This is a genomic window from Streptomyces sp. NPDC040589 (assembly GCF_055594445.1).
The window spans coordinates 301,586-358,745 of the sequence record NZ_JBVIWP010000001.1 but is presented as its reverse complement, the minus strand read 5'-3'; the positions used below and the strand labels follow the sequence as shown (position 1 = coordinate 358,745).

General features: G+C 71.3%; 49 protein-coding genes, 3 pseudogenes and 2 riboswitches (1 of these 54 only partly in view). Of the genes and pseudogenes, 32 read left to right on the top strand and 20 right to left on the bottom strand.

What is annotated here, in order from left to right; genetic code table 11:
• From ACZ58V_RS01565 to ACZ58V_RS01545, 5 genes and pseudogenes are all read right to left on the bottom strand, one after another.
• On the bottom strand, positions 1–965 hold the 5' portion of the coding sequence (locus tag ACZ58V_RS01565) for a M4 family metallopeptidase (protein WP_468194656.1). It extends 1,117 nt beyond the left edge of the window; the window shows 965 of its 2,082 coding nt (coding positions 1–965); it begins with the start codon at positions 963–965; its stop codon lies off the left edge, out of view.
• A 152-nt stretch (positions 966–1,117) separates the two neighbouring features.
• Positions 1,118–2,891: pseudogene (locus ACZ58V_RS01560) on the bottom strand (ABC transporter ATP-binding protein).
• Entirely contained in the window at positions 2,888–4,609 is a 1,722-nt protein-coding gene (locus ACZ58V_RS01555; RefSeq protein WP_471287847.1) for an ABC transporter ATP-binding protein, read from the bottom strand. Before ACZ58V_RS01555 ends, ACZ58V_RS01560 begins: the two are co-directional and overlap by 4 nt.
• 22 nt (positions 4,610–4,631) lie before the next feature.
• Complete coding sequence (locus ACZ58V_RS01550; RefSeq protein ID WP_468194665.1) at positions 4,632–6,494, bottom strand: ABC transporter ATP-binding protein; 1,863 nt, start codon at positions 6,492–6,494, stop codon at positions 4,632–4,634.
• Entirely contained in the window at positions 6,491–8,293 is a 1,803-nt protein-coding gene (locus ACZ58V_RS01545) for an ABC transporter ATP-binding protein (RefSeq protein ID WP_471287846.1), read from the bottom strand. The genes ACZ58V_RS01550 and ACZ58V_RS01545 overlap by 4 nt, the downstream gene beginning before the upstream one ends.
• Positions 8,294–8,476: 183 nt before the next feature.
• Between ACZ58V_RS01545 and ACZ58V_RS01540 the strand changes: the two genes are divergently transcribed.
• From ACZ58V_RS01540 to ACZ58V_RS01525, 4 genes are read left to right on the top strand one after another with little or no spacing between them, the layout of a single operon-like run.
• The gene (locus ACZ58V_RS01540) at positions 8,477–9,379 is read left to right on the top strand and encodes an ABC transporter ATP-binding protein (protein WP_471287843.1); all 903 of its coding nucleotides are present in this window, start codon (positions 8,477–8,479) and stop codon (positions 9,377–9,379) included.
• Positions 9,376–10,125, top strand: coding sequence for an ABC transporter permease (locus ACZ58V_RS01535; protein WP_468194674.1), 750 nt, complete (start codon positions 9,376–9,378; stop codon positions 10,123–10,125). Before ACZ58V_RS01540 ends, ACZ58V_RS01535 begins: the two co-directional genes overlap by 4 nt.
• A gap of 44 nt (positions 10,126–10,169) precedes the next feature.
• Positions 10,170–11,423 (top strand): sensor histidine kinase, encoded by a 1,254-nt coding sequence (locus ACZ58V_RS01530; RefSeq protein ID WP_471287841.1) that lies wholly within the window; start codon positions 10,170–10,172, stop codon positions 11,421–11,423.
• The gene (locus ACZ58V_RS01525; RefSeq protein WP_468194680.1) at positions 11,416–12,063 is read left to right on the top strand and encodes a response regulator; all 648 of its coding nucleotides are present in this window, start codon (positions 11,416–11,418) and stop codon (positions 12,061–12,063) included. Before ACZ58V_RS01530 ends, ACZ58V_RS01525 begins: the two co-directional genes overlap by 8 nt.
• Here the strand turns inward: ACZ58V_RS01525 and ACZ58V_RS01520 are convergent, their stop codons facing one another.
• The gene (locus tag ACZ58V_RS01520) at positions 12,064–13,470 is read right to left on the bottom strand and encodes a sulfatase family protein (protein WP_471287839.1); all 1,407 of its coding nucleotides are present in this window, start codon (positions 13,468–13,470) and stop codon (positions 12,064–12,066) included.
• Between the two features lie 172 nt (positions 13,471–13,642).
• Positions 13,643–15,910 carry a glycogen debranching protein GlgX gene (glgX, locus tag ACZ58V_RS01515; protein WP_468194685.1) on the bottom strand — a complete coding sequence of 756 codons (2,268 nt, stop codon included), beginning with the start codon at positions 15,908–15,910 and terminating at the stop codon, positions 13,643–13,645.
• Positions 15,911–16,098: 188 nt separating this feature from the next.
• Here glgX and ACZ58V_RS01510 point away from each other — a divergent pair, with 188 nt between their 5' ends.
• From ACZ58V_RS01510 to ACZ58V_RS01495, 4 genes are all read left to right on the top strand, one after another.
• A complete protein-coding gene (locus tag ACZ58V_RS01510) occupies positions 16,099–17,343 on the top strand; it encodes a L,D-transpeptidase (protein WP_471287838.1) in 1,245 nt (414 codons plus the stop codon).
• A gap of 155 nt (positions 17,344–17,498) precedes the next feature.
• Positions 17,499–18,731 carry a L,D-transpeptidase gene (locus ACZ58V_RS01505; RefSeq protein ID WP_468194691.1) on the top strand — a complete coding sequence of 411 codons (1,233 nt, stop codon included), beginning with the start codon at positions 17,499–17,501 and terminating at the stop codon, positions 18,729–18,731.
• A 90-nt stretch (positions 18,732–18,821) separates the two neighbouring features.
• The gene (locus tag ACZ58V_RS01500; protein WP_471287836.1) at positions 18,822–19,589 is read left to right on the top strand and encodes an enoyl-CoA hydratase/isomerase family protein; all 768 of its coding nucleotides are present in this window, start codon (positions 18,822–18,824) and stop codon (positions 19,587–19,589) included.
• 274 nt (positions 19,590–19,863) lie between these two features.
• A complete protein-coding gene (locus ACZ58V_RS01495; RefSeq protein ID WP_471287834.1) occupies positions 19,864–20,367 on the top strand; it encodes an ATP-binding protein in 504 nt (167 codons plus the stop codon).
• Between the two features lie 509 nt (positions 20,368–20,876).
• Here the strand turns inward: ACZ58V_RS01495 and ACZ58V_RS01490 are convergent.
• From ACZ58V_RS01490 to ACZ58V_RS01480, 3 genes are all read right to left on the bottom strand, one after another.
• On the bottom strand, positions 20,877–21,530 hold the full coding sequence (locus ACZ58V_RS01490) for an MFS transporter (RefSeq protein WP_471288721.1): 654 nt from the start codon (positions 21,528–21,530) through the stop codon (positions 20,877–20,879).
• Positions 21,531–21,592: 62 nt separating this feature from the next.
• Positions 21,593–22,600 (bottom strand): SMP-30/gluconolactonase/LRE family protein, encoded by a 1,008-nt coding sequence (locus ACZ58V_RS01485; RefSeq protein ID WP_471287833.1) that lies wholly within the window; start codon positions 22,598–22,600, stop codon positions 21,593–21,595.
• Positions 22,601–22,644: 44 nt separating this feature from the next.
• Positions 22,645–23,424 carry an MBL fold metallo-hydrolase gene (locus ACZ58V_RS01480; RefSeq protein WP_471287830.1) on the bottom strand — a complete coding sequence of 260 codons (780 nt, stop codon included), beginning with the start codon at positions 23,422–23,424 and terminating at the stop codon, positions 22,645–22,647.
• 128 nt (positions 23,425–23,552) lie between these two features.
• Here ACZ58V_RS01480 and ACZ58V_RS01475 point away from each other — a divergent pair, with 128 nt between their 5' ends.
• The 9 genes and pseudogenes from ACZ58V_RS01475 (at position 23,553) to ACZ58V_RS01435 (ending at position 30,109) form a co-directional block, all read left to right on the top strand.
• The gene (locus ACZ58V_RS01475) at positions 23,553–24,497 is read left to right on the top strand and encodes an AraC family transcriptional regulator (protein WP_471287828.1); all 945 of its coding nucleotides are present in this window, start codon (positions 23,553–23,555) and stop codon (positions 24,495–24,497) included.
• 45 nt (positions 24,498–24,542) lie between these two features.
• Positions 24,543–25,037, top strand: a complete 495-nt coding sequence (locus ACZ58V_RS01470) for a MarR family winged helix-turn-helix transcriptional regulator (protein ID WP_471287827.1) — start codon at positions 24,543–24,545, stop codon at positions 25,035–25,037.
• Positions 25,038–25,420: 383 nt separating this feature from the next.
• Positions 25,421–26,032, top strand: a complete 612-nt coding sequence (locus ACZ58V_RS01465; RefSeq protein ID WP_471287824.1) for a DsbA family protein — start codon at positions 25,421–25,423, stop codon at positions 26,030–26,032.
• Between the two features lie 33 nt (positions 26,033–26,065).
• Positions 26,066–26,875, top strand: coding sequence for an MBL fold metallo-hydrolase (locus ACZ58V_RS01460; RefSeq protein ID WP_468194715.1), 810 nt, complete (start codon positions 26,066–26,068; stop codon positions 26,873–26,875).
• A 2-nt stretch (positions 26,876–26,877) separates the two neighbouring features.
• Positions 26,878–27,288: a nuclear transport factor 2 family protein gene (locus tag ACZ58V_RS01455; protein ID WP_468194718.1), complete on the top strand. Its 411-nt coding sequence runs from the start codon at positions 26,878–26,880 to the stop codon at positions 27,286–27,288.
• A 27-nt stretch (positions 27,289–27,315) separates the two neighbouring features.
• On the top strand, positions 27,316–28,017 hold the full coding sequence (locus ACZ58V_RS01450; protein ID WP_468194721.1) for an alpha/beta fold hydrolase: 702 nt from the start codon (positions 27,316–27,318) through the stop codon (positions 28,015–28,017).
• A gap of 73 nt (positions 28,018–28,090) precedes the next feature.
• Positions 28,091–28,189: pseudogene (locus ACZ58V_RS01445) on the top strand (hypothetical protein); the annotation flags it as partial.
• A 355-nt stretch (positions 28,190–28,544) separates the two neighbouring features.
• On the top strand, positions 28,545–28,778 hold the full coding sequence (locus ACZ58V_RS01440; protein WP_471287823.1) for a hypothetical protein: 234 nt from the start codon (positions 28,545–28,547) through the stop codon (positions 28,776–28,778).
• 59 nt (positions 28,779–28,837) lie between these two features.
• The gene (locus tag ACZ58V_RS01435; RefSeq protein WP_468194727.1) at positions 28,838–30,109 is read left to right on the top strand and encodes an aldehyde dehydrogenase family protein; all 1,272 of its coding nucleotides are present in this window, start codon (positions 28,838–28,840) and stop codon (positions 30,107–30,109) included.
• Positions 30,110–30,155: 46 nt separating this feature from the next.
• Here ACZ58V_RS01435 and ACZ58V_RS01430 read toward each other — a convergent pair whose 3' ends face one another.
• Entirely contained in the window at positions 30,156–31,826 is a 1,671-nt protein-coding gene (locus ACZ58V_RS01430; protein ID WP_471287821.1) for an FUSC family protein, read from the bottom strand.
• A 243-nt stretch (positions 31,827–32,069) separates the two neighbouring features.
• On the bottom strand, positions 32,070–33,134 hold the full coding sequence (locus tag ACZ58V_RS01425; protein ID WP_471287820.1) for a Glu/Leu/Phe/Val dehydrogenase dimerization domain-containing protein: 1,065 nt from the start codon (positions 33,132–33,134) through the stop codon (positions 32,070–32,072).
• Between the two features lie 72 nt (positions 33,135–33,206).
• Here ACZ58V_RS01425 and ACZ58V_RS01420 point away from each other — a divergent pair, with 72 nt between their 5' ends.
• Positions 33,207–33,707 (top strand): winged helix-turn-helix transcriptional regulator, encoded by a 501-nt coding sequence (locus ACZ58V_RS01420; protein ID WP_468194733.1) that lies wholly within the window; start codon positions 33,207–33,209, stop codon positions 33,705–33,707.
• A gap of 122 nt (positions 33,708–33,829) precedes the next feature.
• Here the strand turns inward: ACZ58V_RS01420 and ACZ58V_RS01415 are convergent, their stop codons facing one another.
• On the bottom strand, positions 33,830–34,345 hold the full coding sequence (locus tag ACZ58V_RS01415) for a hypothetical protein (protein ID WP_471287819.1): 516 nt from the start codon (positions 34,343–34,345) through the stop codon (positions 33,830–33,832).
• A gap of 200 nt (positions 34,346–34,545) precedes the next feature.
• On the opposite strand from ACZ58V_RS01415, the gene ACZ58V_RS01410 reads away from it, so the two are divergent.
• A complete protein-coding gene (locus tag ACZ58V_RS01410) occupies positions 34,546–35,724 on the top strand; it encodes a YncE family protein (protein ID WP_471287817.1) in 1,179 nt (392 codons plus the stop codon).
• A gap of 91 nt (positions 35,725–35,815) precedes the next feature.
• Positions 35,816–36,445, top strand: a complete 630-nt coding sequence (locus tag ACZ58V_RS01405) for an ADP-ribosyltransferase (protein WP_471287815.1) — start codon at positions 35,816–35,818, stop codon at positions 36,443–36,445.
• Here the strand turns inward: ACZ58V_RS01405 and ACZ58V_RS01400 are convergent.
• Entirely contained in the window at positions 36,399–37,070 is a 672-nt protein-coding gene (locus ACZ58V_RS01400; protein ID WP_471287814.1) for a GNAT family N-acetyltransferase, read from the bottom strand. The genes ACZ58V_RS01405 and ACZ58V_RS01400 overlap by 47 nt on opposite strands.
• Positions 37,071–37,119: 49 nt before the next feature.
• Here ACZ58V_RS01400 and ACZ58V_RS01395 point away from each other — a divergent pair, with 49 nt between their 5' ends.
• Both ACZ58V_RS01395 and ACZ58V_RS01390 read left to right on the top strand, forming a co-directional pair.
• Complete coding sequence (locus ACZ58V_RS01395; protein WP_471287813.1) at positions 37,120–38,034, top strand: helix-turn-helix domain-containing protein; 915 nt, start codon at positions 37,120–37,122, stop codon at positions 38,032–38,034.
• Positions 38,035–38,082: 48 nt separating this feature from the next.
• Complete coding sequence (locus tag ACZ58V_RS01390; protein WP_189727755.1) at positions 38,083–38,295, top strand: EF-hand domain-containing protein; 213 nt, start codon at positions 38,083–38,085, stop codon at positions 38,293–38,295.
• Between the two features lie 74 nt (positions 38,296–38,369).
• Here the strand turns inward: ACZ58V_RS01390 and ACZ58V_RS01385 are convergent.
• Together ACZ58V_RS01385 and ACZ58V_RS01380 are read right to left on the bottom strand one after the other, a co-directional pair.
• Positions 38,370–38,701 (bottom strand): annotated as a pseudogene (locus ACZ58V_RS01385) (ATP-binding cassette domain-containing protein); the annotation flags it as partial.
• A gap of 61 nt (positions 38,702–38,762) precedes the next feature.
• Complete coding sequence (locus ACZ58V_RS01380) at positions 38,763–39,320, bottom strand: glycoside hydrolase family 25 protein (RefSeq protein ID WP_468194752.1); 558 nt, start codon at positions 39,318–39,320, stop codon at positions 38,763–38,765.
• 584 nt (positions 39,321–39,904) lie between these two features.
• On the opposite strand from ACZ58V_RS01380, the gene ACZ58V_RS01375 reads away from it, so the two are divergent.
• Genes ACZ58V_RS01375 through ACZ58V_RS01335 form a run of 9 tightly spaced genes read left to right on the top strand, consistent with a single transcriptional unit; the run spans position 39,905 to position 51,393 of the window.
• Positions 39,905–41,701 carry a hypothetical protein gene (locus ACZ58V_RS01375; RefSeq protein ID WP_471287812.1) on the top strand — a complete coding sequence of 599 codons (1,797 nt, stop codon included), beginning with the start codon at positions 39,905–39,907 and terminating at the stop codon, positions 41,699–41,701.
• Between the two features lie 3 nt (positions 41,702–41,704).
• Positions 41,705–42,922 carry an ATP-grasp domain-containing protein gene (locus tag ACZ58V_RS01370; RefSeq protein ID WP_468194758.1) on the top strand — a complete coding sequence of 406 codons (1,218 nt, stop codon included), beginning with the start codon at positions 41,705–41,707 and terminating at the stop codon, positions 42,920–42,922.
• A complete protein-coding gene (locus ACZ58V_RS01365; protein WP_471287811.1) occupies positions 42,919–43,704 on the top strand; it encodes a gamma-glutamyl-gamma-aminobutyrate hydrolase family protein in 786 nt (261 codons plus the stop codon). Before ACZ58V_RS01370 ends, ACZ58V_RS01365 begins: the two co-directional genes overlap by 4 nt.
• Positions 43,701–44,561, top strand: a complete 861-nt coding sequence (locus ACZ58V_RS01360; protein ID WP_471287809.1) for a hypothetical protein — start codon at positions 43,701–43,703, stop codon at positions 44,559–44,561. Before ACZ58V_RS01365 ends, ACZ58V_RS01360 begins: the two co-directional genes overlap by 4 nt.
• Positions 44,558–45,655, top strand: a complete 1,098-nt coding sequence (locus tag ACZ58V_RS01355) for a hypothetical protein (protein WP_468194766.1) — start codon at positions 44,558–44,560, stop codon at positions 45,653–45,655. The genes ACZ58V_RS01360 and ACZ58V_RS01355 overlap by 4 nt, the downstream gene beginning before the upstream one ends.
• Positions 45,652–46,320: a hypothetical protein gene (locus ACZ58V_RS01350; protein ID WP_468194768.1), complete on the top strand. Its 669-nt coding sequence runs from the start codon at positions 45,652–45,654 to the stop codon at positions 46,318–46,320. The genes ACZ58V_RS01355 and ACZ58V_RS01350 overlap by 4 nt, the downstream gene beginning before the upstream one ends.
• Complete coding sequence (locus ACZ58V_RS01345) at positions 46,317–47,630, top strand: MFS transporter (protein WP_471287808.1); 1,314 nt, start codon at positions 46,317–46,319, stop codon at positions 47,628–47,630. The genes ACZ58V_RS01350 and ACZ58V_RS01345 overlap by 4 nt, the downstream gene beginning before the upstream one ends.
• Positions 47,627–50,122 (top strand): ATP-grasp domain-containing protein, encoded by a 2,496-nt coding sequence (locus ACZ58V_RS01340; protein ID WP_471287807.1) that lies wholly within the window; start codon positions 47,627–47,629, stop codon positions 50,120–50,122. The genes ACZ58V_RS01345 and ACZ58V_RS01340 overlap by 4 nt, the downstream gene beginning before the upstream one ends.
• Before the next feature lie 2 nt (positions 50,123–50,124).
• On the top strand, positions 50,125–51,393 hold the full coding sequence (locus ACZ58V_RS01335; protein ID WP_468194776.1) for an ATP-grasp domain-containing protein: 1,269 nt from the start codon (positions 50,125–50,127) through the stop codon (positions 51,391–51,393).
• Positions 51,394–51,395: 2 nt separating this feature from the next.
• On the opposite strand, the gene ACZ58V_RS01330 is transcribed toward ACZ58V_RS01335, so the two are convergent.
• The 4 genes from ACZ58V_RS01330 to gcvT all read right to left on the bottom strand — a co-directional run bounded on the left by ACZ58V_RS01330 (position 51,396) and on the right by gcvT (position 55,766).
• Positions 51,396–52,763, bottom strand: a complete 1,368-nt coding sequence (locus ACZ58V_RS01330; protein ID WP_468194779.1) for an L-serine ammonia-lyase — start codon at positions 52,761–52,763, stop codon at positions 51,396–51,398.
• A gap of 87 nt (positions 52,764–52,850) precedes the next feature.
• Positions 52,851–54,128 (bottom strand): serine hydroxymethyltransferase, encoded by a 1,278-nt coding sequence (glyA, locus tag ACZ58V_RS01325; RefSeq protein WP_184598687.1) that lies wholly within the window; start codon positions 54,126–54,128, stop codon positions 52,851–52,853.
• 14 nt (positions 54,129–54,142) lie between these two features.
• Positions 54,143–54,520, bottom strand: a complete 378-nt coding sequence (gene gcvH, locus ACZ58V_RS01320; protein ID WP_189727772.1) for a glycine cleavage system protein GcvH — start codon at positions 54,518–54,520, stop codon at positions 54,143–54,145.
• Between the two features lie 124 nt (positions 54,521–54,644).
• Positions 54,645–55,766: a glycine cleavage system aminomethyltransferase GcvT gene (gene gcvT, locus ACZ58V_RS01315; RefSeq protein WP_471287803.1), complete on the bottom strand. Its 1,122-nt coding sequence runs from the start codon at positions 55,764–55,766 to the stop codon at positions 54,645–54,647.
• A gap of 39 nt (positions 55,767–55,805) precedes the next feature.
• A riboswitch (glycine riboswitch) is annotated at positions 55,806–55,932 on the bottom strand.
• 1 nt (position 55,933) lies between these two features.
• Positions 55,934–56,034, bottom strand: a riboswitch (glycine riboswitch).
• Positions 56,035–56,216: 182 nt separating this feature from the next.
• Between gcvT and ACZ58V_RS01310 the strand changes: the two genes are divergently transcribed.
• Entirely contained in the window at positions 56,217–56,885 is a 669-nt protein-coding gene (locus tag ACZ58V_RS01310; protein WP_468195303.1) for an AAA family ATPase, read from the top strand.
• Positions 56,886–57,160 lie beyond the last annotated feature (275 nt).

The window sequence follows — 57,160 nt, the reverse complement described above, 5'->3', positions numbered from 1 at the left end:
TCCCAGGTCAGCGCGGCCCCGTAGTGGGCGTCGGCGCCGGCCGACTCCAGGTTGGAGGGGGTGCCGTTGCCCCACACGTCGTCGGGGCCGGAGAAGAGGGTGCCGGTGCCGGAGGTGCCGCGGTTGAGGTTGTACGTCTTGTGGTTGCCGCGGGCGCCGTCGGTGAGGTTGTACGTCGACCCGGACTGGGTCGTGGTGAGGTCGACCGTGCCGCTGTAGACCGTGTTGCCGGTCCCGGTCTCGATGGCCTCCCACTCGTACAGCTTCGCGCCGGTGGTGGCGTCGGTGACCACGTGCAGTTCCTGCGGGGTGCCGTCGTGCTGGAAGCCGCCGACGACCGTCTCGTACGCCACGACCGGCTTGCCGCTCGCGGCCCAGATCACCTTGCGGGGCTCGCGGTTGATGTCCGGGCTCTTGGCCTCGTCGGCCTTCCCCGCGGTCAGGGCCTGCTGCCGGGCCTTCGCGGCGGACACCGCCGCCTTCGTCGTGGCGGGCTCGATCGCGGCGCGGGTGGCCTTCGTGACGGACGCGGTGGCGTCCGCCTTCGTGCTCTCGACGACCAGGTCGCCGCCGAGGACGGGCAGGCCCGCGTAGGTGCGCTCGTAGCGCGTGTGCACGGTGCCGTCGCGGTCCTTCAGGACGTCGCGGACGACCAGCTTCTCCTGGGTGCCGAGGCCCAGGTCCTTCGCGGTCTCGGCCTTGCCGGCGTTCGCTTCCCGGATCAGCGCGGCGCGCTGGGCGGGGGTGAGCCGGACCGATTCCGAGCCCGGCTTCGCCTTGCTCGCGGCCGCCGGTGTCCTGTTCTCCGGGGCCGCGGTGGCGGTGCCGGCCTGGACGGCGGTGGCGATCAGCGCGGCGACGCCGGCGAGGGCCACGGCCGCGGTACGGCGAGGGGTGTGGGGAGTGCGTCTGTGGGAGGTGCCTCTGCGCGAGGAACTGCTTCTCAACACGGACTCCTTCTGCATGGCCGGGGGTCGCCCGGCCTGGGGAGGTGGAGGTGTTGCAGTGGGGTTTCTGTGGAGCAGTCGTGGGAAGCGTGGCAGGGGAGTGCGCTTTCTGTCAGGACCGCGTCAACAGTATGGCCGGAAACGGTTCGTTGACCGGAAGTTCATGTTCGTTATACGGACTCTTGACGGCCCTCGGGCAGGTCCCCGTGCCAGGAGTGCCACAGGGCCGCGTACGCCCCGCCCGCCGCCACCAGCTCGTCGTGCGTGCCGAGTTCGGTCAGCAGGCCGTCCTCCATCACCGCGACCCGGTCGGCGTCGTGCGCGGTGTGCAGCCGGTGGGCGACGGCGATGACGGTGCGCCCCTCGAGGACGGCGGCCAGGGCACGCTCGGTGTGCCGGGCGGTCGTCGGGTCGAGCAGGGCGGTCGCCTCGTCCAGGATCAGGGTGTGCGGATCCGCCAGCACCACCCGGGCGAGGGCGGGTTGTTGGGGCTGCGAACCGTCGGTGCGCCAACCGCCCTGGCCCAGCCGGGTGTCCAGGCCCTCGGGCAGCTCCCGCACCCAGGTGTCGGCGCCGACCACGGCCAGCGCCTTCCACACCTGAGCGTCACCGGCGGACGGTTCGGCGATCCGCAGGTTGTCACGGACCGAGCCGAGGAACACATGGTGCTCCTGGGTGACCAGGACGACCTGGCGGCGCAGCCGCTCCGGTCCCAGCCCGACGACGGGCACGCCGCCGACCGTCACCGAGCCGGCGGTCGGAGCGTCGACGCCCGCCATCAGCCGGCTCAGCGTGGTCTTGCCAGCCCCGGAGGGCCCGACCATGGCCAGTCGCTCCCCGGGCGTCACCGTCAGATCGACGCCGCGCAGCACCTCGACGCCCCCGTCGTAGGCGTAGCGCGCGCCGGTGACGTCGATGCGGTCACCGGCCGGATCCGGACAGTCCCCCTCGCCGGCGGCGCGCGGAGCCCTGGCCAGCCCCTCCACCCGGGCGAACGAGGCCCCGCTGCTCTGCAGTTGCTCGACCCGGATCAGGATCTCGTCCAGCGGCCCGCTCAGCTGGTGCAGATACAGGGCCGCCGCCACGACCGCCCCGAGACTCATCGAGCCCGACGCGTGCAGGGCCCCGCCGATCACCAGCACCCCGGCCACGGGGACGACGTAGGACACCTCCACCGCCGGGAAGAACACGCTGCGCAGGTAGAGGGTGTGGAAGCGGGTACGCCGGGACGTCTCCAGGGCGTCCCGGCTCGCGGCCGTGCGCCGCTCCTGGAGCCGGAAGGCCTCCACCGTGCGTGCCCCGGACGCGGTCGCCGCGAGGATCTCCGCCACCTCCGAGGTCGCCGCGCCCTCGGCCAGATACCCGTCCCGGGCCCGGCGCAGATACCAGCGCAACGCCAGCCAGATCGGCGTCAGGCCGAGCACGCCGAGGGCGCCGAGCAGGGGGTCCAGGAAGAACACCGCGCCGACCAGGAACACTGTCTGCACGAGGTTGATGAGCAGGATCGGGCCGGCGTCGCGCAGGGTGTTGCCGACGGTCGTGACGTCCGAGGTGCCGCGGGCCGTCAGGTCGCCGGTGCCGGCGCGCTCCACCACCGAGGCGGGCAGGGTGAGCGCCCGGTCCACGAACCGCTCCCGTACCCGGGCGAGGGTGCGTTCACTGAAGCGGTGGCCCACGAAGCGGGCCCAGCGGGCGAGGAGCAGTTGGGCGAGGGCGCACAGGAGGAGGACCAGGGCGAGGCGGTCCACCGCTGTGACGCCGTGACCCGCCCGGACGTCGTCGATCATCCGGCCCAGCAGCCCGGGGGCCTGCCAGACCGGCCACGGCGGCGAGGGCGTTCAGGGCCAGGACGGTGATGAAGGCCTGTTTGTCGGCCCGGACGAGAGCGAGCAGGGCGCGTCGGACGTCGGTCCGTTCGGCGATGGGGAGGTGGCCGCGGGTCATCCCAGGACCTCCTCGGTGTCCCTCGCGACGAAGGCTCGGTAGCCGGGGGTGGTGTCGAGGAGTTCGTGGTGGGTGCCGGAGGCCGCGACCTTGCCGTCCTTCAGGTAGAGGACGGTGTCCGTGTGGTCCAGGACCAGGGGGGAGGTGGTGGTGACGACCGTGGTGCGGCCCTGGCGGGCCTCTCTGAGCCGGGCGGCGACTTTGGCTTCCGTGTGGGCGTCCAGGGCTGAGGTGGGTTCGACGGTGAGGAGGATGTCGGGGTCGGCGAGGAGGGCCCTGGCTAGGCGGATGCGTTGGCGTTGGCCGCCGCTGAGGTTTCTGGCCTGGGCGTCCATGGGGGTGTCCAGGCCGTGAGGAAGGGCCTGGATGATGTCTTCGGCTGCGGCTGTGTGCAGCGCTGCGGATGCGTTGTGGCTTGTCGCGCAGTTCCCCGCGCCCCTGGAAGCAGGCCTGATCATGTCCCGCAGCGTGCCTGCGAATAGGTCGGCCTCGTGGTCGGCCAGCAGGATGTGTTCTCGGATCCGGGGGAGCGCGATGTCGTCCAGGCGTACTCCGCCCCAGGTCGCGTTCGAGGGAACGTAACGGGCGAGGCGGTCCAGGACCGTCGCGGCATCCGCGGGGTGTTCCGCGACCAGGGCGGTCAGGCGGCCCGGCAGGACCCGTACGCCCGACTCGGGGTCGTGCAGGGCCGACGGCTCGGCGGGGGCGTCCAGCGTGCCCGTGTCCGGCATGGGCTCCAGCCGTAGGAACCGTACGACCCGGCGCGCGCACACCACGCCCCGGCTGATCTGGTAGCCGCACTCGACCCAGAAGGACACCGGGCCCACCAGGACCGCCACATAGCCGTACACCGAGACCAGCTGGCCCGCGGTGATGTCCCCCTGCGCGGCCAGGCGGGCCGCCAGCCAGGTCACCACGGCCAGGAAGAGGGTCGGCAGGCCGATGCCCAGGGCCTGGACCCAGCTGGTCACCGCGCCAACCCGGTAGCCCTGTTCGCGCAGCCGCCGCGAGTCGCGGCGGAAGGCGTCCGCGACCAGTGTCTTGCCGCCGAGCCCGGCGAGGACCCGCAGTCCGCCCGCCAGGTCGCCGATCCGTGCGGTCAGGACGCCCTGCCGCTCGCGGTACTCCGTCTCGGAGCCCTGCAACCGGCCGAGCAGCGGCCCGACGAGCAGGACGATCACCGGGATGCCGAGCAGGACGACCGCGGCGATGAGCGGAGAGACCGACACCAGCAGGACGGCGATGACGAGGTAGGCCACGACCGCGCCGAGGCCGGGGCCGACGACAGTCAGGGCCTGGCTGACCGTCTGCACGTCGCCCACGCCGATCGTGACGACCTCCCCGGCCCCCATCTGCCGCGACAGGGAGTCGCCGAGCCGTACCGCCTGACCGACGACGACCTTCACCGTGCGGAAGTTGGCGTCCATCCGCACCCGGGTCATCGTGCGGTGCCGCATGATGCTCAGCCAGGCGTTGAACGCCCCCACCGCGAACAGCGCCCCGCTCCACAGGGCCAGCGAGCCCATGTCGCCGGGCTCGAGACCGTCGTCGATCGCCCGGGACATCAGATACGGCGTGGCCGCCAGGAGCACCATCCACACACTGCCGAACATGGCCCCGGCCGCACACCGCCAGGGCTGCCGGGTGACCAGCCACCACAGGTAGCGCGCACCGCCACGGCGGTCGGGTGTGCCGGGGTCCTCGTACGCGTCGATCATCCGCCCGCCCTCCGCCGCCGCCCTACGCCAGACTGTCCCGCCAGGCCCGGTGCAGATCGGCGAACCTGCCCGTGCCCGCGACGAGTTCGGCCGGTCCGCCGTCCTCGACGATCTTCCCCTGCTCCATCACCAGGACACGGTCCGCGATCTCGACGGTCGAGAGCCGGTGCGCGATGACCACCGCCGTGCGCCCCTTCAGCACCGTCGCCATCGCCCGCTGCACCGCGCGCTCGCCCGGGATGTCCAGCGAGCTGGTCGCCTCGTCGAGGATCAGCACCGCCGGGTCGGCCAGCAACGCCCGGGCGAACGCCACCAGTTGCCGCTGTCCGGCCGAGATGCGGCCGCCCCGCTTGCGTACGTCGGTGTCGTAGCCGTCGGGCAGGGCGCTGATGAAGTCGTGCGCGCCGATCTCCTTCGCCGCCTGCTCCATCTCCGCACGGGTCGCGTCCGGGCGGCCGATCGCGATGTTCTCGGCGACCGTGCCGGAGAACAGGAACGACTCCTGCGTCACCATGACCACCCCGCGCCGCAGGTCGGGCACGGCGAGCTCGCGCAGGCCGACGCCGTCCAGCAGCACCCGGCCCTCGGAGGGGTCGTAGAACCGGGCCAGCAGCTTGGCCAGCGTCGACTTTCCGGCGCCCGTGGAGCCGACGACCGCGACCGTCTGCCCGGCCGGGATCGTGAGGTCGAAGCGGGGCAGCACCTCGCCGCCGGTGCGGTAGCCGAAGCTGACGCCGTCGAAGACGACCTCGCGGCCCGGGTGTTCGCTCGCCAGGGGCGGGAGCGGACGGGGGTCCGCCGGCTCGGGGACGGACGGGGTCTGGGCGAGCAGCCCGGCGATCTTCTCCAGCGAGGCCGCCGCCGACTGGTAGGAGTTGAGGAACATCCCGAGCCGGTCGATCGGGTCGTACAGCCGCCGCAGGTACAGCACGGCCGCCGCCAGCACACCGAGGGCCAGCGTGCCGCCCGCGACCCGGTAGGCGCCCCACAGCACGATCGCCGCGACCGCCGTGTTGGCGACCAGCCGCGAGCCGGTGACGTAGCGGGCCATCTCCAGCAGCGTGTTGCCGTTGGTCCGCTCGTGCCGCCGGTTGAGCACGCCGAAGTCCGCGTCGTTGACGGCCTCGCGGCGGAAGGCGCGCACCGGCCGGATGCCGTTCATCGTCTCGACGAACTTCACGATGACGGCCGCGATGGCGGTGGACCGCGCCCGGTACACCCGCCCGGCCCGCCGCTGGTACAGCCGCACGAGGGCGTAGAGCGGCACCAGGGACGCCACCGCCACGCTCCCGAGGCCCAGGTCGAGCCAGAGCAGCATCGCCGAGATGTAGACGAAGGACAGGATGACCGTCACGAGCTCCTGCAGGCCCTCGTCCAGCAGTTCGCGCAGGGACTCCACGTCCGCCGTGGAGCGGGAGATGAGCCGGCCCGAGGTGTAGCGCTCGTGGAAGTCGACGCTCAGCGCCTGCGCGTGGCGGAAGATCCGGCCGCGCAGGTCGAGCAGCACGTCCTGGCTGACCCGGGCAGCGGCGGCGACGAACGCGTACTGCAGCCCGCCCGCGGCCAGCGCGCACGCCAGATAGCCGGCGCCCACCGTGATCAGCGGCCCGTGGTCGCCGGCCCGGAACGCCGGTACGGCACGGTCGATGGCGTACGCCACGAGCAGCGGGCCCGCCTGCACGACCGCCTGCTGGAGCAGCAGCAGAACCGTCGTGACCGTGACCCGGGCCTTCAGTGGCGTGAGCAGGGAGCGCAGCAGGGCGGCGGTGGCGCCCGGGGGAGTGGGCAGGACGTCCTGGTCGAAGGGGTCGCCGGTGGCGGCGGGCCGGTCGTCGGGTTCGTCGTCGGGTTTCCTGTCGGCCGGTGTGCTGGTGGCCGCCGTCATCGTGCGCCCTCCTCTTCCCCTGACATCAGGTGCGCGTACTCGGCGTTCGTCCGCAGCAGTTCGTGGTGGGTGCCGACGGCGGCGATCCGGCCGCCGGACAGCAGCGCGACCCGGTCGGCGAGCAGCACGGTGGAGGGGCGGTGCGCCACGATCAGCGCGGTCGTGTCCGCGAGGACGTCCCGCAGGGCGGCCTCCACGGCGGCCTCGGTGTGCACGTCCAGCGCCGACAGCGGGTCGTCCAGGACGAGGAACTCCGGCTGCCCGACGACCGCCCGGGCGAGCGCGAGGCGCTGCCGCTGTCCGCCGGAGAGGCTGAGGCCCTGCTCACCGACCTGGGTGTCGGTCCCCTGCGGCAGGGCGTGCACGAAGTCTGCCTGGGCGACGGCGAGGGCCCGCTCCAGCTCCGCCGTCCCGGCCGTGCCCTCGGCCCCCATGAGAACGTTGTCGCCGACCGTGGCCGAGAAGAGCGTGGGCTCCTCGAAGGCGACGGCGACCTTGGCGCGCAGCGCCTGCCTCGACAGGCCGGTGATGTCGACGCCGTCGAGGGAGATGCGGCCCGAGGTGACGTCGTAGAGCCGGGGGACGAGCGCGGTGAGGGTCGTCTTGCCGCTGCCGGTGGCGCCGACCAGGGCCATGGACTCGCCGGGGCGGATGTGGAGGTCGATGTGCTGGAGGACGGGCGGGGAGTCGGGCGGGGCGTCGGGGTAGCGGAACTGGACGTCGTGAAAGCGAAGTCCCTTGTCCTCAAGGGCTGTTGACCGGCCGCCTGCGGCGGCAGGCCGACGCTCCTCGACCTCCGCGCCTTCCTCGACGTCCTCGTCCATCACCTCGAAGTACCGCTCGGTCGCCGTCGCCGCCTCCTGGCTCATGGCCAGCAGGAACCCGATCGACTCCACCGGCCACCGCAGGGCCAGCGCCGTCGACAGGAACGCCACCAGCGTCCCCGCCGACAAGTCGCCGTCGGCGACCTGCACGACCCCCACGACCAGGGCCGCCCCGATCGCCATCTCGGGCAGCGTCACGATGACGCCCCAGATCGTCGCCAGCAGCCGCGCCTTGCGCAGCTCCGTGCCGCGCAGCTTCCCCGACAGGTCCCGGAACGCCCGCGCCTGGCTCCGGTGGCGTCCGAAGCCCTTGATGATGCGGATGCCGAGCACGCTCTCCTCGACGACCGTCGTCAGGTCGCCGACCTGGTCCTGCGCTCGCCGCGCCACCTCGGCGTACCGCTTCTCGAAGACCACGCAGGTCACCATCACGGGCACGGCGGGCCCGAGGATCACCAGCCCCAGCGTCCAGTCCTGGAGCAGCATGATGATCACGCCGATCGCTATCGTCACCCCGTTGACCAGCAGGAACGTCAACGGGAAGGCGAGGAACATGCGGACCAGCATCAGGTCCGTCATCCCCCGGGACAGCAACTGCCCGGAGGCCCACCGGTCGTGGAAGGACACCGGCAGCCGCTGCAGGTGCCGGTACAGATCCGCCCGCATCGACGCCTCGACGTGCGCCAGCGGCCGCGCCACCAGCCAGCGCCGCAGCCCGAACAGCAGGGCCTCCGCGAAGCCGAGCAGCAGCAGGAACAGCGCCCCGAGCCACACCCCGGCCGGGTCCCGGTCGGCGACCGGCCCGTCCACCATCCACTTCAGGACGAGCGGGATCACCAGGCCCGTGCTGGAGGCGACTATCGCCACGAATGCGGCGCTGAACAGCCGTGACCGCGCGGGCCGCACGTACGGCCACAGGCGTAGCAGCGTGCGCACGGCAGAACGGTTGGGGGCGGGGGCAGATGTCGTGGCCATCAGCAGTGAGCCTACGGATCGCCACTGACACTGCCCACCGAGTTTTCTCCGAGTCCGGGTCCGTCCTTGGTCCTACGACCTGGGTGTTCGGGGGGTCGTACGCCGGCATCAGCCGATCGGCTGATGTCCGTTCGAGCGCGACGGGCGATGTGCGCGGACCCGCCGCACCGGGACCCTCGGTCCATGTCCGTCATCGAAGTCACCGACCTGCGCAAGGCCTATGCCGGCCGCCCGGCCGTGGACGGCGTCTCCTTCGCCGTCGAGGAGGGCGAGATCTTCGGCGTCCTCGGCCCGAACGGCGCCGGCAAGACCACCACCGTCGAGTGCGTCGAGGGGCTGCGCGTCCCCGACTCCGGCCGCGTCCGCGTCACCGGCCTCGACCCGGTCGCCGACCACGAGCGGGTCGCCCAGGTTCTGGGCGCCCAGCTCCAGGAGAGCCGGCTCCAGCCCAAACTCACCGTCCGTGAGGCGCTGGAGCTCTACAGCGCGTTCTATCCGCGCCCCGTCGACTGGCGCCCGCTGGCCGAACGCCTCGGCCTTCAGGAGAAGCTGACCACCCGGTTCGCCAAGCTGTCCGGCGGTCAGAAGCAGCGCCTGTTCATCGCGCTCGCCCTGATCGGCGACCCCCGGGTCGTCGTCCTGGACGAGCTCACCACCGGCCTCGATCCGCGCGCCCGCCGCGACACGTGGGAGCTGATCGAGGACATCCGCGCGAACGGCGTCACCGTCCTGCTCGTCACGCACTTCATGGAGGAGGCGCAGCGGCTCTGCGACCGGATCGCGGTGATCGACAAGGGCCGGGTGGCCGCCCTGGACACCCCGTCCGGGCTGATCCGCCGCTCGGCGGGCGCCACCGTCATCAGCTTCACCCCGTCCGCACCCCTGGACGACCGTGAGCTGAACACGCTCCCCGCCCTGGTCGCCGTCGCGAACAAGGACGGCCGGATCACACTGTCCGGCACGGACGACACGGTCAACGCCGTGCTGTCCCTGCTCGCCCGCCACCACATCACCGCCCGTCAACTCCGCGTCACCGACGCCACGCTGGACGACGCTTTCCTGGACCTCACGGAGGCCTCGGCATGAGCACGGCACTGATCAACCCCGCCGTTCTGCGCAGCGAGTTCCGGCTCTTCCGGCGCGAGCCGGGCAGTCTCTTCTGGGTCCTGCTGTTCCCGGCCCTGCTGCTGGGCATCCTCGGTTCCATGCCGTCCTTCCGCGAGGCGCAGGACGGGCTCGGCGGGCTGCGGATCGTCGACGTGTACGTGCCCGTCTGTGTCCTGGTCGCCCTCATCATGGCCGGGGTACAGGCGATGCCGCCGACCCTCACCGGCTACCGCGAGAACGGCATCCTGCGCCGGCTCTCCACCACTCCCGTCCGGCCCTCGGCCCTGCTGGCCGCCCAGATGCTGGTGAACGGTGTGGCGGCCCTGGCCTCCGCGCTGCTCACGCTCGTCGTCGGACGGCTCGCCTACGACGTACGGCTGCCCGAACAGCCCGTCGGGTACCTGCTCGCGCTGCTCCTCGCCGTGCTCGCCGCCATCTCGCTGGGCGCGGTGATCTCGGCACGGGCCCGCACGACGAAGATCGCGACCGCGATCGGGACGGCCGTGTTCTTCCCGATGATGTTCTGCGCCGGGGTCTGGGTGCCCGTGCAGGCCATGCCGGACCTGCTGGGCCGCATCGTCCAGTGCACCCCGTTCGGCGCCGCCGCACGGGCCCTGGACCAGGCCGCCGCGGGCGACTGGCCGAGTTGGGGCCACCTGGCCGTCCTCGCCGCGTGGACCGCGGTGCTCTCGGCGTCGGCCGCGCGCTGGTTCCGCTGGGAATGACCGGCGCCCGGGGAGGGGACACGGCCGTGGCCGACACTGTGGAAATGACGGACGTGGCGGGCGTGGAGCAGCGGTGGGCGGCGTACTTCCGCTGGGGGCCGTACGGGATGCTCGCGGCGGGCACCGTGCTCTCCGCGGCCACGGTCGACGCGGTCGGCATGACCCAACGGGAGCGGTATGCCGCCGTCGCCCTGGTCGGCGCCGCCGTGATCCTGCAGGTGTGGTGGGGGCGCTGGTCCCGCGGCCGGCCCCTGGCCCCGTCGGTGCCTGGCGCCTGCTACTACTTCGTGCGCTGGGCGCTGGGATTCGCGCTCAGCTGGTTCAACCCGTTCTTCGCCTTCTACGCCGCCGCCGGGTTCGTCGGCCCCGACCGGCTGCTGCGTGGGCGCCCGCTCAAACTCGGGCTGCTGGCGACCGCGGTGACCATCGCGGGGTCGCAGTCCGGTGGCATGCCCCTGCACGGGCCGCTGAACTGGGCGGTGTTCGGGGCGCTGCTCTGCGTCCACATCGCGCTGCTGATCGTCTTCGGGCAGCTGGCCGCGCGCGAGGAGGAACGCACCCGGATCCAGACCGCCAGCATCACCGAACTGGAGCGCACCAACGCGGCCCTGCAGCAGGCCCTCGACGAGAACGCCGCCCTGCACGCCCAACTCCTGGTGCAGGCCCGGGAGGCCGGAGTCGCCGACGAGCGCCGGCGGCTGGCCGCCGAGATCCACGACACCATCGCCCAGGGGCTGACCGGCATCATCGCCCAGCTCCAGGTGGTGGTGAACACCCCGGACGCCGGCCTGGCCCGCGAACACGTGGCCCGCGCGACCGACCTGGCCCGGCACAGCCTCGGCGAGGCCCGCCGCTCCGTGCACAACCTCGCCCCCGTGGCGCTGGCCGACGCCGGACTGCCGGAGGCCCTGAAAAAGACCGTCGCCGAATGGGGCGAACGGACAGGTGTGCGCGCCGAGTTCACGATCACCGGCACCGACGAGCGTCTCCACGAGGAGATCGCGGCCACGCTCCTGCGGATCGTCCAGGAGGCCCTCTCCAACACCGCCCGGCACGCCTCCGCCGGCCGTGTCGGTGTCACCCTGTCCTTCCTCGGCGACGAGGTCATCCTCGACATCCGCGACGACGGCCGCGGCTTCGACCCGCTCGCCGTCCCCGAACGCACAGGCTCCGGCGGCTTCGGCCTCGACGGCATGCGCGCCCGCGCCGAACGCGTCGCCGGGTCCCTCACCGTCGAGTCCGAGCCGGGCCACGGTACGGCGGTCTCCGCTCGCGTACCGTTGGTCCGCCATGACTGACGACGCCGCCGCGATCACCCTGCTCATCGTCGACGACCACCCCGTCGTACGGGACGGCCTGCGCGGCATGTTCGAGTCCGCGCAGGGCTTCCGCGTGCTGGGTGAGGCGTCGAACGGCGTCGAGGCGGTCGCGCTCGCCGCCGCCCTGGACCCCGACGTGATCCTGATGGACCTGCGCATGCCGGGCGGCGGGGGCGTCGACGCCATCCGCGAGCTGACCCGCACCGGCGCCCGCGCCAAGGTCCTCGTCCTCACCACGTACGACACCGACTCCGACACCCTCCCCGCGATAGAGGCGGGCGCGACGGGCTACCTCCTGAAGGACGCCCCGAGGGACGAACTGTTCGCGGCGGTCCGCGCGGCGGCGGAAGGCCGGACCGTCCTCTCCCCGGCCGTGGCCTCCCGCCTGGTCTCTGCGGTCCGCACTCCCCGGGCCCCCGGCAACGACCCCCTGTCCGCCCGCGAGCGGGAGGTCCTGGCCCTGGTCGCCAAGGGCACCTCCAACCGCGAGATCGCCCGTGAACTCTTCATCAGCGAGGCCACGGTCAAGACGCACCTCACGCATCTCTACGCGAAACTGGGCGTGAAGGACCGTGCGGCGGCGGTGGCCACGGCCTATGAGCGAGGCATCCTGGGCTAGCTAGCCCGGGTACGGCAGCAGACCCGCCGCGGTCTTCTCCCAGGACGTCTTCAGCTCGGTGAGCAACTCCGGCTCGTCGGGGGCGAGGTCGGCCTGTTCGCGCTGATCCTCGGCCAGGTTGTACAGGTGGTCGGTGCCCTTGGCGTCCCGGTAGTACTTCCAGTCGCCGCGCCTCAGGGCCCGGTTGCCGCGCACCCGCCAGAACAGGTCCCGCTCGGGCAGCCGTTCGCCGCGCAGCAGGTAGCCGGCGAGGCTCTTGCCGTCCAGCGGATACGCCGGGTCGGGCCGGGCACCGGCCAGCTCCAGGAGGGTCGCGGTCCAGTCGGGGGAGAAGTTCGGCTCGTGGCTGACCTGATGGCCGTCGATCCGGGCGGGCCAGCGCAGGATCGCGGGCACCCGGATGCCGCCCTCCTGGAGCGAGAACTTCTGGCCGCTGAGGGGCCACAGGTACGAGAAGCGCTCGCCGCCGTTGTCGCTGGCGAACAGCACGACGGTGTTCTCCTCCTGCCCGGAGCGGCGCAGGGCGGCGAGCACCTCGCCGACGGCCGCGTCCAGGCTCTCCACCATCTGCGTGTACTTCGCGACCGAGCCGCCGTCGTAGTGGTTCAGGGCCTTGCTGACCTCGGCCTGTGACGTCGCCGCCCTGATCTTCGCCGCGATCTCGGCACCGGTCTCCTCGTCACCCTCGGCGAGCCAGGGCCAGTGCGGGGTGGTGAAGTTGAGGTTCAGCAGCCAGGGCCGGTCGTGGTCCCGGCCGACGTACTCGACGGCCCGCTCCCTGAGCACGGTCGTGTAGTACCGCAGGTCCTTGTACTCGGCGTCCCCCTCGTAGAGGTCGTGGTCGCCGAGCTGGCCGAGCTTGGAGAAGTACTCCAGCACGCCCCCGTGATTGCCGAAGAACTCGTCCCAGCCCGACTTGGTGGGGCTGTAGTCGGGCAGCCAGCCGCAGTGCCACTTGCCGATCAGCGCGGTGGCGTAGCCCGCCTTCTTCAGCAGGGAGGCGAGCGTGGGGTGGTGGGGGTCCAGGCCCTGCGACCGGTCGGCGATCGGCTCGGCGAGTCCGCCCTTCGTACGGCCCGGGTAGCGCCCGGTGTAGAGGCTGAACCGGGTCGGGGAGCAGGTCGAGGAGCCGGAGTAGGCGTCGGTGAACCGCACGCCCTGGCGGGCCAGCCGGTCCAGGTTCGGCGTCCTGATGTGCGGGGCGCCGTAGGAGGACAGGTCGGCCCAGCCGAGGTCGTCGCCCAGGATGACGAGAACGTTGGGGCGTCGCCCGGACCCGGCACCGGGGCGGGCCCTGAACGGCCGCTCGGCGGGGACGGCTTCGGCACCGGTGGCCGTACCGGCGACGGCGCCCACGGCACCACCGCCGACGAGAGCACCGAGGGCACGACGGGATATTTCAGGCATGCGGGGTCCTGAGGATTCGGAGAGGAGTGAGGAGAGGAGACAGGGGAGAGGCCACGGCTCAGCAAGAGACGCTGCCAGCGGTCCGACGACGGGGTCAAGAAGATTCCCGCCGAGTTCACGGACCCGCAACGCCCCGCAACAATGCGGCAGCCGTGCCAGGCGAAACGATGCCTCAGCCCGCCACCCGCAGCAGCAGAACCGCCCGTGCCGGCATCGTGATCTCCGTCCCGGCCCGGTGCTCCACGCCCGGTGCCTCCCCCTGCTCCTCCAGACTCGTGTCGACGACGACCTCGTACCGTTCCGCCCAGGGCGGCCCCGGCAGTTCGAAACGCACCGGCCCCTCGCCCGCGTGCAGCACGGCGAGGAAGCTGTCGTCGAGGATCTGCGCCCCGCGCTCGTCCCGGCCCGGGATGTCCCGGCCGGACAGGTACATCCCCAGCGTGGCGGCGGGCGCGTACCAGTCCTGCTCCGTCATCTCGGTGCCCCGGGACGTGAACCAGGCCAGGTCGCGCAGCCCGTCCGCGGTCTGGGCCCGGCCCGAGAAGAAGGCCCGGCGCCGGAGCACCGGGTGCCGGTGGCGCAGCGCGATCAGCCGGGAGGTCAGCTCGAACAGGGCGCGCCACCCGGGGTCCTCCAGCAATCCCCAGTCCACCCAGCTGATCTCGTTGTCCTGGCAGTACGCGTTGTTGTTGCCCCGCTGGGTGCGGCCCAGCTCGTCGCCCGCGACCAGCATCGGCACCCCGGTGGACAGCAGCAGCGTGGTCAGCAGGTTCCGCAGCTGCCGGCGCCGCAGGGCCCTGATCCCCTCGTCGCCCGTCTCGCCCTCGGCGCCGCAGTTCCAGGCCCGGTTGTCGTTCGTGCCGTCACGATTGCCCTCGCCGTTGGTCTCGTTGTGCTTGCGCTCGTACGACACCAGGTCGCGCAGCGTGAAGCCGTCGTGCGCGGTGATGAAGTTGACGGACGCGTACGGCCTGCGCCCGCCCCAGGCGTACAGATCGCTGGAGCCCGACAGGCGGTAGCCCATCTCCCGTACGTCCGGCAGCGCGTGCCGCCAGAAGTCCCGTACGGCGTTGCGGTACCGGTCGTTCCACTCCGTCCACAGCGGCGGGAACGCCCCCACCTGGTAGCCGCCCGACCCCACGTCCCACGGCTCGGCGATCAGCTTCACCCGGCGCAGCACCGGGTCCTGGGCGATGACCGCCAGGAACGGGGAGAGCATGTCGACGTCGTGCATCGAGCGGGCCAGCGCCGCCGCCAGGTCGAAGCGGAAGCCGTCCACGCCCATCTCCGTCACCCAGTACCGCAGCGAGTCCGTGATCAGGCGCAGCACCTGCGGCTGGACCACGTGCAGGGTGTTGCCGCAGCCGGTGTAGTCGGCGTAGCGGCGGGGGTCGTCCTGGAGGCGGTAGTAGCCGCGGTTGTCGATGCCCTTCAGGGACAGCGTCGGGCCGAGTTCGCCCGCCTCCGCCGTGTGGTTGTAGACCACGTCGAGGATGACCTCGATCCCGGCCGCGTGCAGGGCGCGCACCATGCGCTTGAACTCGCCGACCTGCTGGCCCCTCGTCCCGGAGGCCGCGTAGGCCGCGTGCGGCGCGAAGTAGCCGATGGAGTTGTAGCCCCAGTAGTTCCCGAGGCCTCTGCGCAGCAGATGGTCCTCGTGCGCGAACTGGTGCACCGGCAGCAGCTCCACCGCCGTCACGCCCAGCTTCACCAGGTGCTCTATGGCGGCCGGGTGGGCGAGCCCGGCGTAGGTGCCGCGCAGTTCCTGAGGGATGCCCGGGTGCAGCGCGGTGAAGCCCTTGACGTGCACCTCGTAGATCACCGAGTCCGCCCACGGGGTCTTCGGGCGGCGGTCGTCGGCCCAGTCGTCGTCATCGTGGACGACGACGCCCTTGGGGACGTACGGCGCCGAGTCCCGGTCGTCGCGCACGGTGTCCGCGACGTGCTGCTGCGGCCAGTCGCGGACATGCCCGTACACCTCCGGCGGCAGCCGGCGGTAATCATTTCCCTTGGCGGCGTCCACCGCCCGCGCGTACGGGTCGAGGAGCAGCTTCGCCGGGTTCCAGCGGGCGCCGGTCCACGGGTCCCAGCGGCCGTGCACCCGGTAGCCGTAGCGCTGTCCGGGCAGCACGCCCGGGACGAAGCCGTGCCAGATCTCGTGGGTCAGCTCGCCGAGCCGGACCCGCGACTCCTTGCCCGCCTCGTCGAAGAGGCACAGCTCGACCCCCTCCGCCCCGCCCGCCCACAACGCGAAGTTGGTCCCCGCCACCCCGTCCGGGCCGACCCGGAACCGGGCGCCCAGCGGCGTCGCCGCGCCCGGCCAGGCGGGCACCACGGGCGGCGGTGCGGGCCGCCGTACGCCGTTCGCGGCGGCGGCCTGGCGCCCGTTCCCGGTGGCCTGATGGCCGGCCACCGCCTCCTGCTCGGCTGCGCTGGACACCTGTCAGCCTCCCGCGGCTCGTGGAACGACGGCGGACAGAGGGGTGCGGTCCTGTACTGCGGCCCGGGCCGCGGCTCCCCTGCGCGTCGTCCTCCCCACTGTTCTGCCCAGAGCGTGGGTCGCACTCACGTTTCCCCGGGGGCGGGCATGGTCGTTTCCCGGGGACGCGGCCGGTCGTTGGGTACCCCGTGAGGCACGTACAAGGGCGCGCGCGGCGCGCGAGGGCCGCGCTGGCCGCCGTAGTGACATGGGCAGGGCTGCTGGCCGGGGCCACGGGCTGTACCTCGGACGACGCGGGAGGGATCGCCGGGGCGTTCGGCGCGCCCCCGGCGCCCGAGGACGTCATCAAGGTCTCGCCCGACGACGGCAGCAGGGGCGTGCGCCCCGGTAGGACGCTGCGGGTGCGCGTGCCCGACGGCAGGCTGGAGTCGGTGAAGGTCACCCGGTCCCAGGACGCGCAGGAGTCCCCGGTGCCCGGGCGGGTCTCGCCCGACGGCCTGACCTGGGAGCCCGACGAGAAACGCTTGGGGCTCGCCGCCAAGTACACGGTCGACGCGGTGGCCGTGGACGGCGACGGCCACCGCTCGGCCCGGCACACCACCTTCACGACGTACGTCCCCGAGGAACGCTTCATCGGCTACGTCGCCCCGGAGAACCGTGCCACGGTCGGCACCGGCATGATCGTCTCCCTGGAGTTCAACCGGGAGATCGTCGACCGTGCCGTCGTCGAACGCGCGGTGCGGGTCACCTCCCGCCCGGCCGTCGAGATCCGCCCGCACTGGTTCGGCCGGAGCCGGCTCGACTTCCGCCCCGAGGACTACTGGAAGCCCGGCACCCAGGTCACCGTCGACCTGCGCCTGCGCGACGTCGAGGGCGCGCCCGGGGTCTACGGCCTGCAGCACAAGACGTTCTCCTTCACCGTCGGCCGCGGCCAGGTCTCCGTGGTCGACGCCGCCCGGCACACCATGGAGGTCCGGCGCGACGGCGAGACCCTCGCCACCGTGCCCGTCACGGCAGGCGCCCCCGAGACGACCACGTACAACGGGAAGATGGTGGTGACCGAGATGCTCGACGTCACCCGGATGAACGGCGCCACCGTCGGCTTCAAGAAGCGCGACGGCAAGGGCGAGTACGACATCCCGGACGTCCCGCACGCCATGCGCCTGACCGACTCCGGCACCTTCCTGCACGGCAACTACTGGGCGGACCACACCGTCTTCGGACGGACCAACGTCAGTCACGGCTGCGTCGGACTGCGCGATGTGAAGGGCGGCGGCTCGGCCACCCCGGCCGGCTGGTTCTTCGACCGCAGCCTGATCGGGGACGTCGTCGAGGTCGTCAACAGCAAGGACAAGGAGGTCGCTCCCGACAACGGCCTCGGAGGCTGGAACATGGGCTGGAACGCATGGAAAGCGGGCAGTGCGGTGAAGTAGTCCGACAGGGGGCGGATCGACCCGGCGTTCCGTTGGGACGGAACAGTGACAATCGCGGGCCGCCGGTGCCCGGCGCCTTGTGGTTACTATGCGCCGGGGCGTGGGGGACGCGCAGGGGTTGTGGGCCTGACCAGGCCCGGGGAGGGGAGTACGACTTGAACGGGCGACCGATATCGGGGGCGTCGGTTGGGGGCAGGCACGGACTGCTCGCGCTGATACTCGGCGTGCTGCTCCTCGCCGTCACGGCGTGTGGCGGCGGGAAGAGCGGAGCCGGTGCCGGCGGGGGCGACGGCACCGGCAAGGGCGCGGACACCGCGCAGAGCAAGCAGTCCGAGGCCGTCGTGAGCATCACCCCCAAGGACGGCGCCAAGTCCGTCGACACCAGCGGGAAGCTGAAGGTCACAGCCGCCAAGGGCAAGCTGACCGAGGTCGAGGTCAAGGACGCCAAGGGCAAGAAGGTCGACGGCGAGATATCCGGCGACGGCGCCACCTGGGCGCCGTCCGGCCATCTGGCCGCCGCCACCAAGTACACGGTCCACGCGGTCGCGAAGGACTCCGAGGGCCGCACCGCCGCCGAGGACGCCGGCTTCACCACGCTGACGCCGGAGAACACCTTCACCGGCACCTTCACTCCCGAGGACGGCTCGAAGGTCGGCGTCGGGATGCCGTTCTCCATCCGCTTCGACCGGGGCATCACCAACCCGGACGACGTCGAGAAGGCCATCCGCGTCAAGACGGAACCGGCCGTGGACGTCGAGGGCCACTGGTTCGGCAACGACCGTCTCGACTTCCGCCCCGAGAAGTACTGGAAGCCGGGCACCAAGGTGACCGTCGACCTGAACCTCGACGGCGTCGAGGGGCGCTCCGGCGTCTACGGCGAGCAGGACAAGACGGTCGACTTCACCATCGGCCGCAACCAGGTCTCCGTCGTGGACGCCAAGAAGCTCACGATGAAGGTCATGCGCGACGGCAAGCTGTTCAAGACCATCCCGGTCACCACCGGCAAGCCCGGCATGGAGACCTGGAACGGCCAGATGGTCGTCAGCGAGATGCTCCCGGTGACGAGGATGAACGGCGAGACCGTCGGCTACGGCGGCGAGTACGACATCAAGGACGTCCCGCACGCCATCCGCCTCACCACCTCCGGCACCTTCCTGCACGGCAACTACTGGGCGGGCGGTGCCTTCGGCGAGTACAACGCCAGCCACGGCTGCATCGGCCTGCGCGATGTGCGCGGCGGCTGGGACAAGAAGGTGCCGGCCGCCTGGTTCTTCAACCACTCGATGATCGGCGACGTGGTGGTCGTCAAGAACTCCGAGGACCGCGTCGTCGACCCGGACAACGGGCTCAACGGCTGGAACATGTCGTGGGAGAAGTGGAAGAAGTAGCTCCGAGCCGACGCTGAGCTGACGACGAGGGTCCCGGTGTGACGGACAGCACCGGGGCCCTTGCCGTTAGTCGCCGTTAACCTGCTCCCTATGACCGTCACTCTCGAAGTCGCTGAAGGCGTCGGCACGCTGCGTCTCGACCGCCCGCCCATGAACGCGCTGGACATCGCCACGCAGGACCGGCTGAAGGAACTCGCCGAGGAGGCCACGCGCCGCGACGACGTGCGGGCCGTGGTGGTCTACGGCGGCGAGAAGGTGTTCGCGGCCGGCGCGGACATCAAGGAGATGCAGGCGATGGACCACACCGCGATGGTCCTGCGCGCCCGCGCCCTGCAGGACTCCTTCACGGCGGTGGCCCGCATCCCCAAGCCGGTCGTCGCGGCCGTCACGGGCTACGCGCTCGGCGGCGGCTGCGAACTCGCGCTGTGCGCCGACTACCGCGTCGCCGGCGAGAACGCCAAGCTCGGCCAGCCCGAGATCCTGCTCGGCCTGATCCCCGGCGCGGGCGGCACCCAGCGCCTGGCCCGTCTGGTCGGCCCCTCCAAGGCCAAGGACCTGATCTTCACCGGCCGGATGGTGAAGGCCGACGAGGCACGGGAGATCGGCCTGGTGGACCGGGTCGTGCCCGCCGACGAGGTGTACGCGCAGGCACACGCCTGGGCCGCCAAGCTGGCACAGGGCCCGGCGCTCGCGCTGCGCGCCGCGAAGGAGTCGATCGACGCGGGCCTGGAGACGGACATCGAGACGGGCCTGACCATCGAACGCAACTGGTTCGCGGGCCTGTTCGCCACCGAGGACCGTGAGCGCGGCATGCGCAGCTTCGTGGAGGAGGGGCCGGGCAAGGCCAAGTTCCTGTGAACACCCCTCCAGGGGCTTGCAATTGACGCGGCGTCTGATCCGGGTCCCTCGATGGGGCGGTTTATCGCAGCCTTAAGGGAGCCTTAAGCGTGTCCGGTCGGGGAACGGCGTCGCTTGCCCCGAAACAGGCCATATCCGCAGGTCATACGGGCCGTGGAGGGCTCCGAAGTGCCCATGGCATATGTCGTGCGACTGCCGTTCCGGGGCCCGTTCCGGGGGGTCTATTCCCCGGGAACGGCCCCGTCGGACGCCCCGGACGGCCATGATGGGGGGCATGGCGGGGCTGGAGGGTATGGAACAGCCGCGGGGGCACGCACATGCGGCCGCGGCGCGTTGGTCGCCGACCGTCGAGGACGAACGGGCGCTCAAGGCGCTTGAGTTGTACGGCAATCCGACGGAGGCAGAGGTTCTGCTGCCGTCCCGCCCCGAGTCCGCGGCCACCGCCAGACGGCTCACCCAGGTCGTGGTCCTGCGCCACTGGGGACTCACCCCCAAGATCACCGAGGAGGCGGTCCTCCTCGTCTCCGAACTGGTCGGCAACGCCGTACGCCACACCGGCGCCCGCGTCTTCGGGCTGCGTATGCACCGGCGCCGCGGCTGGATCCGCGTCGAGGTCCGGGACCCCTCCCGGGGGCTGCCCTGTCTGATGCCGGTCCAGGAGATGGACGTCAGCGGCCGGGGCCTCTTCCTCGTCGACAAGCTGGCCGACCGCTGGGGCGTCGATCTGCTGCCCCGGGGGAAGACGACGTGGTTCGAGATGCGGGTCGTCGACCGCTGACGGCCACCTTCTCTGTCAAGTTCAGCGTGTTGAGGATCAAGCGGCCGGCAAGGTCGTGATCTCGATGGTGCCCGACAACGACTGGGACCGTGCAAGCCGGCCATGGCTCCTAGGGCCTGTCGTTTGGATCAGGTCGCAGGGAATCGGCGGCACCTTGTCAGCGCTGGTGAGCGGGGCCTGGTGCGTGCAGTTGCAAGGCGGAGGAGGGAGTCGATGCGGAGCATCGGCGAGTGACGACAACGCGGCAGATGCGCGTGCCAGGCCCCGCGTCTGCGGCGTGATCCAAACGACAGGCCCTAGGGCCGGCACGGCCACCGGAGGGGCCGCGAACGCTGACAGCGATTCACTTGGCGCCCAGCGCCGGTAGTTGCGGCTCTTCGTGACGTATTTGCCAGGACCGGGTCGGACGCCGAAGCGCGCAGGTTGGCAGACTCTCAGAGAGCCTGCGGACTAAGGTTCGCCGTCGGCTCATTCTGTCGTCTCGGCCGCGAGTTCGGAGCGTTCCTGGCTTACCGCGCCAGCGGGTCCGCAGTAGGCCGCCATGGGCGGCACAGGGCGAGGAAGCAGCCCGACGCGGCCAGCGCGAGGCCGAGGACCGATGTGGCCATGGGTAGGGCTGTGCCCTGGCCACCGAGACCGGCCAGGGCCGGTGCGAGGGCGCCCATGAGGAACTGGGTGGTGCCCAGCAGTGCGGAGGCGCTGCCCGCCGCATGCGGGGCGCGCTGGAGGCACAGGGCCGTGGTGGTGGGCAGGATCATGCCGACGGGGCAGGCCGTGAAGAACAGCGCGGTGGCGATCCAGGGCAGACCTGCGTGTGCGGTGGTGACCAGGAGGAGCAGGGCGGTGCTGGTGGCTCCGAGCACGGCCAGGCCCGTTGCCAAAACGCGGTGGGAGGGGAAGCGGCCGAGCAGCAGCTTGCCGTTGAGCTGGCCCGTGGTGACCATGCCGATCGAGTTGAGGGCGAAGAGCAGGCTGTAGGTCTGCGGGGAGGCGCCGTAGATGCGTTGCAGGGTGAAGGACGAGCCGGCGATGTAGGCGAACAGGGCTGCGAAGCCGAGGCTTCCGGTGAGCAGGTAGCCGGTGAAGCGGCGGTCGCGGAGCAGGTCGCGCATGGTGCGCAAGGTGGTAGTCAGCCCGCCGTGCCGTCGATGTGTGGTCGGCAGGGTCTCGGTGAGCAGGGTGGCCGTGGTGGTGTTGTGGTCCTTCCTTGCGAGGTGCTTGGCCGCTAATGGGCGTGGACTCGCACCACGTTGAATGGCAGCTTCGGGTTGGCGATCTGGAACTGGAAGTTGACGATCAGCAGGTCACGCCCGTCGAACGCCGCCGTGGAGGGGCTGTGCATGCCGTGTCCGTGGACTGTGCGCACGAGCTTGGCCCGGGTGTAGTCGTGGCTCAGCTTCAGGACGCTGATCTTGCCCTCGGGGTGGTCGAGTTCGGTGACGGCGGTGAGAGTGTGGCCCCGCAGCAGCAGACCGTCGCCTGAGACGCCCTTGGCGCCGCCGAGGCCGATCGGGCGGAACTGGTGGGTGCGGAGGTCGATGCGGTAGAAGGCGTAGTCGTTGTAGTCGGCGAGCAGGACGTAGCGGCCGTTCTCGGTGACCACCAGGCCGTTGCCGTTGAAACCGTCGTTGTAGACCATCGGGGAACGGCTGAGGTCCACGCCCACGCGCAGGGGTTGCTGCACGGTCCTGCTCCTGAGCTGCGCGGCGGTGATGTGCCAGAGCGCGGGGTGGATGGAGTCGGAGATGTAGGCGTCGCCGTTGGGGGCGAGGGCCACGTCGTTGAGGAAGACGTCGCTGCGGCCGGTGCCGAACACGTGCAGCAGGGCGCGGGTGCGGGTGTCGTAGACGAAGACCTTGCCGGTGGCGCCGCCGGCGACGATGAGCCGCCCCGCGCGGTCGGTCTTCATCCCGGCGACGGAGACGCGCCCGTCCTGGCCGCCGGGCAGGAACACCTGGGTCGCGTTCTGGTGGACGTCGCCGCGGTAGATGGTGCCGTCGCTGGTGCTGCCGACGTAGAAGTAGGGCGTGCCCTGCTGGCGGGCGATGCCCTCGGGGTAGGTCCTGTCGCCGGGGATCGTGTAGCTGGTGGGCAGGTGACCTCGGTGGTGCGGGACGGTGGTGTGGGAGAGGTCGCCGCCGGGGGCGGCGAGGGCCTGGGTGGCGCCGCCCAGGACGAGAAGCGAGGCCACAACGACGGCTGCGGCGCGGGTACGGCGAAGACGAAGTGACATGACAAGTCTTCCTGAGGGGCGGGAGTTGAGGGGGAGTCGGAGGCTCAGTGACCGGTGCCGAACAGGGACCGGTTGGCGATGTCGATGATGAACGGGCCGACATGGGCGGGGTAGCGGTCCACGATCGCCTTCTTGTACGCCTCGCCGTCGTCGCCGAGCAGTTCGCGGGCGTCGGCGAGGTACTGGCGGATCCCGGCGTAGACCTCCGGCCCGGCGGGCAGGCCGTGGCCCGCGAGGACGGTGTCGTAGCCGGACTCGGCGGCCAGCGCGTCGACGGCCTGCTGCCAGCCGGTGATGTCGTTGTTGCCCAGGTAGAGGTGGACGTCGTGGTAGACGAGGTCCTGGGCGACCAAGACGCCCTGGTCGGGCAGCTTGACGAGGAGTTGGTCCGCGGCCTCACCACCGGAGACGGCCTCGAAGACGAACCGGACACCGTCGATGACCTCGGTGCCCGGGGTGATGTCCACACTGGAGGGCAGGTCGGTGGCCGGGACGGCCAGGCCGCTCGGCAGCTGGGCGGCGGGGCGCGCGGCGACCTGCTCGCGCACCTGGGGCAGCACATGGACCGGGACGCCGAAGCGATCGGCGCCGTTGTAGTGGTCGGGGTGGGCGTGGGTGATGATCAGGCGGTCCAGCGGCTTGCCCAGGCCCTTGGCGTAGGCGACGGCCTCGTCGGCGTAGGCGGGGTTCAGCTGGGCGTCGATCACGACGATCCGGGCCGGGGTCTCGATCAGCTGCGTGGTGGCGTGGAAGGTGTCCGCCGGGGACATGTAGCTGTGGATGCGGACCGCGCCCTTGTCGAGGACCGTGACCGTGCCGTTCATGGGGAGACTCCTTGCGGTGGAGGCGGCCTTGCGTCGCCTTGACGACCTCCACTCTCGCCGCGAAACCGCAGGCAGACGAGATACGCTGAAGACCCTGCATGGTAAATCGAGGACATCTGGAGACTGTGATGGTTCCCCCGGGCCTGGACGGCGGTGATCCCTCCCGGGGAGGTGCGATCCCCCGGCTCGACTTCAATCCGCCCGAGGAGCGCGTCCCCGGCTTCGAGATCGTCGACCTGGCGACCCTGCACGAACGGCGCCGACGACGAAACAGCCGGCCCGACGCGGTCCATCGGGTGGACTTCCACACCCTCACCCTGATCACCGAGGGCAGCGGAGAGCACGCGATCGACTTCGTGACCCATCCCTGCCGTCCCGGGACCCTGATGTGGATCCGGCCCGGGCAGGTGCAGCGTTTCGTCGACCCCGGAACCACCAACGGCACGCACCTTCTCTTCACGCCCGCCTTTCCGCCGCGCTTCAGCAGCGCCGAGAGGCTGGTGAACGAGTGGTACGGCCCCGTGTGCTGGCAACTGGGCACCGACCCTTCGTACGCCGTCCTGTCCGCTCTGCTGAGCCAGCTGCGCGCCGAGTACGATCGCGCCGCGCAGGCCGTGTCAGCGGAGATCCTCCAACTCCTGCTGGCCGCCGTGCTGTTGCAGATCGACCGGCTGCCCCACCCCGACGGCGGCACCGACCCCCTCGCCGGCGGCGAGGTGTACGCCCGCTTCCGCGCCGAACTGGAACACTCCTACGCCACCACCCGCCGCGCCGCCGACTACGCCCAACGCCTCGGCTACACCGTCAAGACCCTCACTCGCGCCTGCACGGCCGCCACCGGACAGCCCGTCAAACAGGTCATCGACGGCCGCGTCGCCCTGGAGGCCAGGCGGCTGCTCGCGCACACCGACGAGCCGGTGGCGACCATCGCCCGGCGCCTGGGCTTCCCCGAGCCCACCAACTTCGGCAAGTTCTTCACCCGTCACACCGGTGCGACCCCCGGCGCGTTCAGGGTCGCCCACCAGGGCCGGTGGCCAAGTCGGCAGACCCGCCGCCCAGCCGGTGCGGCATGATCGGTGGCCGGGGTGGAAGCAGGAACGGGAAGGGGCGTCAGGACCATGGACGAGCATGCGGAGATCTCGACATCGAGCGACGCCGCGAACAACGCACTGATCCTGGCCTTCGGGCGCTTGCAGGGGGCCGCGAACCGGCTGGAGTACATCCTGGGGCGGGCCCTGGAGGTGGAGTGCGGTATCAGCCATCTGATGTTCGAGGTGCTGCTCATCCTGGGCCGGGCGGGGGACCCGGGGCTGTCCATGCGGGCCGTCGCCCAGGAGCAGGTCCTCACGACAGGTGGCGCCACGCGCCTGGTGGACCGCATGGAGGCGGCCGGCCTGGTCGAACGCGTCGAGGATCCAGCTGACCGGCGCGGAAGGCTGGTGCGCCTGACGCCGCTCGGGGAGGAGACCACGGTCTCGGCGTCCCGGATCCATGTGGAGAACATCAGGCGCTACTTCTTGGCGCCCCTGCCCGCCGAGGACCGGGACCGGTTCGCCGAGAACCTTCGCATCCTGAGTCACAGCGCACGGGACACGCTGCCCCGGCTTCCCTGAGGACTGTGCGGCCCGTTCCCGGTGGGCCGCTTCCACTCGCGCCGCTGGACCGGCGACGGCCTCGACGCCACGGCAGTCCATTGGCCTGACCTGCGTCCCTGCGACCGGGCGGACCTCAATCCCGCCGGGGGCGCCCCTGGGACGATTCCCCTCCCCCACGGCTGGACGGCTGCCACAGCCCCGACGCGGAAGGCGTCCGAACGGTCGCAAGCTTTGTGACTCCTTGACTCCGGCTTCCCGCTGAATTCATGAGCTGCGGCGACACGTGGATCAGGATGAATCCCTGACGGTCGAACTAAGGAATATCTGACTAGTCAGGTACTGTTGGCCTCGGTGAACCGCTCGCACCAGGCGAGCACCCCACCCCTATGCCGAGGTCCTCGATGCAGCTCGTCTATGCCTTCGACGCCTACTGCGGCTGGTCGCACGGGTTCTCCCCGACCCTGCTCGAAGTCATCTCCCGCCACCCTGACCTGCCCGTGGAGGTGATCTCCGGCGGCTTGTTCACCGGCTCGCGCCGGGTCCCGATCCGCGAGTTCGGATACGTCCAGGGCGCCAACGCCCAGATCGCCGAGCTCACCGGGGCCCAGTTCGGTGAGGGGTACGACCGGCTGATCGCCGACGGCTCGTTCGTCATGGACTCCGAGGCCGCCGCGCGCGGCGTCGCTGCCCTGCGCCGGGCGGCCCCCGACCGCATGGCGGACCTGGCCGGCACCCTCCAGCGGGCCTTCTACATCGACGGCCTCAGCCTGTCCGAGTCGTCCACCTACCGCAAGGTCGCCGCGGAGGCCGGGCTGGATGCCGACGCCGTGGTGGCCGCCTTCGAGGCCCCCGAGGCGGACGACGCGGCGGCGGACGACTTCCGCCGCTGCGCCGAGCTGGGCGTCACCGGCTTCCCCACCCTGCTCGCCGTCGACGGCGACCAGGTCGCCGTCCTGGCCAGCGGCCACGCCACCGCCGACGAGGTCGACCGGCGCCTCGCCGCCCTCTCCTGACTGTGCACCCCATCCCCGCAAGGAGCACCAACCATGAGCAGCAGCCTCTCCTTCACGATCTTCGACCTGGACTTCCCGGCCGGGAGCAAGAACAAGACCGCGACCCTCGTCACCGGCGAGAGTGAGGCGCTCCTGGTCGACGCCGCCTTCACCCGCGCCGACGGTCACCGCCTGGCCGCCGAGATCCTCGACTCGGGCAAGAAGCTGACCACCGTCTTCGTCAGCCACGGCGACCCCGACTTCTACTTCGGCGCCGAAGTCCTCGCCGACGCCTTCCCCGAGGCGAAGTTCGTCGCCACCCCGATCGTCATCGAGCACATCAAGCACTCCTACGAGGGCAAGCTCAAGGCCTGGGAGGCCCTCGGCCCCAACCTGCCCACGCGCCTGGTCGACCTCCAGCCCCTGACCGGCGACCTCACTCTCGAAGGACACCGCTTCGAGCTCAAGGGCGGCCCTGCCGCACTGCCCGACCGCCACTACCTGTGGCAGGCCGAGCACCGCACCCTCCTCGGCGGCGTCCTGCTCTTCCAGCAGGAGCACGTCTGGGTCGCCGACACCCCCACCCCCGACGACCGTGCCGCCTGGATCACGCTGCTGGACGAGATGGGCTCCCTCCAGCCGGAGCTGGTCGTCCCCGGCCACCGCCTGCCCAACGCCCCGGCGAACGCCTCCGCCATCTCCGCCACCCGCGACTACCTCGTCGCCTTCGAGGAGGAGCTCGGCAAGGCCGCCGACGGCGCCGCGCTGACCGAGGCGCTGGTCGCCCGCTACCCCGACAACGGCATGCTCATCGCCGCCCAGATCGGCGCCAAGGTCGCCAAGGGTGAAATGAAGTGGGGCTGACCATGACCGACTTCGCCACCTCCACCGCCCCCGCCGACGTGGTCCGCCGCCAGTACCTGGCCTCCGCGGCCGGGGACCTGGAAGCCCTGCGCGCCACCCTCGCCCCCGACGTGGAGTGGACGGAAATGGCCGGCTTCGCCCTCGCCGGCACCTACCGCACTCCGGACGGAGTCACCACCAACGTCATGGAACAGCTGGGCAAGGACTGGGACGGCTGGATCGCCCACGACGACACCTACGTCGTCGACGGCGAGAACGTCGTCGTCCTCGCCCGCTACACGGCGGCCAACAAGGCCACCGGCAAGAACATCGACGTCCGGGTCGCCCACCACTTCGTCGTGCGCGGCGGCCTGATCGTCCGTTTCGAACAGTTCGTGGACACCGCCCTCGTCCGCGACGCCATGACCGCCTGACCCTCCCGCCACGTGAGGACAGCACAGATGAATGTCACCGTCGTGCTCGTGCACGGAGCGATGCACACCCCCTGGATTTTCGACCCCTTGCGTGAGCGGCTCAGCGCCCGCGGCATCGCCTCCCATGCCGTGCAGCTGCCCAGCAGCAATCCCGACAGCGCGGCCACCCAGGGGCTGGCCGAGGACGTCGGGGTGGTGCGCGCCGCTGTCACGGCTGTCGACGGACCCGTCGTGCTCGCCGCGCACTCCTACGGCGGAGTACCCGCGACCTGGGCCGCCGCGGAATCGGACCAGGTCGTGGAGCTCGTCTACATCGCCGCCTTCGCCCTGGAAGCGGGCACCTCGATGATGGAGTGGATGGGCGGCGACTTCCCGCCCACCTGGAGCCACTCGCCCGACGGCCTGGCCGTCAAGGCGGGAGACGCCGAGGAGTCCATCTTCAGCGGAGTCGACCCCGCCCTGACCGCCGAGGCCGTCAAACGCCTCAACTGGCAGGGCATGCGCGCCTTCACTGAGAAGCTGGGCGCCGCGCCGACCGAGGTGCCCCTGACCTATGTCGTGGCCACCGAGGACCCGGCGCTGCCGCCCGCGGTACAGCAACAGTGGGCCGCGCGTGCCGCCCACAGTGTTCGTGTTCCCTCCGGGCACTCCCCGCACCTGTCGCATGCCGACGAGGTAGCCGACGTTCTCGTCAAGGCCGTCGCGCGGGCCTCGTCCAACAGGTCCTAGCGTCCGCACGGCTGGCTCCTGGCGTTCACCCACGCCAGGAGCCAGCCTTTCGTCATGAGACCGACAGCGCTGTGTGCTGACCACTCCGGAGCACGAACGGCGGCTGCGGGACCTCGTCCTGGCCGAGACCGGCAGCCTCGGAGTCCGCCGCGTCACCGCCACCCGCACCACGCTGCCGCGCGGCTTCGAGACCGCCGACGCCGACGGACATCCGGTACGGATCAAACTCGGTCCCATAGTGCCAAGCCCGAGCACGAGGACGTCATGGCCGCCGCCACGGAACTCGGCCTGCCGCTGCGGGCCGTCGCTGCCCGCGCCCTGCGCCTGCGCCTGACCGGCGACCGCCGCCCCCAACGACAGCACGAGGAGTTGGGTGAGTGACGACACCGTGGAGCAGAGTCTCCTGAACCGTATGCGGACCATCGGACCGGTCGCCGTCGCCTATTCCGGCGCTGTCGACTCCGCCCCTCGTCCTGGCCGCCGCCGTACGCGCCCTCGGCCCGGAACGCGTCCTTGCCCTCACAGCCGTGTCGGAGGGCCTGGCGGCTGGTGAACTGCCACGCGCCCGACGGCTCGCCGCCGACGTCGGGGTCACCCACCTGACGCCGCTCACCGGCGAACTGGGCCGTCCCGGATACCGGGCCAACGGCCGCGACCGCTGCTACTTCTGCAAGTCCGAGGTCCTGGACACCATCACCACCCTCGCCCACCATCGCGGCTTCCGCTACCACCGGGAGACAGACGCCGAGCACGATTGTTGAACGATGCTACGATCCTGGCTGCCAGGTGCTGCGGCATTCGGACAGTGAGGGGAAAGCCCGTGACCAGCGACGAGGACTACCGAGCACCGGCCTCCTTGGAGGTCGTGCGTGCCTGCGCCGTCCGAGCTAAGCAGGGTGGTATCGCTCTCATGGGTGCCTCGGACGCCGAGATCGACTCGGCTCTGCGTGGCATGGCGGAGCGTCTGGGATCGGCGCAGTCGGCTCTTATGGCCGCCAACGAGAAGGACCTCGCGGCTGCCGTCTCCGCAGGTATATCGCCCGCGCTGCAGGATCGCCTGCGAGTGACCTCAACGCGGTTGGAGGCAATGGCGGCGGAGCTGCGCACGCTGGCGGACACCGCGCACGAGCCGAGGGACAGGGTCGTGGAGGTGCGCCCGGACGGCCTCACGCTGCTGGAGCGCAGGCGTCCGGTCGGGGTCATCGGCGCCAACTTCGAGGCTCGCCCGAACGTCACGCTCGACATCGCCTCCCAGCTCCTCAAGTCACGCAACGCGGGTGTGCTGCGCACCGGATCGGCTGCGCTCGGCTCGTCCCGGGCCCTGGTGGATCTGGTGATCGCACCAGCGCTCGAGGAGGCGGGGCTGGATCCGGACGCCATCCAGCTGGTGCCCAGCGAAGACCGCTCGGCGGCTTACGCGCTGGTGGCCCTGCCCGGGCTCATCCCGCTGGTCATCCTGCGCGGGAGCGGCGACAGCACCCGCGACCTCGGCCGTGAAGGCGCACGTCACGGTGTGCGGACCCTCGCCCATGCCGACGGCGGCGGCGTGTTGTACGTGGACTCGGCCGCCGTCGAAAAGACCGCGCATCAACTGATCATCGACAGTCTCGACCGCCTGGGCGTGTGCAACCGCCTCAATCTGCTGCTCATCGACCGGCCTGTGTACGAAGAGCGGCTGCCCGGCATTCTTCAGCTCCTGCACCGCCTGGGCATCACCGCTTCGCTTCCCCCGCACACCCATCCGCGCGGATACGAGTGGGCACTCGACTCGGAGCGCGCGGCAACCGTGACGATCGACGCCGCCGACGGCCCGTCGGACGCGGCGCGGATTGCGAACGAGGAGACGTCCGGGCTGGCCGCCGCCATCGTGACCGACGACCAGGCCGCCGCAACCCGGTTCATTGATGCTTACGGCGGCTCCGGGGTCTTCTGGAATTCCCCCACGCGACTTCTCGACGGCTTCAAGCTGCTGCGACTGCCGGAGACCGGTATCAACATCGACCGGGTCCCCGGTCCGCGCGGGCCGGTGAGCTTCCGCGATCTGTACTTGCGGCAGTACGTGGTCGTGCCCAGCGCAGAGACTCTCGGCTAAAACCCCGGCTGAGGGTTCGTCGGGTTTATCGGGTTTCCCGTCCTTCTCATGTCCGGGCGTCCTGCCCAGTGGTGCCCGCGTCCTGGTCCAGGGATACCGGCCGCTGACGTCGTAGTGCCTCGGCCAGCGTCTGGTGTCCGGACTGCTCGGCGTGCGCGACTCGCTCGCTGGGCAGGGCGCGCTGCCACCACTCGCCGGCTGCGGTGTCGGCCGAGGCGCGCAGTTCGACCAGCGCGGCGCCGAGGCGACGTCGGGAGGCGTTCAGCGCGCTGGGCACGGGATCCGGCTCGGCGAGGAGGGCCGCCGTGTGTTCGCGGGCGTGCTCGGCGGCGGTGAGCGCATGCTCGAGGCGGTCGCCTGCGCGCCGGTTGGTGACTGCCAGGGCTGCGGCGAAGCCGACGAGCGTGCCGACGAGAGTGTCCGTGATCCGTCCGGTGATCAGTTGAACGGAGTCCTGGATTGAGGCGAACTCGGTGATGAGCAGGGCCATCGGGGTGACGCAGACGGTATGGAGCCAGTAGTTGGGGCCGATCAGTGCTGCGGCGGCGAAGCAGAAGGTGAGGAAGCACAGCACGAGGGTCGCCGGATGTAGGTGGGCGAGCGGGACGATCGCGGCGAAGGCGAGGACGCCGATGAGGTTGCCGACGACCCGCTCGACTGCTCGTCGCCGGGTGAGCGTGAGGTTGGCCTGATACAGGGAGGCAGCGGTGACGATGGCCCAGTACGGGCGCCCGATCCCGAGGGCGAGGGAGGCGTATCCGGCAAGCGCGCAGCCGATCGCGGTGCGCACCGCGATGGGGGCGAGCATCTTGTGCTGGCTCCACCACGCCGCCCGGGGCGACGCGGTCATCTCGGCGTCGACGCCGAGGACTTCCTCGCCGTCCGGCACCGGGTGGCCGATGCGCGGAACCGGGCCCGAGCCGAGCAGCTTGCGTGCCCACGCCTGCAGACGCTCCGGGTCCGCGTCCCCGGGGGCGGTGACGGCGGCCTCGGCGCAGGCGACGAGCCGTATGAGGGAGCGGCGTGTGAGGTCGCTTCGGGCGCCGGCGGCCAGCAGGCATTGCCAGGCGGTCTGCACAGCTGAGGCAGCGGCAGCGCGGGCCTTGGCCTGGACCTCGGCTGTGCCGCTCGCGGCGGCGTACGCGGCGGCCATGTCGAGTGCGTGGGCGGTGGCGCGACGCTCGGGTCCGTGAGGGCGCAGCAGGCCGGGCGCCATGCAGACCAGCCAGGCCCAGACACCCCCCAGCAGGGCCAGCCCGATATGGCCGGGGACCTGAGCGGGAGTCTGAGGCAAGAACAGAGCGGTTGAGCTGATGAAAGTGAGGACTACGCTCGCGGGCGGGCCGATGCGGGTGGCGTCGCAGACGGCCTTCTGCACGGCGGCCATGAGAGCGCCGACACCGACCAGGACAGCTGCGTTGGTGGTGAGCGCCGCAGTGAGCAGCGCGACGGCGAGGCCACCGACCATGCCGAGCACCACCCAAGCCAGGGCCCGGTACCGAGCAGCGTAGGGGCGGTTGTGGCAGTACAGCGCGGACATGGCGCCGGCTATCGGGTACATCGCCAGGTCGAGCCTGTCCAGCACGAGCAAGGCCAGAGTGGGCAGGGCGGTAGCGGCGAGCACGCTCAGCGCGGGCTTGAACCAGATGTCGGAGGGCCGGCCGAACCGCAGTATCCCGGGGAGGGCCAGGCGGCGCAGGGCCGCACTTGTACTCATCGATTCTCTCCGTGAGGTTCGCCGTTACCCGTAACGGGGGTCGGCGCTTGGGGGTGTCGTGCCGCGCGGTGAATGTGAGCGAGACGGGGGGCGAACACCGCCGACTGTGAGCCTTCGCGCGGGGGCAAGCACCAAGAGCGGAACAATTCTCAGACGGTGGCGCACGAGCACGACCCGGCGGGCGAGGGCGTCCGTGGCAGAGAGGCGTCCCTCGATCGACGGGTCGGTCGTCGAGCGGAGGCGTTATCGCCCGGCGGAGGCCAGAGCGCGCTCCGCGATCCGGTTGGCGGCTGCCAGGGTGGTCATCGCCTCTTCGGTACTCCGCCGCAGGATCTCGGCGGTCGTCGACTGAATCGACTTCAGCCGGTCCCGGGACTGCTCGGGGCTCAGGTGGTGCAGTTCGACACCGGTCCCGTACATCACTCCGCCGGCGTTGGCCACGAAGTCAGGGGCCCAAATGATGCCTGCCTTGGCGAGATCGGCGGCCACCTCGTCGGTGGCCAACTGGTTGTTGGCCGAACCGACCACTGCGCGGCAGCGCAGCGCGGCCGCCAGCTCACTGGTGAACACTCCGCCCAATGCGCATGGCGCCAGGATCTCCGTCTCCAGCGTGTAGGCGCCGTCGAGTTCCACCCACTGCGCTCCAGCCGTCTCCGCGGCTGCGCGACGGGTGAGGTCGATGTCGGTTGCCCTGACCTGGGCCCCTGCGGCCACGAGGCGTCGGGTGAGCTCCTCCCCCACGGCCCCGAATCCGATGACCACGACGTCCCGGCCGTGCAGATCGGCGGCACCCCACAGATGCTCGGCAGTAGCCAGCATCGCGTGCTCCACGCCCGCAGCCGTGCCGAACGTCGTCGCACCCAGTCCGTTCTCGGTGGTCGAGTAGCCGCCGACGTACGGTGTGCGACGACGGATGCGGAGCATGTCGGCGGTGCTGCTGCCGACGTCCGGCGCCACGTGGTACGCGCCGCCGAGTTCGTGCACCACTTCGGCCAGGTCCATCAGCAGCCCGTCGCGCAGCGCCTCGTCCAGTTGCTGCGGGCCGCCGGGAAGCAGCGGTACGACAGCTTTGCCGCCGCCCGTGCCGTTGCCGACGGCGGCGGCCTTGTACGTCATGCCCCGGCTCAGCCGAAGGCAGTCGACGAACGCGTCGCCCGGGGACGCGTAGCGGGCTATGCGTACACCGCCCACCGCGGGCCCAAGGCGGGTCGAGTGGACCGCGATGATCACAGGAAGACCGGTCCGGCGGCCTGACCGGACCACCACCTGCTCGTGATCGAGAGTTGCTTCCAGAGCTGCAGCTGACATGGAAAACCTCCATAGGCGGGCGAGACGGCTGACTTAAGGTACCTTAAGTCAGCATCCTCGTAGAGTGGAGTGGTGACGTCATCCCTGATTGGCCTGCTGGCCGACCGCGACAGCTGGCGGTCCGAGCGCTGTTCCGCCGCTCGTGCCCTGGAGGTGCTCGGCACCCCGGCGAACCTGCTGGTGCTGCGCGAGGCGTTCTACGGCACGACGTACTTCCAGGACTTCGTGCGGGAAACCCCGCTCAGCGAGCCCGCGATGTCCAAGCGGCTCAAAGAACTCGTGGACGTCGGGCTCCTGACCCGGGTGCCTTACCAGGAAGCCGGCCAGCGCACACGGCACCGCTACGAACTCACCCCGCCCGGCGAAGAGCTCATGGTCGCCTTCTTCGCCCTCATGGAGTGGGGCGACCGGCATGCCGCCCCCGACGGAGGTCCGGTACGCCTGCGGCACCGGGAATGCGGGGCACCCGTTCACCCACGGCTTTCCTGCACCGAGGGCCACATCCTGCCGCCGGGCGAGGTCGAAGTGGTCGCGGCACCCACCCTGCTGAGCACCGTGGCAGCCGACGACTGACCGATGCCACGAGCACCCTGCCCCCTGCCGCCAGGGGCGTTACCTCCGAGTGCTCCAGCAGCGTTTCGCTATCTGTCCTGGTCAGGGCCAGTCGATGCGAGCCACCGTCGCCGGTGAAGGGGTCAAGAACCGGCATTGAGGTCGGGCGGCCCCGGGTGTGGGGTGCCTTTGATCCTCGGGTGTGGCAGTACCCGAACCACGCTGGCACCTGCGGACAACTGTTGGTGCAGCAGTCGGTTTTCCATCATCGACTGGTGCAGGGCGCCGACCAGCGCCTCTACGTCACCTTTGAGCTGGGTGATCTCTTCGGCGTCCGCGGCCCGTAGTTCCTTCAGCCGCCGGACCTGCTGGCGCAGGCGCTCCTCGAAGTCCCACAGATCGTCCGCCGACGCCTCGCTCCACCACTTCCCGCGACCCCACAGGAAATCGAAGAACAGGCAGTAGTCGTCCGTGTAGTTGCGCTTCGTCTCCTGCGCGAGACGGGCGAACGACGACCGGCACAGATACTGGCTCAGTACCTCGTCGATCCGGTAGTCCGGAGAAAGAAGAATCGGATCCCCAGGATGAATCCCAACGCGATCCTCACGTACAGCCAGGTCCTCCCATCCAGCCAAAACAGACACCCGATCCACCGCCACTTGGCGATCTGTCGGCACCCAGAACGCACGCCAACCCAACACTCATCCACCCCTGCTCGATCCGCTCCAACATGCCGATCCAACAGGGAAGGCGACGGTGGCGGCCGGGGTTCGACCGGGGGTGTGACCTGCGACGACTCACCTGGATGCCGATCGGGCGAATCACCGATTTCACCGCGAAACGCACCTTAAATGGTCCAATGCACCGCCACTTCCTCAAGAGCACCCTCGTCGCGGGCGCCGCACTCGCCGTCCTCGCCGCCTGCGGCACCCAGGGCGAGGAGCGGACGTCCGGGACACGCCCCACCAAGGCCGCCGTGCCCGCCCCGCCCGAGAAGAAGACCGTCCAGGGCCTGCCGGGCATGCCGCCCGTCCTCGACCCGAAGGACGTCTACGCGGCCGACCGCCCGAACAAGCTGTCGCCCGTGGTCAAGGGCTTCCCGTCCCGGGTCTACGTCCCCAACACCGAGTCCGACACCGTCTCCGTCATCGACCCGAAGACGTACGAGATCATCGAGACGATCCGAGTGGGCCGGCAACCCCAGCACGTCGTGCCCTCCTGGGACCTGAAGACGCTCTGGGTCAACAACAACCGCGGCCACACCCTCACCCCGATCGACCCGAAGACCGGCAAGGCGGGCAAGGAGGTGGAGGTCCACGACCCGTACAACCTCTACTTCACGCCCAACGGCAAGTACGCCGTCGTGATGGCCTCCCTCGACCGCGAGCTGGTCTTCCGCGACCCGCACACCATGGACCGGAAGAAGACGGTCCCGGTCTCCTGCTACGGCGTCAACCACGCCGACTTCTCCCTCGACGGCCGCTACTTCATCGTCTCCTGCGAGTTCAGCGGCGAACTGCTCAAGGTCGACACCGAGAAGATGAAGGTCGTCGGGCAGCAGAGACTGCCGTTCGAGGGCGCCATGCCCCAGGACGTGAAGGTCTCGCCGGACGGCAAGAGGTTCTACATCGCCGACATGATGGCCCACGGGATGTGGGTCCTGGACGGCGACAAGTTCACCCAGCCCACCCTGCTGCCCACCGGCAAGGGCTGCCACGGCCTCTACGTCGGCCGCGACTCCCGCGAGATGTACGTCTCCAACCGCGGCGAAGGCACCGTCTCCGTCTTCGACTTCACCCGGAACAAGCTCACCAAGAAGTGGGACCTGCCCGACGGCGGCAGCCCCGACATGGGCGGCGTCTCCGCCGACGGCAAGGTCCTGTGGCTCTCCGGCCGCTACGACGCCGAGGTCTACGCCATCGACACCCGCACCGGCGCCCAGCTCGCCCGCATCCCCGTCGGCAGCGGCCCGCACGGCCTCGCGGTCTACCCGCAGCCCGGCCGCTACTCCCTCGGTCACACGGGCATCTTCCGGTGAGCGTCATCTGCCGTCCACTGAAGGGAAGTTGACACGCCCTGATCGGGTGAGGGTCCAACGCCCGGCGCCGCGGACCCGCCATCGTGCCCTCGTGATCACCATGACCCTGCGGCGGCGGATCGCTGCCGCCGCCTTCGCCCTCGCGGCCGTTCTCACGACCACGGCCGCCACGCCCGTCCAGGCGCCCGTCCCGACGTCCGCGACGGCTGCCGCCAAGGCCGCCGCCCCCGCGCCGGCCGCCTGTCCCGTCCGGTTCACCGACAAGATCAAGGCCGCCGCCGACCGCCGTGTCGACGTCGACCGCATCACCCCCGAACCCTCCTGGCGCACCAGTTGCGGCACCCTCTACCGCGCCGACGGCCGCGGCCCGTCCGTCATCTTCGAGGAGGGCTTCCACCCCAAGGACGTCATCGCCGGCCAGTACGACCTGGAGAAGTACGTCCTGGTCAACCAGCCGTCCCCGTATGTGTCGACGTCGTACGACCACGACCTGTACAAGCAGTGGCGCTCCGGCTTCAACTACTACGTCGACGCCCCCGGCGGCATCGACGTCAACAAGACCATCGGCGACACCCACAGGTGGGCCGACCAGCACGAGGTCGCCTTCCCCGGCGGCGTCGCCCGGCAGTACATCATCGGCGTCTGCCCGGTCGACAAGCAGACCAAGACCGAGATCATGAGCAAGTGCGAGAGCAATCCGCACTACGAGCCCTGGCACTGAGCAGCGCCTCCGAGCCCACGGGCCGGTAGCCGGCCGCCTGGAACGCCCGCAGACTACGGGCGTTCCCCGCCGACACCTGGGCCCACACCGGCGCGTCCCCGACCAGGTGCCGCGCCGCCTCCACCAGCCGCCGCCCCAGCCCCCGCCGGCGCGCCTCCTCCGCCACCTCGACCGCGACCTCCCACCGCCCGGCCACCCCACGGCCGAGGACGAGGACCCCGCCGTCCGCCGCCCACACCCGCACGTCGTCACGCCGGCGACGTGCGGAGACCACCCGTGGATGGCCGGGATCGTCGATCTCCGTCAACGCGAGCGGAGGCTCCCCGGGCAGCGCGGCGCCGGTCAGCAGCACGTCGATCGTGTCGGACGTACGCCCGGTCCGGTCCATGAGGGCCGCCAGGAAACGGGCGTTCATCGTGGCCGCGAGACCGTCGCAGTCGGTGCCGGCCAGCGTCCGGCGTATCCAGCCGGGATCCTCGTCGGTGAAGACGACCGAGTGGGCCGTGAAGGCGAGGACCCCCGCGTCCCGGTGCGAGGGCTGGTTCACGATCGTCGTCCCGCCGTCCGCCGGCGGGAAGACGCCTCGGGCCGCCGCGTCCAGAATGTCCCGCAGAGTGTCCGCCACCGACGCGCTCCTTGAGTCTCCACCCACTGGAGGGCCCAGACTCGCAGACATGACCGACGACGGCACCGGAATGCTCACCATCGGGGAACTGGCCCGGGTCACCGGGCTGACCGTGCGCACCATCCGCTACTGGTCCGACGAGGGCGCGCTGCCCCCGGTGGCCCGGTCCGCGGGCGGCTACCGGCTGTACGACGCCGCGTCCGTGGCCCGTCTGGAGCTGATCCGCACCCTGCGCGAACTCGGCCTCGGCCTGGCGGACGTCCGCCGGGTCCTGGCCGGCGAGACGACGGTCGCGCAGGTCGCCGCCGCGCACGTGGTCGCGCTGGACGCGCAGATCCGCTCCCTCAAGGTGACCCGTGCGGTGCTGTCGACGGTGGCGAAGCGGGGTTCCAGCGCGGAGGAGATGACACTCATGAACAGACTGGCACGGCTCTCGGCGGCCGAACGGCGGCAGATTGTCGAGGACTTCATGGCGGAGGTCTTCGAGGGGATCGACACGGCCGACCCGGACATCCGCCACAGGCTGCGTCTCGCGGCCGCCGAGCTGCCCGACGACCCCACGCCCGGGCAGGTCGACGCCTGGGTGGAGCTCGCCGAGCTGATCCAGGACCCCGGCTTCCGCGCCCAGATGCGGCAGATGATCGAGTTCAACGCGGCCGACCGGGGGCCGGACGTCCCGGCCGGTTCGTCCCTGTGGTTCATCAGCCGGCTCGTACAGCTCGCGGCCGACGCCCGGCAGCGCGGCATCGCCCCCGGGGCGCCGGAGGCCGACGACGTCCTGACGGACCTGCTCGGCGACACCGACCGGTCCGCCGTGCTCGGACGCCTCACGGCCGCCTCCAACGTACGGGTCGCCCGCTACCGCGAACTCCAGGCCGTCGTCAACGGCCTCGACCCCCAGCCGACCTACGACGAGGAGTTCGCCTGGGTGGTCGCCGCGCTGGAGGCGCGCACGGCCAGTTAATCTGACCTGCGTCAGCACGACGCAGAACACGAGAGTAGGGGCGGATCGGTGGCGGACATCGAGGAAGCACGCAAGCAGTTCGAGCGGATCGATACGGACGGCGACGGATTCATCACCGCTGCCGAGTTCAAGACCGCCCTGGCCCGGTCGGGTGACTGGAACGTCACCGAGTCCGTCGCCGAGGTCGTCATCAAGACCCGCGACCTCGACGGCGACAAGCAGCTGAGCTTCGACGAGTTCTGGGCCTACCTGAACAAGTAGTAGCCCGCTGCCGGAGGCGCTCCGCTTCCTGAACGAAGGGGCCCGGTCCGACCTCGGTCGGACCGGGCCCCTCGTCATGCCCCGCGAGCCGTGCGCACGCTCCAGCGGCCGTCCCGCCGTTCCAGGGCCAGCGGCAGGTCGAAGCACTTGCCGAGCCGATCGGCGGTCAGCACCTCGGCCACCGGACCGCCGGCCGGCGGACGGCCCTCGCGCAGCGGCAGGGCGTGCGTGGTGTGGGACGGAAGCTCCTCCAGGTGGTGGGTGACCAGGACCGTCGCCAGGCGTGGATGGTCCCGGCGCAGCTCCTCCAGCGCCCCGATCAGCCCCTCCCGGCCGGCAGGTCCAGGCCGGTGGCCGGTTCGTCCAGGAGCAGCAGCCGGGGCTCGGGCATGGCGCGGTCACCAAGGCCCTGTCGGAGGCGTCCCCGGAACGCACGCCGGGGTTCAGCGGCTAGGACACCCGGCCGGTCAGGCGTCCTCGGCCCATCTCCGCAGCGCCGCCTTGCTCTCGAAGTCGGCCACGTTCTTGTCCAGCGGGTCGTCGGTGTACTGGTGGAAGCGCCACTTCGCCTTGATGCGGGGCTTGCCCGCGGAGACGTAGTCGGCGATCCACAGGGCGTCGCCCGCGTAGGAGGTCGTGTCGATGTTCAGCCAGAAGTTCCGGTTGCAGTAGAGCACCACCTGGTTGTTCGGCCGAAGGTCCTTCAGCTTGCGGATGAACAGATCCTTCTCCGCGTTGCTCGCGTGCGTGCCGTTGCTGGTCGTCTCCCAGTCGACGGCGAGGATGTCGCCCGCCCGGTCCGGGGCCTTGCCGACGAAGTACTCGGCCTGGGCGGTGAGGTTGCCGGGCCACAGGAAGTGGTAGAAGCCGACGACCAGTCCCGCGTCACGCGCCCGCTTCGTCTGGGCGGCGAGCTTGGGGTTGACGTAGGAACGCCCCTCGGTCGCCTTGACGAAGACGAAGGAGAGGCCGTCGGTGCCGTAGGAGGAGGACTGGTAGGCGCTCACGTCGATGCCGCGCAGCATGGGGGGCTCCCTGAAGTGCCAGTGGGGGTGGGGAGTTGGTGCCCACCACCATGGCACGGCCTGCTGCGGAGTGACGTGGCAATGTCAACCTTGCCGGGTGTCGGGGTGCGCCGACGTGCCAGTGAGACGCTCGATCCGACCACATGGTGGACACTCAAAAACATTTCCTGCAGCGGTCCTTGGCTGCGCGTGACCGGGGGGTCACCGCAGGTTCACCTGGGATTTCTCCCGCTCGCGGGGCCTCCGGTCGGGCCGAGTCGGCGGGCCGGCCGCTCTCCTGTTTCCGCCGCCGATGGTTGCCCGCAGATGTCGCCGAGGTTAAGGTCTGCTCGCGTGGCGGATTCCTGAGAGAGTCGGGGCCGCTGTCGTCGGAGTTGCAACGGGGCTTTTCCGGCACCGCAGGGGAGGACCACCGGCGTTCCCTCTCCTTCTGCCAGGGGGATATCGCAGTGCGTGGCCGATCGGCCGTATACGCACGGTCTTCACTCTTTCACTTCGCGTTCCGTATGGGCATGTGAGCGTTCACCGAAGAACGCCTCGCTCGCATGCCTCATCGGTGCGCCATCACTCGGGGGAAAAGCGCAATGGGGCTTTTACGCACCGAGGGCTTCGACAAGCTCTTGGAGACGGTCGCCTCGGAAGCCGTGGCGCACACGGCCGCCGGCGCCGCGGTCCGGCATCTGGCAACGATCGGCGAGCGACTCGCGCCCGAGGTGGCGCTCGGCGCGCTGAGACCGGGCGAACGCCACCTGCTCGACGTGGCGGAAGCCGCACGCGCCATCGTCGCCCCGGCCGCCGTGGACCTGGATCACGTGGACGGGTACCGCTTCGGCCAGCTCAAGGCGGGCAAGGTCTGCATTCTGGGCCCCGGCGAGACGGGCGTGCCCGACCTGCGCATCGTCGCCGGCATCGACTGGCCCGACGGGGTGCCGGAGGGGCTCGGCGCCGAGCGCGCACGCCTCGCCGCACGCGAGGCCGCAGAGATCGAGTCCTGCCGCGGCTGGCTCCGGGGCAAGGGCGAAGAGCACGCCACGGATCTCGTTGCCCGGCTGCGCTTCCTGTTCCGGCACGTCGGGCCGATACGCCTCTACATCGGCGATGCCTGCTACACGAATCTGGGCCGTGAGGGCAATCTCGTCGGCAAGTCCGTGGGTCCGGAGTCCGACCGTTGCCGGTTGAAGGTACTTTCCGAAACGCCTTTGAGCCACTGGAGCGCGACAGACGCCTGCTTCGTCGTCTGCATGTCGGCGCTGATTTCCTCCGGCACCCCTTCCCGTACCGAGGAATTCAGCGGCACGCAGCTCATTCCGAGCAGGCTCACGGCATTCCTGGAGGGTCGCGTCCTCGCGTACGGCGGAGACATTCCCGACATCGCGGAATCCGCCTCACCGGTCGGCAGGCTTTTCGAACTCGCGGATCTCGCCCGGGGACTGAGGGTGCGGAAACTGGAGTCCGGAGCGGTGGTATACCGGACGGTCCAGTCGATGACCATCAACAAGAAGGAACACCTTTTCGCCACTCCGGTGACCGGCGCGGACGTGCCGGAGGAGTTCCTCGACACGCTTTCCGGCTTTGTGCCGTCCGCGCCCGAGGCCGTCCGCGACGGCGCACTGGAGGTGGACTGGCAGCCGCTCCTCGACGGCGACCCACGGCCCTCGCAGCCCGGGTTCGGCAGCCGCTTCGAGGAAGTCCTGCACGAGCTCGTCGGCGCCGCCGGGACCGGCACCGGGTCCGACGTCAGCATGTCCCGCGGCCCGCGCGACACCCTTCGGCTCAGCATGCTGCTCGCCGAGGGCAGCATCGAGCCCGGCCACTGGAAGACCAGCGAGTACTACTGCTGCGTCGTACCCGGCGAGGGCTTCCGCCGCCGGCTCACCGACGCGGGAGCCGCCGCCGAGGTGCCTCAGGTGGTGCGTGCCATCGCGGCCCGCATGCGCTGGAACGGCTGGCACTTCATGCCCCACGCCGCCGCCGTCACGGACGACGAGAGCTTCGCCGAACGCGACTGGTTCTTCGCCCCGTCCATGCCCGACATGACGGAGTGGACCTCGCACCACCACCAGGGTCACGTGGCGAACGGTGTGCGGCACGCCATCCGTATCCCCTTCGGCATCACCCTCGCGGGTGCGCACCGGCCCGGCACGCACGACCTGCGGCTGATGCGCAGCGAGGGCGATGTCTACACCCTGCGTGACCTGCGCGCGGCGATCGCGATGGGCGAGATCCTGCGCGGTCTCTACCAGGAACGCGCCCTGCGGCTGGAGAAACGGGCGGAGACCGCCGTGGTCGACGACTTCACCAACACCTGGTACCAGCATCGCTACGGTACGGAAGCCCCTCGGGGCGCGCAGGCCACGACGGCGAACAAGAACGGTGTCTGACAGATGACCACAGCCAACACCCCCGCGGTGAACCCGACGACGGCGGACCACGACGGCGAGGCCCGGAGCGGCATGGTGCTCTACCTCGGCCTGCGGCGCTCCCCTCTGGAATGGCGCGCCGAACTCGACGCCGCCACGGCCCGGGGACTGAGCGTCCACGTCGCATCCGACGCCGACGTCTCCCACACCGGGCTCCCCGACCACCGGCGCGGCTCCTTCGACCGCGGCGCCTCGCTCGCGGAACAGGCCGCTCAGGCTTCGCCCGGCCAGGCCCCTGCCGCCGTCGCCTGCTGGGGGGACAAGTTCGTCGGCCTCACCGCGCTGCTCGCCGAACGCTTCGGGGTGCGCGGCATCGGTACCGCCGCCGCGGACGTCACGACGGACAAGGCCGCCCAGCGCCGGGCCATGGAACCGTACGGGCTCAACCCGCCGTGGCGGGCGGGCCGGACGGCCGACGACCTGCGGACCTTCGCCGCGGAACTCGGCACGTCCGGCCGGCCCCTGGTGTTCAAGCCCGCCCACTGCTCCGGCGGCCGCGGCATGGCGCTGATCACCGAGGAGACCGGTCTGGACGAGGTGTTCGCGCTCACGGCCGCCAACTACTCCGGAACCAGCGACTTCCTCGTCGAGGAGTACGTGGAGGGCTCCGAGCACTCGGTCTCCGGCGTCGTCTCCGAGGGCACGGTGCGCATCCTCGGCGTCACCGACAAGAGCGTCGACGGGCCGCTGTCCCCGTCGTGGGCCACGGCCGTCCCCTCCGCCCTGTCGGACACGGAGGCCAAGGACCTGAAGAGGGCCGCCGAACAGGCCGTGCTCGCCGTCGGCCTCGGGACCGGCGGGTTCCACGTCGACCTGCGCCTCGGCTCTTCCGGCCCCGTCGTCCTGGAGGTCGGCGGTCGGCTCGGCGGCGACCTGATCAACTCTCACCTCATTCCGTACGCGCACCAGGGGGCGGTCCGGCCCTACGAGGCGCTGCTCGCTCTGCTCACCGACGGCGAGCTGCCGGGCGATACCCCCGACCCGGTGCGCGGCGCCGCGATGGTGCTCCTGCCCAAGTCGGGGCGCCCGGCTGCCGATGTGGCCGAGACGGCGCTCACCCACCCGCAGGTCGTCCTCGCCGAGGACTGGCCCGGTACGGACACCGTCGTGGCCGTCGTCGTCACCGAGGACCCGGCAGGCCTGCCCGCTGCCGTCGTGGACGTACGCGAGTCGGCCCGGTGACCGGCGGTCCTCCGCATCTCCCGCTGGTCGGAGTCCTCGCCTGCCGGAAGGAACGGGCCAACGGCACCACCTACTCCCGGGTCAACGACCATCTGACCGAGCCCCTTCTGGACCACGCGGGCGTGGCCGCCGTGCTGATCCACACCGTGCGCCCCGGACACGCCCGCAGCGTCCTGGCCCGCCTGGACGGGCTGGTGCTCCCCGGCAGCGGCTCGTTCGTCCACCCGGTCCGCTACGGCGGCCGGGAGGCCCACGCCGTGGCCGGCAGGGAGTACGACCCGGCCCGGGACGAGACCGCGGCCGCGCTGCTGCGTGCGGCCGACGAGATGCCCGGCCTGCCCGTGCTCGCCAGCTGCCGCGGCATGCAGGAGCTCGCCGTGCACCACGGCGGCACCCTCGCCTCCGTGCCGCACTCGGAGGTGAAGCACCGGCTGCGGGCCGGCGTGGACGGGCCCGACCGGTGGGCGCCCGCCCACACGGTGGCCGTGCGGCCGGGCGGTCTCCTCGCGGGGCTGGCCGGCCCCGCACAGGATCCGGCCGCCGTGCCGGTCAACTCGCAGCACAGCGACCGGCTGGACAAGATCCCCGGCGAGGTCTTCGTCGAGGCCGTGGCCCCGGACGGGACGGTCGAGGCGATCAGCGTCGGCGCGCCGGACCGCTTCGTCCTCGGGGTGCAGTGGCACTTCGAGCACCACACAGGCCGATCAGTTCTGGACCGCGCGGTCCTGGCGGCGTTCGGCAGCCGCTGCCGGTCCCGGATGACGTCGAAGGAACAGCAGTGAACGCACCAGGAACCCCGACCGCCTCCGTGAACGGGGCGGCGGAGCAGGCTACCGATTTCGAGGCGCTCGCCGTCACCGCCCTCGCGGCGGCCGGCGGCAGCGACGACGAGTTGCTCTTCCTCGCCGGCTCCACGACCGACGGACTCGCCAACCGCAACTCCGACCTCGACCTGTACGTCGTCGGCGACCTGCGGGTCACCGGGTCGGAGACCGCGGCCCGGCAGGGCGAGCGCACGGCGACCGTGGCCTGCCACGAGGGCCGGGAGGTCAACGTCGCCGTCCTCGACCCGGCCGCACTCGGCATCCTGCGGGACGCCTTCCGCACCAGCGTGGCGAGTCTGTCGGGGGAGAAGGGCATCGCCCAGCTCGTCGACGAGGACAACCTCAAGATCCTGCACCGTGTCCGGACCGGCCGCGCCCTGCGGCGCCCCGACCGGCTGCGGGAGTTGCGCGAGGAACTGGGTACCGGTGACCTGCCCCGCTATCTGCTGAACGTCGCCGCGGTCGCCGCCGTCAACCGGCTCACCGACGTGTCGGGCGAACTGGCCGACGGACACGCCGACTCGGCCGCCTGGATGTACCGAGAGGCCCTCGTGCACACCGGACAGTGCGCGCTCGCCGCCGCGGGCGTGACCGTTCCCTCGGTCAAGTGGCTCGTCCGGCTGCTCCAGCGGGAGGTGGCGCGCCACGCCGGCGCCGGCTGTGCCGCGCATGTCGCCCGGAACCTGCTCGTCCCGCCCCCCGACACCGCCGCCGCGGTGGCACAGACCCGGGCCGAACTCGCCGCGGTCATCGACGCGGCAGGCGACCTGGCGGGCCCGTACGTCCGCACCGTGGCCCGACCGAAGCTGGGATGACGCCGATGCCCCTCGTCGACCATGACGACCTGAGCGAAACCGACGCCGACACCACGGCGCGGACCGAAACGGCCCGCGGTGAGCGCGACTTCCGAGCCGTCGACGCCGTGACCCGGACCGTCACACCCCACACCGGGCGCGGCTTCACGCCCGTCGAGCTGTACGACCTGCCCGACGCGCTGATACCCCGCGAGCCCCGGCTGGGCGGCGCGTGTGTCCCCGTTCCCGCCGACCGGCTCGCGGCCCTCGCCCGGTCCGGGCCCGTGGTCCTCGGGCTCCAGCCCGGTTTCGCCCACACCGATGGCTTCCTGGCGTCGCTCCTGAAGGAGCTGCGCGCGCTGCTGCACCTGCCGGACGGCCACGTCTGTGTCCTCGTCTCCGCCCCGCCGCACGCCGTGGCCCGGATGATCGCCGAGGAGAAGTGGGCCCGGGCCCACGACGCCGTCCCCCGGCCGGTCGAGGGGGCCGAGCGGCCGACCGTGTCCCACGGCACCGGCGGATGGGCCGCCGCGGACCTCTCGCGCACCTCCTGGCCGCTCGACGACACCCTCCTCGGCGAACTGGACGTGGCGTGCTTCTGCCCCAGTTGGCTCTTCGGTGTCGTGCCCGGCTCCACCGTCCTCACCCTGTCCCCCAGGGCCGCCGCGGCTGCCCGGGCGGAAGGGGACGGCGGACCCTTCCGCGTCCGCGCTCTGCTGGACGCGGAGGCGCCGGACGCCCCGCGTCCCAGCGCCTCGGACCTGATGATGCTCGCCCACGGTGTGCGCACCCTCGCCGAGTCGCACCCCGAACGTATGGAGGGCGAGATCGAGGCCCGCATGGAGCTGCTCCGCGCCCACACGGCCGGCAGCTCCTGGCTCGTCGGTCCGCCGCAGCGGCCGGGACGCGACCTCGCCGCCGTGCTGCCCACCGCCCTCGCACCGGCCGCCGTGCGCGATGTGACGGAGTTCCTGGGGACGTGGGCCCTGGCCTACGGGCTCGCCGACCCCGCGCGGCCGACCGCGCTGCGCGTCGGTCTGTACCGCACCGTCGCCGACGACGACCTGGTCCGGCTGCTCGGACTGCTCGACCTGCTTCTGGGGGAGGCCCGATGAGCGCGGGCGCGTTGCTCATTCTGAAACCCGACATCCTCGCCGGCCCCTACGCGCGGTGCCCTGCCGCGTCGGCCCGGGACGCGGTGCGCGGACTCCTGCGCGTGTACGAGCCCGCCACTGCCCAGGCCTTCGAGGTGGACACCTCCGAGCAGGCCGTCGCATGGGCGCTGGCCAACATCGAGCGCAAGGTGCGCGCCCGGGACTGGTACGTCCGCACCCTCCACGCCCCCGGCCTGCGGCTCGCCGCCCTGCGGAACCTGCTCTCCGGGCCGGTCCTCGACCCCGGCGAAGACGGCTGCGTCCGAACGTCCGGCCTGGTGCTGGGCATCGCGGACGCGTTCGGTTTCACGGTCGCCGACCACCGGCGCACCCGGTGCACACAGCGCGACTTCCTCGGCCTGTACGCGGACAACACCCACTTCACCCGGCTCGCCGGCAGTCTGCGCGGCTACCTGGTGGACCAGGAGGTGGAGCTCTACCGCTACGCGGGGGAGGAGGAACTGTCGACCCTGCACATCGCCAAGGAGATGGTGCGCCGGGTCGTCCGCTACCCCACCACGCACTACGACGCGGTGGAGAACCTGCTGCACGTCTCTGATCCGGGCGCACGGGACTGGACGTACTTCCTCAACACGGCCTTCGCGGAACAGGGCGCGGCCGCGTGAGCAGGCAACAGAGTTCCGCGCGGCGCTTCACCGCGGCCGACGTGCTGATCCTCGTCAACGGCGTGTCGGCGTTCGGCTCCGGTCTGGTGTATCCGTACACCGCGCTCTACCTGTCGGACCTGCCCGCCGTGGGCACGGCCGGCGTCAGCGTCTTCTACGGTGCCGCCGCCGCGGCGAACCTCGCGACCACCGGTGTGCTCGCGACCGGCCGGTTCACACCGCGGCCCGCGCTCCTCGGACTCGCCGGCACGCTGATGCTCGCCGTGGGGTTCCTGGGAACCGCCGTCGCGGGCTCCCTGGCCTTCCTGTGCGCGGCCGTCCTGTTCATCGGCTGCGGCCAGGGCTGCCTGCTGGTGTCCATGGTGCCGGTGCTCAACTCCCTGACGCCCCAGGAGGAGCGACGCTCGGTCTTCGCCCGCCGCTACCGGGCGATCAACGTCGGCCTCGGACTCGGGGCCGTCTCCGCCGGCCTGACCACGGGGATCCTCACCACCTCGGCGGTGCCGTGGCTGTTCGTCTGCAACGCGTTGAGCTATCTGCCGCTCACCTACGCCTTCCACCGGGTCCGGGCACGGGAGCGCCGGGAAGCGACCCGGACCGCTGACGCCGAGCACTCGACCGGCCCCGACGGGCCCGAGGACGACGGGCAGCCCGGCGCAGCCGGCAGGGGCTGGAAGTGGCTCGGGGCGGCCGGCGCGCTCGCCGTCCTGTTCCAGCTCGGCGCCTACCTCTTCGGCCACAGCCAGTTCGAGGCGACCGCGCCGCTCGTGGCCGTCCGGCTGATGGGCATAGGCCTCGGCACCGTCTCGGGCCTGCTGCTGGTGAACACCCTCGTGGTGGCCCTCGGGCAGACCTGGGTGACCCGCCTGCTGAGCAGCCGCGACGAGGCGTACGGACTGCGGGCGGCGGTGGTGCTGTGGGCCGCGGCGTACGCCGCGGCCGCGGCCTCGGCGTTCGGCCCGCTGCCCGTCCGCTACGCCGGACTCCTGCTCTTCGCCGTCGTCTTCGCGCTCGGCGAGTGCGCCTACTCCTGCTCGTTCCACCCATGGCTGATCGACTCGGTGGGCCCGCGCGACGTCACCCGCGTCTCCGCGCTGGCCGCAGGCGCGATGGGCATCGGCACGGCCGCGGGGCCCTCCGTCGGCGTCGCCCTCACGCTCACCGGCGAGGCCACCGCCGTCTGGCTGAGTCTCGCCTCGTTCTGCCTGCTGCTGCTCCTTGCCGTCGGCCGGCGGCGCGCAGTGGCGCCGGCACCCGCCGCCGGCTCACCCGAACCGACACCCGCGTCACACACAGGGGACACGACATGACGGACACACTGCTGCTGGTCGGCGCGGGCATCATGGGCCGGGGCTACGTCGACGCCGCCCACGACCTCGGCCTGCGCACCGTCCTGCTCGACGACGAGGCCTGGCGCGAGCAGCACGAGAGCCGCGTCGCGCACTTCGCCACCCCCTCGGGCAGCACCGAGACACACTGGCTCCAGGGCGCGCTGGGCCTGGCCGACCGCCACCGCCCCCGGGGCGTCGTGCCCTTCGCCGAACAGCACGTGCTGGCCGCGGCCCGCGTGCAGGAGCGGCTCGGACTGCCCGGCCCTTCCCTCGCCGCCGCCGAGGCCAGCCGCAACAAGGCGGTCCAGCGGGCCCTGTTCGCGCACGCCGGACTTCCCCAGCCCGACCACGCCGTCGTCGACGACGCCGACCGGGCCGCCGCATGGAGCCGCGGCCGCTACCCGGTCGTCGTCAAGCCGCTGCGAGGCATGGGCAGCGTCGGCGTCCACTGTGTCGCGAACGAGGACGAGCTGCGCGCCGACCTGGACCGCCGGGACGTGGGCGGGCTGGTACTGATCGAGGAGTACCTCGACGCACCCGAGTACAGCTGGGAAGGACTGGTCCAGGACGGTGAGGTGATCTTCGGGAACCACACCCGCAAGGTGACCACCGGGCCGCCCGAGTTCGTCGAACTCCAGCACCAGCTGCCGTACGTTCCCGCCGAACGTGACCGCGCCGACGCGCAGACCGCCGCACTCGTGGCCGCCGCCGGCATCCGCACCGGCATCGTGCACCTGGAGTACCGCGACGACGGGAGCGCGCTGCGGCCGATGGAGTTCGCCGTGCGCACCCCCGGGGACCACATCATGGAACTGATGTGCCGGGCGTACGGGCACGACTTCTTCCGCAGCGTCATCGAACTGTCCCTCGGCAGGACCGTGAGCCTCCCGGCCGGACGCCCCCGCACCGCGGGCGTGCTGTTCCTGCCCGCACCGCGCCCGGGCCGCATCGCGTCCGTGGACGGCACCGGGGAAGCGGCGGAACGCCCCGAGGTGGTCAGGGTCGGGCAGAAGAAGCACGCCGGGGACCTCGTCGCAGGCCTCCACTCGTCCGGTGACCGGGTCGCCCATGTGCTGCTCCTCGCCGACGGCCCCGCGGACGTGGACGCCGCGGCCGACCTCGTCCGCGGGCAGATCGAGATCCGCATGGAGCCCGACACCGCCGCTCCGGCACCGCGACCCGCCCCGGACGCCGAACCGCCCAGGATCGCCGAGGACGGGCCCACCGTCGTGCTCTGCAAGTGGCGCCCCGACATGGTCCGGGCACTGCTCGCCGCCACCCCGCACCTCCACCTGGTGCTCGACGAGGCCGAGGCGGACCGCGCCGCAGCGTCCCCCGAACTGCTCGGCGCGGCCCGCGCCGTCTACCGCGTCGGCAGCACCGACTCGGTCGAGGAGATGACCGGCGTCGCCGTGGACCTCGCCGTGCGCGGCGTCCGGGTCGACCAGGTGCTCTGCTTCTCCGAGGACGGCCAGCTCGGCGCCGCCCAGCTGCGCGGCCTGCTCGACTGCGGCGCGGCGAGCGCGGCGATGCAGGCGGCCGTCCGCGACAAACGGATGATGAAACACCTCGTGGCCGGCGCCGGTGTCGCCGTCACCCCGTGGGCCTCCCTGCCCGTCGGCGCCTCCTTCGCCGACGGCGACCCCCTGCCCGACGTGGGGTTCCCGGCCGTGGTGAAACCGGCGTTCGGCTTCGGCACCATGAGCACCGTGCGGGTCGAGAACGCGACGGAGATCGCCGCCGTCCTGCGCGACCTGCCGAAGCCCGAGCGGCTCAGCTCCGGGCACCTCGTCGTCGAACGCTTCGTGGACGGCCGCGAGCTGCACATCGACGCGCTCTGGTCGGCGGGCAAACCGCTCTTCCTGACCGTGAGCGCGTACTACGCGCCCCGGCTCGACCACGTCCCGGCGCGTGACGAGCACGAGACCCCGCGCTCCCGGGACGGCTCGTACATCCTCCCCCGCGAGGACCACCCCGAGCTCTATGAACGCCTCCTCGGCATGCACACCAGCGTCAACGAGGCATTGGGAATCGAGACCGCCGTGACCCACATGGAGGCGTTCGAGACCCCCGCGGGCGAACTGGTCTTCTCGGAGATCGCCACCCGCATCGGCGGCGGCTGGGTCCCCGACATGCTCTCCGCGGGCCTCGGGCACAGCGTGTACGACACCGTCGCCACCGGCCTTCTGTACGGTCGCACAGCGGATGCGACGCCCCCGCGCCGCCACATCGGGGCGCTGCACCTGCGCCCGTCCCGCGCCGGGACCATCACGGCCATGCCGACGGACCGTCGGATACAGGCGGTCGACGGTGTGCTCGGCTGGCGCCGCTCCAAGAGCACCGGGGACACGTTCGGCGTCTCGCACGCCATGGACTGGTGCCTGCTCGTCGTCCTGGGGGCGGACACGGCCGAGGAGTTCGACGCGCTCCTCGACCGCGTCGAGTCCGAGCTCGTCATCGAGGTGGAGTGACCGTGCCCGAGCCCGCCCCACGCCCCGTCGTCGTCTTCGTCGGGCTGCGCAAGAACCCGCTCGAACATCGCCCCGCCCTGGAGGCCGCCCACCGGTGCGGCTTCTCCGTGGCACTCCTCGCGGGCAAGCCCCCCGCCGGACTGCCGGGCGCCCTGCTCACCGACGTACGCGCCGTCGATCCGCACGACACCGACGCCTTCGACGCGGCCGTGGACGCCGTCGCCACCGCGCACACCGTCGCCGGCGTCGTCGCCTGGGGGGACGCGGGTGTCGAACCGGCGGCCCGCGCCGCCCGGCGCCTCGGTCTGCCCGGCATCGCCCCCGCCGCGGCCCGCCTCGCCCGCAACAAGTACCTCATGCGCCAGGCCCTCGCGGACCGGCCGCACCTCATCCCTCGCTTCGCCCGAGTACGGACCTGGCGGGACGCGGTGCGGTCGCTGGCGGACATCGGGCTCCCGGCGGTGTTGAAGCCGGCCGCCGGCAGCGGGAGCAAGGGCATCTACCTGCTGCGGGAGGAGCATGAACTGCGGCCCGCCTTCGATGAGTTGACGCGCCTGACCGGGGCGGACGGCGACAGCATCTTCCGCCACGACCGCGGCGACCTGGTCCTCGAGGAGTTGCTGCGGGGCACTGAGCACAGCGTCGAAGGCTTCGTTCACCGGGGTGAGGTGACCGTCTGCGGAATCACCGACAAGACGACGACCGAGCCGTTCCGCCTGGAACTCGCCCACCTGCATCCCAGCGCCCTGCCCGACGCCGCGAGCTCGGCCGTGCACGCTCTCACCCACGAGACCGTCCTCGCCCTCGGCTTCGACGACTGCGCCTTCCACCTGGAGTGCATGTACGACCCGGGGACGGGCGCCCGCCTGATCGAGGTCGCGGCCCGCGCCGGCGGCGACTACATCGGCTCCCATCTCGTGGGACTGGCGACAGGGGTCCCCTTCCACGAGAACGTGATCCGGGTCGCCACCGGCCAGGCTCCGCGCCTGCCCGACCAGCCGCCCCTGCACGCCGGCCTGCGGAAGATCACGGCCCCGGCGGCGGGCAAGCTCCTCCGGGTCGACGGCCTCGACACCGCGCTGGGCGTCCCCGGCGTCCATCACATCGTGCTCGACCGCAGCCCGGGCACCGCCATCAGGCTGCCGCCCGAGCACTTCTCCTCCAGCCTGCTCGGCGCGGTGATCGCCACCGGAGACACCGGCGAGGCTGTCCAGGGCGCCTTGGAGACGGCTGTGAAGGCACTACGAGCGGAGATCGCTCCGCCCACGTGACCTCAGCACTCGATGATGTTCACCGCCAGCCCGCCCCGGGCCGTCTCCTTGTACTTCACCGACATGTCCGCCCCGGTGTCCTTCATCGTCTTGATGACCTTGTCGAGGGACACCTTGTGGGAGCCGTCGCCGCGCATCGCCATGCGGGCGGCGGTGACGGCCTTGACCGCGGCCATGCCGTTGCGTTCGATGCACGGGATCTGGACCAGCCCGCCGACCGGGTCGCAGGTGAGGCCGAGGTTGTGTTCCATGCCGATCTCGGCGGCGTTCTCGACCTGTTCGGGTGAGCCGCCGAGGACCTCGGCCAGGGCGCCCGCGGCCATCGAGCAGGCGGAGCCGACCTCGCCCTGGCAGCCGACCTCGGCGCCGGAGATGGAGGCGTTCTCCTTGAACAGCATGCCGATCGCGCCCGCGGCGAGCAGGAAGCGGACCACGCCCTCCTCGTCGGCGCCCGGCACGAAGTTGACGTAGTAGTGCAGGACCGCGGGGATGATGCCGGCCGCGCCGTTGGTGGGGGCGGTGACGACCCGGCCGCCTGCCGCGTTCTCCTCGTTGACCGCCATCGCGTAGAGGGTGATCCACTCCATGGCGAGGGCCTTCGGGTCGCCCTCGGAGCGGAGCTTGCGCGCGGTGTTCGCGGACCGGCGGCGCACCTTCAGACCGCCCGGCAGGATGCCCTCGCGGGACATGCCGCGCGCCACGCACGCCTCCATCACCCGCCAGATCTCCAGCAGGCCGGCGCGGATCTCCTCCTCGGTGCGCCAGGCGCGCTCGTTCTCCAGCATCAGCGCCGAGATGGACAGGCCCGTCTCCTGGGCCAGGCGCAGCAGCTCGTCGCCCGTGCGGAAGGGGTACTTCAGGGCGGTGTCGTCGAGTTTGATGCGGTCCGCGCCGACGGCCTCCTCGTCGACGACGAAGCCGCCGCCGACCGAGTAGTAGGTCTTCGTCAGCAGCTCCGCGCCCGAGGCGTCGTACGCCCACAGGGTCATGCCGTTCGCGTGGTACGGGAGGGCCTTGCGGCGGTGCAGGACCATGTCGTCGTCGAAGGAGAACGCGATCTCGTGCTCGCCCAGCAGATTCAGCCGGCCGTCGGTCCTGATCGCGTCCACCCGGGCGTCGGCCTTCTCCACGTCGACCGTGCGCGGCGAGTCGCCCTCCAGGCCGAGCAGGACCGCCTTGGGCGTGCCGTGGCCGTGGCCGGTGGCGCCGAGCGAGCCGTACAGCTCGGCACGGACGGATCCGACCGACTCCAGCAGCTCCTCGTTGCGCAGCCGCCGGACGAACAGGCCGGCCGCGCGCATCGGGCCGACCGTGTGGGAGCTGGACGGGCCGATGCCGATCGAGAACAGGTCGAAGACCGAGATGGCCACGGGGAACTCCTGACTACGGGGGTGGTGCGGTGGGGCCGGGCGCCGCGACCGCTTGTGGCGGGCGCGGCGCCCTGAAGGGTTTCTTCGTTACTTGTTCAGGCCCGGGTACAGCGGGTGCCTGTCGGCCAGGGCCTTCACCCGGGCCTTGAGCGCGTCGGCGTCGGCGGCCCCGAAGGGAGCGGGCGCCTTCAGCGTCTCGGCGATGACGTCCGCGACCTCCGCGAAGTCCTCGGCCTCGAAGCCCCGGGTCGCCAGGGCCGGCGTGCCGATCCGCAGACCGGAGGTCACCATCGGCGGGCGCGGGTCGTTCGGGATGGCGTTGCGGTTGACCGTGATGCCCACCTCGTGGAGGCGGTCCTCGGCCTGCTGTCCGTCCAGCTCCGAGTGGCGCAGGTCGACCAGGACCAGGTGCACGTCCGTGCCGCCGGACAGGACGTCCACGCCCACGGCCCGGACGTCGTCCTTCACCAGACGCTCGGCCAGGATGCGGGCACCCTCCAGCGTACGGCGCTGGCGCTCCTTGAAGTCCTCGGAGGCCGCGACCTTGAACGAGACCGCCTTGGCCGCGATCACATGCTCCAGCGGACCGCCCTGCTGACCGGGGAAGACAGCGGAGTTGATCTTCTTGGCGAGCTCGGCCGTGGAGAGGATCACACCGCCGCGCGGGCCGCCCAGCGTCTTGTGGGTGGTCGTGGTCACCACGTGCGCGTGCGGAACGGGGTTCGGGTGCAGCCCCGCCGCCACCAGCCCGGCGAAGTGCGCCATGTCGACCATCAGGTACGCGCCGACCTCGTCCGCGATCCGGCGGAACTCGGCGAAGTCCAGCTGCCGCGGGTAGGCCGACCAGCCCGCGACGATCAGCTTCGGCCGGGACTCCTTCGCCAGCCGCTCCACCTCGGCCATGTCGACCCGGCCGTCGTCGCCGACGTGGTAGGCGACGACGTCGTAGAGCTTGCCCGAGAAGTTGATCTTCATGCCGTGGGTCAGGTGCCCGCCGTGCGCGAGGTTCAGACCCATGATGGTGTCGCCCGGCTTGAGCAGCGCGAACATCGCGGCGGCGTTGGCCTGGGCTCCGGAGTGCGGCTGGACGTTGGCGTGCTCGGCGCCGAACAGTTCCTTGACGCGGTCGATCGCGATCTGCTCGACCACGTCGACGTGCTCGCAGCCGCCGTAGTAGCGGCGGCCCGGGTAGCCCTCGGCGTACTTGTTGGTCAGGACCGAGCCCTGCGCCTCCATGACCGCGACCGGGGCGAAGTTCTCCGAGGCGATCATCTCGAGCGTGGACTGCTGCCGGTGCAGCTCGGCGTCGACCGCGGCGGCCACGGCCGGGTCGAACTCGTGCAGGGATGTGTTCAGGACGGACATACGGCTACGACCTCTCAGCCGGCGGAGAACGCGGTGTACTCGTCGGCGGAGAGCAGGTCGCCCGGCTCGTCCGTGACGCGCACCTTGAACAGCCAGCCGCCCTCGAAGGGGGCCGAGTTCACCAGGGACGGGTCGTTCACGACGTCCTCGTTGACCTCGGTGACCTCACCGGAGACCGGGGAGTAGAGGTCGGAGACGGACTTGGTCGACTCCAGCTCGCCGCAGGTCTCGCCCGCGGACACGGCGTCACCGACCGCCGGGAGCTGGACGAAGACGACGTCGCCGAGCGCGTTCGCCGCGTGCTCCGTGATGCCGATCGTCGAGACGCCGTCCTCGGCGCCCGACAGCCACTCGTGCTCCTTGCTGTACCGCAGCTCTTTGGGGTTGCTCATGGCCTGGATTCTCCTGTACGCGCGGGAGTGCTGATGAAGGGGACCGCTGGTGAGCGGGGGTGAGATGCCCGGGACCGCTGTGGCGGCCCGCGGCCGGTGTCTGCTTCTGGCGCCTGGCCAGTCTCTACTTCTGGCGCTTGTAGAACGGCAGCGCCACGACCTCGTACGGCTCGTGACTGCCCCGGATGTCCACGGCCACACCGGAGGTGCCGGGAGCCGCGTGCGCGGGGTCGACGTACGCCATCGCGATCGGCTTGCCGAGCGTGGGGGAGGGGGCGCCGGAGGTGACCTCGCCGATCACCTCGCCGTCCGTGACGACCGGGTACCCGGCGCGCGGGACCCTACGGCCCTCGGCGACAAGGCCGACCAGGACGCGCGGCGGGTTCTGCTCGGCGCGTGCGGCGGCCTCCGCCAGGGCCTCGCGGCCCACGAAGTCGCCCTCCTTCTCGAACTTCACCACCCGGCCGAGCCCGGCGTCGAAGGGGGTCAGAGAGGTGCTCAGCTCATGCCCGTACAGCGGCATGCCCGCCTCGAGGCGCAGCGTGTCGCGGCAGGACAGCCCGCACGCGACCAGGCCGGCGCCCTCGCCCGCCTTGGTCAGGGCCTGCCACAGCTCGACGGCGTGCTCCGGCTTCACGAACAGCTCGAAGCCGTCCTCGCCGGTGTACCCGGTGCGGGCGATGAGGGCCGGCACGCCCGCGACCGTGCCGGGCAGACCGGCGTAGTACTTCAGGCCGTCGAGGTCGGCGTCGGTGAGGGACTTCAGGATCCCCGGGGACTCCGGGCCCTGTACGGCGAGCAGCGCGTAGGCGTCCCGGTCGTCGCGCACCTCGGCGTCGAAGCCGGCGGAACGTTCCACCAGCGCGTCCAGGACCACCTGGGCGTTGGAGGCGTTGGCGACGACCATGTACTCCTGCTCGGCCAGCCGGTAGACGATCAGGTCGTCGAGGATGCCGCCGTCGGCCTGGCAGATCATGGTGTAGCGGGCGCGGCCGGGCTTGACCCCGCCGATGTTGCCGACCAGGGCGTGGTCGAGGAGGGCGGCGGCCCCCGGCCCCGTGACGGTGATCTCCCCCATGTGGGAGAGGTCGAACAGCCCGGCCTTCGTGCGCACCGCGTTGTGCTCGTCACGCTCGGAGCCGTAGCGCAGGGGCATGTCCCAGCCGGCGAAGTCGGTCATCGTCGCGCCGAGCGCACGATGCAGGGCATCGAGCGCGGTGTGGCGGAGTTCTCCTGTACTGCTCATCGGTCGGTCGTCTCCCAGGGGCATGACGGGCGAGGTCGTTCCTCCCCATCTGTCATCGGAACCTGAGAGGTTCGCCATGACCACATGGGACACGGCTTGCACCTTGGGTGGGGCCACGCCGCCTCCCCGGACTCCGGAGAAGGGTGCGGCCCGCTTTTCAGATGTGCCTCGCCCGCGCGGTAACGGGGCCTGAGAGATTCAAGGGAGGGACTTGCTCCTTCGGCGCCCCAGCGTCGGACGGTGCTGGGGACTCTCCCGCGCGGATTCAAACGGCCGGTATGCAGTTGGCGGGCACATCATTGCACGCATTGTCGCGGGGTGGCAGGGGGACCACCCTGTAGCAGGCCTGTTGCAGGAAGAGGACTAAAACCAGAGACATCGGGCATTACCTTCTCTTTACACTCGGCGGGCATGGGACTCCGTACCTGGCCCCAGGGGAGGACGATCACGGTGAACAGGACCACCGCGTACGCCACGACGTCGGGCATCGCGCTGCCCGAGCAGTCGACCGCTCCGGCGCATGCGGCCTGCGGCCCGCAGCCGGTGCCGGTCGTCCGCGATCTGCGCGAGCGCGCCGGCCGCGGCCCGCACGCGCTGCTGTTCGGCCCCCGCGACATCGTCGTGGTCACGGGGCTGCCCGGCAGCGGCAAGTCCACGTTGATGCGGCGCACCGTGCCGGGCCGGCGCATCGACTCGCAGGACACCCGCGACCACTGGGACCGCCGCATGCCGCGCGCCCTGCCGTACGCGGTCTACCGCCCGCTCGTCCGCCTCGCCCACTACTTCGGGCTGCGCCGCGCACTGCGCGGCGGGGAGGCCGTCGTCGTGCACGACTGCGGCACGCAGGCCTGGGTCCGCCGCTGGCTGGCCCGCGAGGCCCGCCGCCGGGGCGGCACGCTCCACCTGCTGATGCTCGACGTCACCCCCGAGCAGGCCCTGGCCGGCCAGCGCGACCGCGGTCGCGGCGTCTCGCGATACGCGTTCCTGCGCCACCGCGCGGCCACCACCCGCCTGCTGCGCGAGGTGGAACGGGGCGAACTGCCCACCGGCTGCGGCTCGGCGATCCTCGCCGACCGCGACGCGGCGAACACCCTGCACCGCATCGGCTTCGTCGGCTGACCGCCCCGGCCGGTGATCCGGTGTTCCCGGGCTTGGCCTGTCTGCGGCTGGGGGGTGTTCACAGGCCCGGCTGTCTGCGGCTGGTGGGCGGGTGTTGTTGGGCTTGGCTGTCTGCGGCCGGTGATCCGGTGTTCCCGGGCTTGGCCTGTCTGCGGCTGGTGGGGGGTGTTCACGGGCTTGGCTGTCTGCGGCTGGTGGGCGGGTGTTGTTGGGCTTGGCTGTCTGCGGCCGGTGATCCGGTGTTCCCGGGCTTGGCCTGTCTGCGGCTGGTGGGG

Bases quoted from the DNA above. Each gene is read 5' to 3' on its own strand.
- ACZ58V_RS01395 (WP_471287813.1), top strand. From the start codon at position 37,120: ATGACCGACGACGGCACCGGAATGCTCACCATCGGGGAACTGGCCCGG.
- ACZ58V_RS01555 (WP_471287847.1), bottom strand. From the start codon at position 4,609: ATGATCGACGCGTACGAGGACCCCGGCACACCCGACCGCCGTGGCGGT.
- ACZ58V_RS01450 (WP_468194721.1), top strand. From the start codon at position 27,316: ATGAATGTCACCGTCGTGCTCGTGCACGGAGCGATGCACACCCCCTGG.
- ACZ58V_RS01475 (WP_471287828.1), top strand. From the start codon at position 23,553: ATGGTTCCCCCGGGCCTGGACGGCGGTGATCCCTCCCGGGGAGGTGCG.
- ACZ58V_RS01455 (WP_468194718.1), top strand. From the start codon at position 26,878: ATGACCGACTTCGCCACCTCCACCGCCCCCGCCGACGTGGTCCGCCGC.
- ACZ58V_RS01540 (WP_471287843.1), top strand. From the start codon at position 8,477: ATGTCCGTCATCGAAGTCACCGACCTGCGCAAGGCCTATGCCGGCCGC.
- ACZ58V_RS01380 (WP_468194752.1), bottom strand. From the start codon at position 39,320: ATGCTGCGCGGCATCGACGTGAGCGCCTACCAGTCCTCCTCCTACGGC.
- ACZ58V_RS01370 (WP_468194758.1), top strand. From the start codon at position 41,705: ATGACCACAGCCAACACCCCCGCGGTGAACCCGACGACGGCGGACCAC.
- ACZ58V_RS01550 (WP_468194665.1), bottom strand. From the start codon at position 6,494: ATGACGGCGGCCACCAGCACACCGGCCGACAGGAAACCCGACGACGAA.
- ACZ58V_RS01355 (WP_468194766.1), top strand. From the start codon at position 44,558: ATGACGCCGATGCCCCTCGTCGACCATGACGACCTGAGCGAAACCGAC.
- ACZ58V_RS01460 (WP_468194715.1), top strand. From the start codon at position 26,066: ATGAGCAGCAGCCTCTCCTTCACGATCTTCGACCTGGACTTCCCGGCC.
- ACZ58V_RS01525 (WP_468194680.1), top strand. From the start codon at position 11,416: ATGACTGACGACGCCGCCGCGATCACCCTGCTCATCGTCGACGACCAC.
- ACZ58V_RS01350 (WP_468194768.1), top strand. From the start codon at position 45,652: ATGAGCGCGGGCGCGTTGCTCATTCTGAAACCCGACATCCTCGCCGGC.
- ACZ58V_RS01465 (WP_471287824.1), top strand. From the start codon at position 25,421: ATGCAGCTCGTCTATGCCTTCGACGCCTACTGCGGCTGGTCGCACGGG.
- glyA (WP_184598687.1), bottom strand. From the start codon at position 54,128: ATGTCCGTCCTGAACACATCCCTGCACGAGTTCGACCCGGCCGTGGCC.
- ACZ58V_RS01500 (WP_471287836.1), top strand. From the start codon at position 18,822: ATGACCGTCACTCTCGAAGTCGCTGAAGGCGTCGGCACGCTGCGTCTC.
- ACZ58V_RS01535 (WP_468194674.1), top strand. From the start codon at position 9,376: ATGAGCACGGCACTGATCAACCCCGCCGTTCTGCGCAGCGAGTTCCGG.
- ACZ58V_RS01520 (WP_471287839.1), bottom strand. From the start codon at position 13,470: ATGCCTGAAATATCCCGTCGTGCCCTCGGTGCTCTCGTCGGCGGTGGT.
- ACZ58V_RS01410 (WP_471287817.1), top strand. From the start codon at position 34,546: ATGCACCGCCACTTCCTCAAGAGCACCCTCGTCGCGGGCGCCGCACTC.
- ACZ58V_RS01485 (WP_471287833.1), bottom strand. From the start codon at position 22,600: ATGTCACTTCGTCTTCGCCGTACCCGCGCCGCAGCCGTCGTTGTGGCC.
- ACZ58V_RS01530 (WP_471287841.1), top strand. From the start codon at position 10,170: ATGACGGACGTGGCGGGCGTGGAGCAGCGGTGGGCGGCGTACTTCCGC.
- ACZ58V_RS01375 (WP_471287812.1), top strand. From the start codon at position 39,905: ATGGGGCTTTTACGCACCGAGGGCTTCGACAAGCTCTTGGAGACGGTC.
- ACZ58V_RS01470 (WP_471287827.1), top strand. From the start codon at position 24,543: ATGGACGAGCATGCGGAGATCTCGACATCGAGCGACGCCGCGAACAAC.
- ACZ58V_RS01480 (WP_471287830.1), bottom strand. From the start codon at position 23,424: ATGAACGGCACGGTCACGGTCCTCGACAAGGGCGCGGTCCGCATCCAC.
- gcvH (WP_189727772.1), bottom strand. From the start codon at position 54,520: ATGAGCAACCCCAAAGAGCTGCGGTACAGCAAGGAGCACGAGTGGCTG.
- gcvT (WP_471287803.1), bottom strand. From the start codon at position 55,766: ATGAGCAGTACAGGAGAACTCCGCCACACCGCGCTCGATGCCCTGCAT.
- ACZ58V_RS01340 (WP_471287807.1), top strand. From the start codon at position 47,627: ATGACGGACACACTGCTGCTGGTCGGCGCGGGCATCATGGGCCGGGGC.
- ACZ58V_RS01425 (WP_471287820.1), bottom strand. From the start codon at position 33,134: ATGTCAGCTGCAGCTCTGGAAGCAACTCTCGATCACGAGCAGGTGGTG.
- ACZ58V_RS01545 (WP_471287846.1), bottom strand. From the start codon at position 8,293: ATGGCCACGACATCTGCCCCCGCCCCCAACCGTTCTGCCGTGCGCACG.
- ACZ58V_RS01495 (WP_471287834.1), top strand. From the start codon at position 19,864: ATGGCGGGGCTGGAGGGTATGGAACAGCCGCGGGGGCACGCACATGCG.
- ACZ58V_RS01430 (WP_471287821.1), bottom strand. From the start codon at position 31,826: ATGAGTACAAGTGCGGCCCTGCGCCGCCTGGCCCTCCCCGGGATACTG.